Here is a 57,671-nt window from a genome sequence, read left to right on the forward strand (position 1 = left end):
TCATACAGGCTTCCATGCCAGCGACGCAGCGGGGCAAATTATCAAAGGCGGTCTTCAGTGCCAAACGCTTGATCTTCTTGCGCAAGACGCGCTGCCCGGAGTGATCAAAGCCGGCCAGATGGAAGGTCTCCTTGCCGGTATCCACGCCAATGACTGCGATTTCATCAGTGTTTTCAGGCTTCTTCGACTTCATAACTGCTTCTCCTGTTTGCAGAAAGTTGCCGCCCTGCCTGGTGGCGATGGAGGCCTGCGGTGGCGCGCATTTCCGGGGCCGGGAGCTGGCCAAGCTCGGCCACGGCATCAAGCTCATCCCGCCCGCCTATGTGAAGCCCTTCATCAAGCGGCAAAGAAATGATGCGGCGGATGCCGAGGCGATCTGCGAGGCGGTGCAGAGACCGAACATGCGCTTCGTGCCGGTGAAGAGCGAGGAAACGCAAGGGGCGGCCAGCATCTTCCGTGTCCGAGAATTGCTCATCCGGCAGCGGACCCAGGCCATCAACGCGCTTCGCGGACACCTCACCGAGTACGGCTGGGCCGTGCCACAGGGTGCGGCGAATGCCCGGCGCCTGGCCGCCCTTGCCGCGGACGAGGACGCGGGCCTGCCCGCCTCGGCGCGGGCCTCCCTGACCGTCCTGACTGCAACGCTTGCCCAGCCCGACGCTCAGATCGAGACCTTGGATGCCGGGAACGACCGGCGCGCCAAGACGGATGAGGTTGCCCGGCGCCTGATGACGATCCCGGGCATAGGCCCGTTGATCGCCACGGCTATCGCCACGCTGGCTCCGCCGCCAGAAGCTTTCCGGAAGGGGCGAGACTTCACGGCATGGCTCGGCCTCACGCCGCGGCAGCACTCGACAGGCCGCAAGCAGAGGCCCGGCGCCACGACGGCCCTCCCGGGACATTGCGTGCCGCAATGCCCTGCCGGGCAGTGGATGGGCGAGCGCTCTCTGCGCCCGTTGCTGATCATCGGCGCCAACAGCGTTATCATCAAGCGGCACTGTCACGCTTCGGCGCGTCCGGGCGCGTGGTTGGCGGGAATGCTGGAGCGGAAGCCGGCGATGCTGGTCCGGGCCGCCCTCGCCAGCAAGATGGCGCGGATCGTCTGGGCGCTGATGAAGAGCGGAGAGATCTACCGGGCTCCGGCCATGGCGGCGTAAGGTCCGCCAGCGGTCGCGAGGCCGTCGGAGCGGAGGAGGGCCGAGAGCCGCTTGACGCAACGGTCGTAAGACGGGGCCGGCAGAACCAGAGTGCGACAGAGTGCCATCGAGCACGCGGCTTTGATTTGGTTCCGGCCCGCGAACACCATGCGGGCCCGCGGCATGACGATGACCGCATCACGGTGCCGGATACATGTCAGCACCCGGCACCGCGCCAAATTGCTCCCAAACCCTCTTGCGCAAAGGGCGGTTATACATGCTGCACAAATCTCCTGATGGGATTCATGCCGTGTCTCCAGCATGGTAGCTTGGCGGCATGAGCAGTTGGAACCCCACGGCCTGCAAGACGACGAACCGGCAGGATTGCATTGATGCGCTGAAGCGGCGCGGGCCCTTGCCGGCCCGGTTTGATCCCGGGATGATTTGAACACCGCCGCCGCGTGGCAAACGGAGCCGGCAGCAGCGCTTCGGCGATGCCGCGGTTCAGACCTGCCTGACTTTGAAAGCTCTGTTCGGGATGCCCCGGCGGAAGAGTGAACCAGTGACGGCGGCACTGGTTCGATCCCGCTGGCGAACGGTTTGTGCAGAGCCTTCTGCGGTTGGCCGGGCTGGAGTGGCAGGGGCCGGATTTCAGCACGCTGTGCCGCAGGCGACAGACGGTGAACGCCAGCCTGCCGTATCGGGGCGGCACTGGACCGCTCACCCTCCTGATCCCCTCCCGGCGGTGCTTGCACCGCCTGCCGGGCAGGGGACAGCACTGGCATCAAATCCGAAGGCGAAGGCGAATGGAACGCGCGCAAGCATGGAGGCCCCAAACGCCGCATCCACTGCCCGGCAGGCGATCGCGGAGCAATCTGCCAGGAGGGGGATGATCTAAGAACAGGAGTTCAAGCGTTCGGCAGCAGAGCTGAGCCGCCGGCACGGCCTGAGCCTGGCGGCCTTTTACAAGCTGAAGTCCAAGTATGGCGGCTTGGAGGTGCCGGAGGCCGCGCGGATTGTCAAACGGGGCGTCCAGGTTGATCAGCTCGAACGGGCCGGTGCCGACATCGCTTTCGCATGGCGCACCCGGATCACCGCCGCAGGCCCCGGCTGTCCAGCATCTTGATGCAGTAGCCCATAGTCAGCAGCGGAAAGTCTGGGTGGCTGTCCTTCAGAACGACTTTGACAGTCGGGGGCAACGGCTTCGGCATGGTCGATGATACCCATCACGCTTTTGGTCGGGCTGTTGATGGTTTCCGGCTGGGTGCGCATCAGTGAAAACGCGACGTCCCCGGCGGTGAAGGCATTGCCGTAGTGGAATGTCACGCCCGGGCGTTGCCTGAAGATCCATTCCTTGGCGTCAGGAGTGGCCGGCCATTCCAGCGCCAGATCGGCAGAAGGGCGGCCGTCTTCGCCCTGGCGGACCAGGCGGGAATAGACGTTCTGGATGGCTTCGTAATAGCGCTGCGGAGAGATCGGGTCCATCGGCGCAGATCTGCCAAATCCCAGCTCGTGCAGGATGCGCAGCGTTTCAGCTGCGGTTGCGGTACTGGCCTGAGCGATGGCAGCAGAAAGCAAAGCGGCTTTCTCATGGGTCTATGTTGGGGCGTGGCCGGCTGGAAAGAGTGGCGGCGAGATTGCCTGCCGCCGCAAATTGCCGGATTGAGTGAAATATTCGTGACGCGGAAAAGCCGGACCAGCGGCCGTATTCGTGCATTTACCGCTGCGCCTTGATTTATAGGTTTTAGAGAAGGCTGTAGTGTTTTTGTTTCCTGAATTTCACAAAATTTTCAAAATGTTACCCAAAAATATGCAGTCAGCCACGAGCTGTCTTTCCGCCTTTGACGCAGCTGCGGGCACCTGAACTTCACAATTTCTGCCCGGGAACCGGGCCGGTTAAAGGGACCGGTTGGTGCCCTCCCGCGCTCCGAGAGGCTGCAGGAAGCCAGGATCGAAAATGGAGTGAGTTCCAGGGGGGCTCATCCGGATTACGGCATGAACTTTGCGGAATGCGGCAGAAAGCTGCATCCGGCTAGGGAATTGTTAGAGAGTGCAGCCTAAACCTGCCAGCAACATGCCCGCAATGAAGGTTCCGCACGAATGCTCCGACTTCCCAATTTTCTGTACCGTCTGCCTGTCCGTATCTATGCGCTGGCAGCGCTTGCACTCAGCCTGACTGCTGTACTGACGTTCTTGTTGCTGTCGCAATCCGTCAAAAACGCCTATGAAATGCGTTATACAGAGCTGCACAACGTCACAGACACCGCAGTCAGCCTGCTGCGCGATCTGGAAGAAGGTGTGAAATCCGGCCGCTTCACCGAGCAGGAGGCCCGGGACATCGGCCGAGAGCGGCTGACGGCTCTGCGTTTCGGCGATGCAGGTTATGTTTTTGTCTTCGACCATGATCTGGTGGTTCAGGCGCATCCGGTCGTGCCTGCCTGGAATGGCACCAACCAGGGCGCTTACGAGGATGTGACGGGCATGAAGGTTTTCCAGGAGCTGGAAAAAATTGCCGCCGCCAAAGGGGCAGGGGAGCTTACATATTACTTCAAGAAGCCGGATTCCGAGGTGATCGAAGCCAAGATCGGCTATGTGCAGGCCTATGAACCCTGGGGCTGGATTGTCGGCACCGGTGCCTATGTCTCGGATATCGAAGCCGACGTGGCACTGATGCGCAAGGAGGCGCTGATCATTCTGGGGATCAGCCTGGTGGCGCTGTCGATTGCCGCCTATTTCATCACCCGCAGTGTCACTGGCCCGCTGAATGGACTGAAGTCCCGTATGCAGTCGATGGCCGATGGCGACACCGACAGTGAAATCCCCTCCGCCGATGCGCGCAGTGAGCTGGGGGAGATTGCCCAAAGCCTTGATGTGTTCCGCCAGGCATTGATCCGCCAGAAAGATCTGGAAAAGGCCGAGCAGTTGCGCAACGAGAAACGCGGCAAAGTTGTGGGTGTGCTCAGCGGTAAACTGTCAGCCTTGTCGCAGGGGGATCTGACCGCGCAGATCACAGAAACCTTCCCCGAGGACTACGAACAGCTGCGCCAGGATTTCAATACAACCGCGCAGAACCTCAGCACCACGGTGGAACAGGTGATTGCCGCGGCTGGCAGCATCCGCAACGGCGCGGCTGAGATCAGCCAGGCCTCGGATGATCTGTCGCACCGCACCGAAAGCCAGGCCGCGACGCTGGAAGAAACCGCCGCCGCCCTGGATGAGCTGACCGCTTCGGTCAAATCTGCGGCGGAGGGCGCCCGCAGTGTCGAGGCCACGATGGAAGACGCCAAGGGCGAAGCCCGCACCAGCGGCGAAGTTGTGCAAAGCGCGGTGGCCGCGATGACCGAGATTGAGGAATCCTCGGCGCATATCTCGCAGATCATCTCGGTAATCGACGATATCGCGTTTCAGACCAACCTGTTGGCGCTGAACGCCGGGGTTGAGGCCGCCCGCGCAGGCGAGGCGGGCCGCGGTTTTGCGGTGGTGGCATCGGAGGTGCGGGCGCTGGCGCAGCGCTCATCGGATGCGGCGATGGAGATCAAGACCCTGATCGGCAACAGCTCTGGGCAGGTTGCCCGTGGTGTTGATCTGGTGGGTAAGGCCGGAGACGCGCTGCAAAGCATCGTTTCGCAGGTCAGCCACATCTCGCAGCTGGTCTCCGGCATTGCCGAAGGCGCTGCCGAGCAGTCCACCGGTCTGAATGAGATCAACACGGGTGTCACCCAGCTGGATCAGGTCACTCAGCAGAACGCTGCCATGGTGGAACAGGCCACTGCGGCGGGCCATTTGCTGAAGACAGACGCCTCCAAGCTGAGCGATCTGGTGGCGCACTTCAAGATCCCCGGCGGCCGTATGGCGGCGGTGCCTGCCCAGGCGGCCAGCGCACCGGCATCTGTGCCGTCTGCCCATGGCAGCGATGATTGGGACGTACAGGCCGCCCCGCAGCCCGCCCCGCAGCCTGTTGCCGCGGCCGGTGGCAATGCGGCTAAGAATATGTGGCAGGATTTCTAATCCATCTGCCACCGTTTGCTGAAACAAAAAAGACGCCCGGGGAATTCCCCGGGCGTCTTTTTTGTTTCGGTCTGTCAGGATAGGTCAGCCGATGATCGCATTGAGCGTGGCCGAGGGGCGCATCACCCTGGCCTTCAGCTCGGCACTCGGGCGGTAGTAGCCGCCAATGTCGGCCGCCGGGCCCTGAGCCGCGGCCAGCTCGGACAGGATCTGCTCTTCTTTTGCACCCAGCTCTTCGGCGATGGGTTTGAAATGCGCCGCCAGACCTGCGTCTTCGCTCTGGGCTGCCAGGGCCTCGGCCCAATAGCGGGCAAACCAGTAGTGGCTGTCGCGGTTGTCCGGCTGGCCCACCTTGCGCGAGGGTGAACGGTTGTGGTCCAGGATGCCTTGGGTCGCGTCCTCAGCCGCGCGGCCCAGCACGCCGGCCTGGGCGTTGCCTTTGCTGTCGGCCAGGAAGTTCAGGCTTTCCCCCAGCGCGCAGAATTCACCCATAGAATCCCAGCGCAGGTGGTTTTCCTCAACCAGCTGCTGAACGTGTTTCGGGGCCGAGCCGCCGGCGCCGGTTTCAAACAGCCCGCCGCCCTGCATCAGCTTGACGATCGACAGCATCTTGGCCGAGGTGCCCAGCTCCAGGATCGGGAACAGGTCGGTCAGGTAGTCGCGCAGCACGTTGCCGGTGATGGCGATGCTGTCCTTGCCTGCAGTGATGGTTTCCAGGCTCTGACGGGTTGCTTCGCGCGGCGCCATGATCTGGAACTTGTCCGCAACGCCTGCCTTCTCCAGCGCGGGCTGAACGTATTTGATCAGCTCGGCGTCATGGGCACGGGCTTCGTCCAGCCAGAAGATCGCCTCGGAGCCTGTCAGCCGCTGGCGGTCCATTGCCAAGAGGATCCAGTTCTCGATCGGCGCCTTCTTGACGGTGCAGGCGCGCCAGATGTCGCCGCATTCAACGTCATGCGAATGCAGCGTGTCGCCACTGGCCAGCACGATGCGGATGGTGCCGTCTGCGGGGGCTTCGAACGTGGTGGGGTGGGAGCCGTATTCCTCAGCCTTCTGCGCCATCAGGCCGACGTTGGCCACGGCGCCTGCTGTGGTCACGTCCAGCGCACCGTTGGCTTTGAAGAAGCTGATGGTCTCGTCATAGACGGTGGCATAGCAGCGGTCAGGGATCACGCAGTTGGTGTCGCCCTTGTTGCCGTTCTGGTCCCAGCCCTTGCCGCCGGCCCGGATCACCGCAGGCATGGATGCGTCGATGATCACGTCGGACGGCACGTGCAGGTTGGTGACGCCCTTGTCGCTGTCCACCATATACATGTCCGGGCGCTCGGCGCGCACGGCCTCGATGGCGGCGGTGATTTCAGCGTTGTCCTTCACCCGCTCCAAGAGATCGCCCAGGCCGGAATTCGGGTTCACGCCCAGTGCGTCCAGTTCAGCCCCGAATTTGTCAAACACCGGCGCCAGCCAGGCCTTGACCGCATGGCCAAAGATGATCGGGTCGGAGACCTTCATCATGGTGGCCTTCATGTGCAGCGAGAACATGGTGCCGTCGGATTTGGTGTCGGCAATCGCTTCGCCCAGGAAGGACGCCAGCGCCTTGACCGACATGAATGTGGCGTCCGCCACGGTGCCGTCTTCCAGCGGCCAGCCGTCTTTCAGCACGGTGACAGCGCCGTCCTTGGCGACGAATTCGATTTTCGCAGCGCCGGCCTGATCTGCAGTGATGGTGGCGGATTTCTCGTTTGCATAGAAATCGTTGCCCGGCATTGACGACACTTTGGTCTTGCTGTCTGCCGACCATGCGCCCATCGAATGCGGGTTGTTTCGGGCAAAATTCTTCACTGCCTTGGCGGCGCGGCGATCGGAGTTGCCTTCGCGCAGAACCGGGTTCACCGCCGAGCCTTTGATGGCGTCAAAACGCGCGCGGACGTCCTTTTCGGCTTCGGTGGAGGGTTCATAGGGGTAGTCCGGAATGGCATAGCCCTGACCCTGCAGCTCCGTGATGGCGGCGACCAGCTGCGGCACCGAGGCCGAGACATTGGGCAGCTTGATGACATTGGCGTCCGGGGTCTTCACCAGCTGGCCCAGCTCGGCCAGATCATCGCTTTGGCGCTGTTCTGCGGCCAGACCTTCCGGGAAGGCGGAGATGATGCGGCCGGCCAGCGAAATGTCCTTGGTGCCGACGGTAACACCAGCGGCCGAAGCGAACTTGCGAATGATCGGCAGGAAGGATGCCGAGGCCAGTTCGGGCGCTTCGTCTACAATGGTATACAATATGTCCGGGGTTTGATTTTCTGCCATGTTCCACAACCTTTCAGCGATCTCGGAGGCTTATTGAGCATCAGCACGGACAAGCCGCGCCGGTTTCGGGTATTCCGGTGCTGCCGCGGCGGCGCCTTGAAAATAGGCGGAACCCGGCCTGGCAGCCAATGGTATGGCCCCCATGTAGAACACGATTGCTGCGGGTGCAATGGTTTGGCGCATCTGCACCCCGCGCGGATTGCCGCGGCTTTGGGTTTCGGGCAGGGAAGGGACCGGTCAGGAGGGGCGCTGCCCCTCTTGGGCCTTTGGCCCAATTCACCCCGGAGTATTTCTGAAAAGGAGAAGCGGGAAAGAGCAGCAAGGATATAGGGAACTGGAGGTTATTCGCGCAGCTCGTCCGGGGCGACGCCCCAGAGTTTTTTCTTCGGCGCCCAGCCGCTGTAGCCGCCGGCCGAAATCTCGCACCAGCTGGTCCCGCATTCGCCAAGCCGGGCCACCACGCCCAGTTCGAAGGCGGCGGATACCGGTGAGCGGCTGTCCGGGCGGGAATGCACGGTCAGCATGTCTTCTTCGATCAGCACCGTGCGCACACCGGACAGCAGTGCGTAATGCACCCAGCCGCCGGCCCCCTCGCGGTCCTGCACCCGGCGCCAGTGGCCGTATTCTGCGGTGATTTCCAGCGGCATGCCGCGGCGTTTGAACACCCAGTCGATCTTGTGCGTCAGCGACGGGCCGCGGCGCACATTGCCCTTGGCCGCCTTCATCGAGACATAGCGGGGCAGCGGCAGGTTTGTGACAGGGCCGCGGGATTCAGCGGCGCACACAGCCCCCGCCAGCGCCAAGGATACCGCTGCCGCTGCCAGATGGCGCATTGCCATTGCCGCTTTTTTCACTGCCTGCTCGCCTCTTTTTGCCCGGCCGGGTCAGGCCCAGCCTCTTGTTCCGGTGTTCTGCCCGCCCTTTTGCCCTGGCCGGGAAATTTCCGGCCAGCGGCAAGGGAGTTGCGCTTGGGTTCTTGTGCCCGTCCGCGTCCTGCGCCACGATGCCATGGAGGCGTGCGGAATGAAAAGCCCAAGGGAGAGCGCAAGTGCCAAGAGACCGACTGAGTGTTGTTGTTACGCGACGGTTGCCGGAACCTGTGGAAACGCGGCTGAGCGAGCTGTTTGATGTGCGCCTGCGCGAGGATGACGCGCCGATGACGCGGGCCGAGCTGGCCGCGGCGGTGAAGGATGCCGATGTGCTGGTGCCCACGGTCACCGATACCATTGATGCAGGGATCCTGGGTCAGGCGGGTGAGCGGCTGCGGCTGATTGCCAACTACGGCGCGGGCGTCGATCATATTGATGTATCCACCGCCCGCCAGCGCGGCATTTTGGTCTCCAACACGCCCGGCGTGCTGACCGATGATACCGCCGACATGGCGATGGCGCTGATCATGGCGGTGGTGCGCCGCATGCCCGAAGGGCTGGCGGTGATGCAAAAAGGCGACTGGCAGGGCTGGGCGCCCACAGCACTGTTGGGCGGGCGGATTGCCGGGCGGCGGCTGGGCATTCTCGGCATGGGCCGGATCGGCCAGGCCGTGGCCAAACGCGCCGCCGCCTTCGGCATGCAAGTCCATTACCACAACCGCCGCCGTCTGCGCCCGGAGACGGAAGACGCACTGGAAGCCACCTATTGGGAGAGCCTCGATCAGATGGTGGCGCGGATGGATGTGATCTCCATCAACTGCCCCTCGACGCCCTCCACCTTTCACTTGATGAATGCGAGGCGGCTGAAGCTGATGAAACCTTCGGCTGTGATCGTGAACACTTCGCGCGGCGAGGTGATCGATGAACACGCCCTGACCCGGATGCTGCGGTCTGATGAGATCGCGGGCGCGGGCCTGGACGTCTATGAACACGGCACCGACATCAACCCGCGCCTGCGCGAGCTGCCCAATGTGGTGCTGCTGCCGCATATGGGCTCGGCCACCATCGAGGGCCGCATCGAGATGGGCGAGAAGGTGCTGTTGAATATCAAGACCTTTGAGGATGGCCACCGCCCGCCGGATCAGGTGGTGCCGTCGATGCTGTAACTGCCCGGGCTCCGGGCCGGAATTTGAGAAAGGACTTTTCCATGAGACACTTGATTCTGGCCTGTATCGTCGGCGCCGGCAGTGCCGCCGCGCAGGAGGCCGCCGACGCTGTGGCTCCTGAGGGGGCAACCGCCGGCACGTTTAAGTCACTCTCGGCGGAAACCGCCGCCGCGCTGGAGGCCAAGTCCGCAGGCCTGCCGGTAGACGCCGAAAACTGGATGGTCGCTGCTGCCAATCCGCACGCTGTTGAAGCTGGCGCAGCTGTGCTGCGCGCAGGCGGCAGCGCGGCGGATGCGATGGTGGCGGTGCAGACTGTACTGGGCCTGGTGGAGCCGCAGTCCTCAGGCCTTGGCGGCGGTGCGTTCCTTGTCTGGTATGACGCTGCAACGGGAGAGCTGACCACGCTGGACGGGCGCGAGACTGCGCCGCTGGATGCTACGCCACTCTTGTTTCAGGATGAAAACGGCGCGCCGTTGAAATTCTTTGATGCGGTTGTCGGGGGCCGGTCCGTCGGCACGCCGGGCACACCTGCGCTGCTGGAAGCGGCGCACCGGCGCTGGGGCCGCGCCAACTGGCCGTCGCTGTTTGAACCGGCGATCCGGCTGGCTGAGGAAGGTTTTTCCGTCTCTCCGCGTCTGGCCGGGCTGGTGGCCGACGATGCAGAGCGGCTGGAACGGTTCCCGGCCACCGCTGATTACTTCCTGCCGGACGGCGCACCCATTGCCGAAGGCGCCATGCTGCTGAACCCGGACTATGCCGCCACCCTGCGGGCCTTAGCCCAGGGCGGGGCAGGGGCGTTTTACAGCGGTCCTATCGCGGCAGAGATCGTCCGCACCGTCACCACCGCCGAGGGCAACCCGGGCGTTTTGTCGGCCACCGATCTAGCGCTCTATCAGGTCAGGGAACGCCCGGCGGTCTGCGCCGCCTACCGCGATTTCGAGGCCTGCGGCATGGGGCCGCCGTCCTCCGGCGCGCTGACGGTGGGGCAGATCCTGGGGATGCTGAACTCTTATGATCTGGCCGCATTGGGGGCCGAAAGCGCCGAGGCCTGGCGGTTGATCGGCGATGCTTCGCGGCTCGCCTTTGCCGACCGGGGCCGCTACATGGCGGACAGCGATTTTGTGCCAGTGCCGGCGCACGGGCTGGTGGCAGCGGATTACCTCGCCAGCCGGGCAGAGCTGCTGCAAGGCGATGATGCCTTGCCCGAGGTGGCGCCGGGGGCGCCCGAGTTCGATCATGCGCTGCTGCTGGCAGATGACGAGTCCATCGAATTGCCCTCGACCTCGCATATCTCCATCGTGGACCAGTACGGCAACGTGCTGTCGATGACCACGACGATTGAAAACGCCTTTGGCTCGCGGCTGATGGCAGGCGGGTTCCTGTTGAACAATGAGCTGACGGATTTCTCCTTCCGCACCCATGTCAATGGCGTGCCCATCGCCAACCGCCTGGAGCCGGGCAAACGGCCGCGCTCCTCAATGGCACCAACAATTGTGCTTAGGGACGGCAAGCCAGTGCTGGCCATCGGCTCCCCCGGCGGCAGCCGCATCATCGGCTATGTGGCCAAGTCGATCATCGCTTGGGCCGACTGGGGTATGAACATCCAGCAGGCGCTGGCACTGCCGCATCTGGTCAACCGGTTCGGCACCTATGATCTGGAGGCAGGCACCAGCGCTGAGGGGCTGGAAGAGGCGCTGACGGATATGGGGTATGAGGTCAATATCCGCGATCTGACCTCCGGCCTGCACGCGATAGAGATCGGCGAGGGGCTGAAGGGGGCTGCGGACCCCAGGCGTGAAGGGATCGCGCTGGGCGGTTAGCCTGTATCGCACGTCCGCCAGGCCGAGCGGCAGCAGCCCTACGGGGTTCTGGGTATTGCTGAACTGCAAGTGCCGGGCGTAGGTTAACAGGTGAAGTTCCGGGCTCTGTGCCCTGACCCCGAGGAGACCTATCATGGTGCAAGCCACCTCACTGCCGCGCAACGAGGCCGGGATCGCCGCCGCCGTCGAGACGCTGCAACAGCGGTTCGGCGACCAGCTGCAGACCGGCCAGGCCATCTGTGAGCAGCACGGCCACACCACCACCTGGATCACCAACCAGGCGCCCGATGCAGTGGTCTTTCCCACGTCTGCAGACGAAGTATCGGAGATCCTCAAGACTTGCGCCGAATACGGCGTGCCGGTCATCCCCTTCGGCACGGGCACTTCACTGGAGGGCCATGTGAATGCCCCCGCAGGCGGCATCTGCATCGACATGATGCGGATGGACAGGATCATTGCCGTCCACGCCGAAGACCTCGACGTGGTGGTGCAGCCGGGCGTTACCCGCGAACAGCTCAACACTTACCTGCGCGACCAAGGGCTGTTTTTCCCGATTGATCCCGGCGCCAATGCCTCGCTGGGCGGCATGGCGGCGACGCGGGCCTCGGGCACCAACGCGGTGCGCTATGGCACCATGAAGGACAACGTGCTGGCGCTTGAGGCGGTGATGGCTGACGGTGGCGTGATCCGCACTGCCCAGCGGGCCAAGAAATCCTCGGCCGGCTATGACCTCACCCGTCTTCTTGTCGGCAGTGAGGGCACCCTGGGCCTGATCACCGAACTGACCCTGAAGCTGCAGGGCATCCCTGAGGCGATCCGCTCCGCCCGCTGCTCCTTCCGCTCGGTGGACGACGCCTGCCAGGCGGTGATGATGACCATTCAATACGGCATCCCTGTTGCCCGGATCGAACTGCTGGACGCGCTGAGCGTGCGCGCCGCCAATGCCTATTCCGGCCTCGACCTGCCGGAAACCCCGCTGCTCTTGCTGGAATTCCACGGCTCGGACGCGGGCGTGGTGGAACAGTCGGAGATGTTTACCTCCATCGCCGAGGAATTCGGCGGCTTTGATGCAGCGGCAACCTCAACAGCCGAGGAGCGCAACAAGCTGTGGCAGGCGCGCCATGACATGTATTGGGCCAGCCTGCAGCTGCGCCCGGGCGCCAAGGGGATTTCCACCGATGTTTGCGTGCCGATCTCCCGCCTTGCGGAATGCGTCGGCGCTGCGCGGGACAAAGCCGAGAGCATGGGACTGATGGCGCCGATTGTCGGCCATGTAGGCGACGGCAATTTTCATGCGCTGCTGCTGATCGATATGGACAGCGGGATCGAGCGGCAGAAGGCGGATGATTATGTCGGCTGGCTCAACGATCTGGCGATCTCGATGGACGGTACCTGCACCGGAGAGCATGGCATCGGCCAGGGCAAACGGCCGTATCTGCAAAAGGAGCTGGGCGAGGCAACCCGCTACATGGCGGCCATCAAGGCCGCGCTTGACCCGGAGAACATCATGAACCCGGGCAAGATTCTGGAGATGTGAACCGCAGGAACCGCCTGCGGTCCATGCTGGATCAGCGGCGGAATTTGAGTATTTGGAAAAAGATGAAGCGCAACCCTGCCTCTTCATCTTTTCTCAAATACTCACTGCCCGACGGCGGCACCGGGGCGCAGGGCCAAGGTGTTGCGCATCCGGCGCGCGCATGCCTCACCGCATCTTAAACCCGCTCTGCCATGATCTTCCCTGATCGCGGTCACCGCCGGGGCTGACACTCCCGGCACTTTGGAACAGGGCCCTTTGGCGAGGGCACGCAGAGACAAGTTTCAGCGTGCGGGAGGAACCTCCCGTTCCGCCTCCGCCTGTTGGCGGCGCCGCCACTCCTTACTGCTGACGATCAAAGCATCAGACAGCACCCAAGGATCAGCACCGGCAGAATGCAGCTGCAACCGGCAGGGCAGTGGCCCTGGCCGGGCAGCAGCAATTGCATAGCGCTCTTCCCTGAATTGCCGGAATACTGCCTCAATTCTGCGCCGGGTCCTGATTTGGGATAAAGCCGGAGCGTTTCGCAAAACCGGAGAACGGCATGGGACTGAAAAAGGCAATGGGCATCCTGGTGTTCAGCACCCAGGCGGTGATCGGATATGACTACTACATCCAGACCCGTGACGCGGGGTTGAATTGGGGCGATCTCAGCGCCACCGACTACAGCACCATCCTGCAGGACCGCTTTACCCGCGCCCGTGCCGCCAAGGAGGCAACCAGCCTCGCCGGGCTTGCTGCCGGGGAGGGGCAGTCGGTTTGGGGAGAGGCGGCCAGCTATGGCAAGAGCCTGCTCTCGGGCGGTGAACAGATTGCAGATGCGCAGAACAGCGAAGACGCGCCGCAGCCCGTCTGCATCCGCCGCGGCAATGTTGCGGACTGCTGACAGCACCAAACCAGCCTGATCAAGGAACCGCTGGGGGCAACCGCCCCCTTATGTCTGCGCAGAAAAACGCGGTTTCCGGCAGGGCTGCCGCGAAATTCCTGTATGCTGTGGCGCGCAAGGTCGGTTTTGGCTGTTTTTGCGTCGGCTGGATTTTGCGCCGGTTTTAATGCGCGGGCATAACCGGATCCAAGAATCTCACAACGCTGGAGAGCCGGAGAATGAAAACCCAAGTCAAAGCGCTTGTTGTTGGCGGCGGCGCCGTCGGCACCTCGATTGCCTATCACCTGGCCAAGGCCGGCTGGGACGACGTCATGCTGATCGAGCGTGACGAGCTGACCTCCGGCTCGACCTGGCACGCAGCCGGCCTGCTGCCGCTGTTCAACATGTCCTACGCGACAACCCACATCCACAAGTACTCGGTCGATTTCTACAAGACCCTGGAAGAAGAAACCGGCCTGAACGCCGGCTTTGCCGTGGTGGGCAACCTGCGCATGGCGCAGACCCAGGAGCGTATGGATGAGTACATGCTCTATGCTTCCACCGCGGAAACCTGCGATGTGGACTATGAATGGCTGACCCCGGACCAGATCAAGGAACGCTGGCCGCTGATCGAGACCTCCGATCTGAAGGGCGCGATCTACCACACCGAGGACGGCTACATTAACCCGGCCGACGTGACCCAGGCGATGGCCAAAGGCGCCCGTCAGCGCGGCGTCGACATCGTCCGCAAGCTGCAGGCCGATGCTTTCCATTGGACCGGCACCCACTGGGAAGTCACCTGCACCAAGATGATCGAAAAGGGCGGCAACCTCGTCCCCTCCGACGAGCAGGTGGTGATCACCGCCGAGCATGTCGTGACCGCATCGGGCAACCACGCACAGCGCACCGCCAAGATGCTGGGCATCAAGATGCCGGCCATCCCGGTCGAGCACACCTTCATCGTCATGGACAAAGACCCCGAGCTGGTCAAATGGCGCGAAGCCGGCAACCCGGAGCACCCCGTTGTGCGCGACGCTGACAATGAGTCCTATGCGCGCGAAGAGCGCGGCGGCTGGATCCTGGGCATCTATGAGCGCGGTGCCCCTGCACAGTTCGAGCACGGCGTGCCGGACAGCTTCCGCGCCGACCTGTTCCCGCTGGACCTGGACCGGATTGCCGACCAGTACATGGCGATGGCCGAGCGCGTGCCCTCCTGCGCCGAGAGCGGCCTGAAAGACGACTTCAACGGCCCGATCTGCTACACCCCCGACGGCAACCCGCTGGTCGGCCCGGCGCCGGGCCTGCGCAACATGTGGCTGGCAGAAGGCTTCTCCTTCGGCATCACAGCCGCGGGCGGCACCGGCTACTACTTGGCGCAGATGATGGTGGACGGCGAAGCCGAGATCGACATGGCGTCGCTTGACCCCAAGCGCTACTCCTCCAACTGGATGACCACCGAGTTCGCGGCCCGCAAGAACGAAGAGTGCTATGAGCACGTCTATATCCTGCACCACCCGGACGAAGAGCGCCCGGCGGCCCGCCCGCTGCGCACCGCGCCCGCCTACGACCGCCAGAAGGCCCGCGGCGCACAGTTCGGCTGGGTCAACGGCTGGGAACGCCCGAACTACTATGGCCCGCTGGACGCGCCGGAAAACTTTGACCACGACGCCCGCTCCTTCCGCCGCGGCGGTTGGTGGCAGCACGCTGTGGACGAAGCCAAGGCGATCCGCGAAGGCGTTGGTCTGGTGGATGCAACCGCCTTCACCAAGCATGTAGTCAAAGGCCCCGGTGCCACCCAGTTCCTGGATTGGTTCACCTGCAACAAACTGCCCAAGGTTGGCCGCATCAACCTGACCTATGCGCTGACCGTTGCCGGCACCACCCGCACCGAATACACCATCGTCCGCCTGAAAGATGACGAGTATTACCTGGTGTCCGCAGGTGCCTGGACCGAGTACGACGCCGACTTCCTGAAGAAGGCGATCGAGGACAAGGAAGCTGAATTCGGCCGCATCGAAGTGCAGGACGTGACCACCCAGTGGGGCGTGTTTGCCATTGCGGGCCCGAAATCGCGCGACGTTCTGAAAGAGATCATCAACGACGCCGATCCGGAAACCGCCCTGTCGAACAAGCGCTTCCCCTGGCTGTCTGCCCGTCAGATCGAACTGGGCATGTGCCCGGTCAACGCGATCCGCGTCGCCTACACCGGTGAATTGGGCTGGGAACTGCACCACCCGATGGAGATGCAGAACTACCTGTTCGACCTGCTGGAAAAAGCGGGCGGGAAGCACGGCATGAAACTGGTAGGTGCCCGCGCCCAGAACTGGCTGCGCCAGGAGAAATCCTACCGCGCCTTCGGCAACGAACTGGGCCGCGACGCGACCCCGCTCGAAGCCGACCTGCCGCGCTTTGTCGATCTGGAAAAGGACTTCCACGGCAAGGACAAGCTGGTTGAGACCGGTGTGCGCGTGAAGTGCTGCACTCTGCTGATCGACGGTCCGAGCGATGCCGATCCCTGGGGGCACGAGGCACTTTATGCTGAAGATGGCACAACCCGCGTTGGCCGTCTGACCTCCGGCGGCTACTCGGTTGCCTTCGAGAAGTCGATCGGCATGGGCTATGTGAAGCCTGAGGTTGCAGTGGAAGGCACCAAGCTGAAGGTCAAGATCCAGGACAAACTGTGGGACGCGGTTGTGACCTGCGACAGCCCTTATGATCCGAAAAACGAGACCATCCGCCAGAACGGGTGAGTTCCGGTCCGGGCCTCTTGGGGTCCGGAAACCCGTTCAGGGGACGGTTTAAGGAGATCGCGGCGGAGCCTTGATCTGTCTCTGGAAACAACAAAATACCCCGGCCTGAGTGCCGGGGTATTTTTGTTCGGCCTGGCACTGACAGCCTTGGTAGCTGCCTCTGATGCCGGGTGTCAGACAGCTTAGTGCATCAAGCGTGCTTTGGGCAGATGATTTCCCTTTTAAAGTGTGATACAATTGCTGTCGGATCGCAGGAGCTCCGCACCGCAAGTTCCGCAGTTTGCCCGACCTGTGCAGGCACAGAACGGCGCGGCGTGATTGCTGAAACGTACCTTTGCGCGATGCAGCTGCGCAGCAGCTAAGCTCACGGGCAAGACGCTGAAAAAATTGCTTTTCCGTGGTGTCTCCCGTTTCGAGCCATGTTGCGCAATGCCTGTCGCCACCTCTTGTACGATGTGCAGGGAAGCTTGCCGCACAGGAGACCGCAACCCCGCTTCCAGGTGTCTTGCCGCCTCTGCTCAATGAACGCGGTCTGCACTGCGATACCAGTAACGATTGTCCGACAAGGAGGTTTGAAATGGCCACCCGCAAATCCCAATCCAGCCGTATCGAGGAACTGGAGGACCGAATTGACGAACTGGAGGAACGGCTAGGCCAGGAACCGGAGCGCTATGGCCGCGCAGGCGATGCGCCCCAAGTCTGTTCGCTGCCAGTGCTGCCAAAACGTGAATTTGATGCCGGAGTTTCGTCCGACCGGCAGCGGGCGATATTGGCGACCGGCGATAAATGGGTCAATGGCACAATCATCCATTACTTCCTGTTTTCCAGCGGGCTGTTTGGCGGCGCCAGCGACCAGCAGGCGGTTGTAAGGCAGGCGTTCCAGGTCTGGGAAGATTTGGACATTGGCCTGACTTTCACCGAGGTAACCGATATCCGGGATGCCGAGCTGCGTATCGGATTCCTCCGCAACGATGGCTCATGGTCCTACATTGGTACGGTGGCGCTGCGCGTCGGCCAGCAGGAGCGCACCATGAATTTCGGCTGGGACATTACCCAGGCCGGCCCGAACGGGCTGGATACGGCAATCCATGAGATCGGCCACGCGCTCGGCCTGAAACACGAGCATCAAAACCCCAACGCAGGCATCGTCTGGAACCGCCAGGCGGTGTACGACTTTTTCGCCCGCACGCAGAACCCGCCCTGGGACGAGGAAACGACCGACCACAACATACTGAACAAACTCGACCCGGCGACGGTCGACGGAACGGAATGGGACCCTGACTCGGTCATGCACTATGCCTTTGCCGCGGGCCTGATCAACCAGCCGCCGGAGTTTCGCGGCGGGCTTGAGCCCGCACCCGGGCTTTCGCAAAAGGACAAGGAGGTGGTCCGCCGCTTCTATCCGCCAATCGGCGCGGCGGCGCTGCCGCAGCTCATCCCGTTCAAATCCGAGCAGCTAACCCTGATGCCCGGCGAGCAGAAGAATTTTGCAGTGATCCCGGACCATTCGCGTGATTACACATTTTCAACCTTCGGGTGGTCCGACACGGTGATGGTGCTGTTTGAGGATATTGACGGCACCCCGGTCTATGTGGAGGGCGACGATGACAGCGGCTTTAACCGCAACGCCCGTTTCACCGTTCGGCTGATAAAAGACCGGAGCTATACGCTGCGAATTCGCCTCTATTATGACTGGTCTGCAGGCGGTACGGCAGTCATGATGTGGTAGACGCACGGGTTTTGGTCTGCGTGCCCAGGGAAGAAAACCTGGGCACGCAGCGTGTATCAGCGGTTTGAATGCTTGCCGCGCGGGGCAGCCTATTGGTTTTGATCCGCCCCGGCGGCAGGGCTGCTGCTGTTCAACTTACCCCTCTGCCGTCTCAGCCAGCTCCATATGGCCCCAACCGCGCGACAGCACCCTGCGCAGGATCGGCTCGAAGAACTCCAGCGGCTTGGTCGGGTAGTCCGGGTCAAAGGCGCATTGGTCGTATTTTTCGCAGAAGTACCGGCAATCCTCCCAATGGGGGCTGTCGCGGTATTTGTCCCGCGCGTTGCGGTCGCCGCCGAAATGATGGTTGTAATAGAAGCCCTGGAACACGCAGTGATGTTTCAGAATCCAATGGGTTTTCTCGCTGACATAGGGTTTCATCATCGCCGCCGACAACTCACCATGGTTGTAGGGCGACAGGATATCGCCGGTGTCATGCACCAGGGCGGCCACGATGATTTCGTCATCGGCGCCGTCCTCATAGGCGCGGGTCGCGGCCTGCAGCGAGTGCTGGTAGCGATTCACCGGGTAAGGGGTCCAGTCTTCGTCCAGCGAGCGGATCGCATCCAGAATCCGGTCGGGCAGGGCGGCGTTGTAAGCCTCCTCGTATTTTTCCACCGCGGCCCAGTCTTCGGCGGTGGCGTCTTGGAAACTGGTCCAGGTTGGCTTGTGGCTTTTGTCCAGCATGGCGCGGGTCCTTTGGTTGATCTCTGGAAAAGATAGCGGCACCTGGATAAGCAGAAAAACGAATTGATTTGCTCAATCCGAGCAGAAATAGTGATCAGCATGCAGATCAACGCCTTTGAGACTTTTCTGGCCATCGAGGCCGCCGGCAGTTTTCACGGCGCGGCGCGGCGGCTGCACATCACCCAGACCGCGGTCAGTGCCCGCATCAAGGCGCTGGAGGAAGCGCTGGGCGCCAGCCTGTTCGAGCGCGGTCCGGGCGGCACAAGCCTGTCGGCGGCGGGGCGGCAGTTTTTGCCTTATGCCGAGCAGATGATGCGGACCTGGGAGTTTGTCTCGGGCGATTTGCGGGAAAGCCTGGCGGGACGGGTCTCGCTGCGGCTGGGGGCGCAGCTGTCGGTTTGGGATCCGCTGCTGGTCGATGTGGCCGTCTGGCTGGAACAGGCAGAAGGAACCGTGCCGTTCACGCTGAACTATGATCACGGTCTCAACATGGGCGAAGCGGTGGCGCGCAGGCTCTTGGATCTGGCAATTGTGAACGAGGTTCCCGCAGGCACACGGCTGGGCGTGGAGGAGCTGCCGCCGGAGGAGCTGGTTCTGGTGTCGGACCAGCGGTTGCGGCTGGGACGGGACGCGTTGCCCCTGTTCATCAACCTGGAGTTCGGCAGCGCGTATGCGGCGCAGGTGCAGCAAGTCCTGCCGCAGCGCAGCCGTCAGCATATCGTTTTGGGCAATGCGCCGATGGGCTTACGCTATCTGATGAAGCGCGGCGGTATGGGGTATTTTCCGGCCTATATGGCAGCCGAGGCGCTGGTGGCGGGGCAGATCCACAGGGTGGAGGAGGCGCCGCCAATCCAACTGAGCTGCAAGGTGCTGTACCTGCCTGACAACCCGGCGCTGGAGCAGATCCGCCAGGTGCTGCAAGGGCTGCGGGAAGTGCGTGGAGACGGTTGGGGATGAAAATTCCGGCGCCGGACTTCAGTTTCCTGTCAGGCCGCCGGATTTCTGCGCCACCAGCGCCAGATTGTTGGCGGGCATCTCGACCGCCTGCAGCAGCTCCAGCCCGGTGCCGTGCAGCCAGTCGATGGTGTCGAAATCGTCCTTGTAGCCAATCTGCGGGTCATGGGTGCGGAGGGCTGCATGAAAGTTCCGATCGCCTTCGCTGGTCAGCTCGCCGCCGCGCATGAAAGGCCCGTAGATCACGAAACACCCGCCGGGGGCGAGGGCGGCTGCGGCCTCGGCGATGAGGGTCTTCGTCTCCTCTTCGCTGATCAGATGCAGCAAATTTATCAGCACGATCAAATCCTGCTCCGGGTGATCGGCACCCCAGCCAGGGGCGGTTGCATCCAGCAGCACGGGCGGGGCGATGTTCGCCAGGCCCGCTTCATCGGCATAGGCTTGAATGCTGGCGAGCCGGGCCGCCTCCGCTTCGCTGGGCTGCCACATCAGGCCGGGCAGGCGGGCGGCATAGGCCGCAACATGCTGGCCGGTGCCGCTGGCCAGTTCCAGTGCGCGGCCTTGCGGCGGGGCAACCTCTGCCAAGAGATCGCACAGCACACCGCTGTTGCGGGCGGCGGCGGGGGCGAACAGCTTGCCGCCCTCTGGCGCTGCGACTGAGGCTGATCCGGGGACAGAGCGCACCGGCATCAGCGCAGCCTCGCAGGCGACAGCGCAGCCACTGCGGCGGCGTCGAGTGCAGGCGCGCGCCCGGCCGCCAGATCGGCAATCAGCTGCGAGGCGGCGGGCGCGGTCATGATGCCATAGCCGCCCTGGGCGGCGCACCAGATGAAATCCGGCTGCTCCGGGTCCGGCCCCAGCACCAGGGTGCCGTCGGCCACAAAACTGCGCAGCCCGGCAAAGTTGCTTTCGACCCGCGTCACCGGCTCGGTCACCATTTCCTCGTAGCGGGCCAGACCCTCGGCCAGCACCATGTCGTCGGCATAGGCGTCATGCGGGTCCACAGGGTCGGTATCTGCGGGAGAGACCAAGAGCTTGCCTGCATCGGGTTTGGCGTACCAGGTTTCACCAACACCCAGCAGCATCGGCCAGCCGCTGACGTCGTGGCCGCCAGGCGCCGGCAGCCGCGCCATCGAGCGGCGCTTGGGCTGCAGCCCGATCGCTTCCACACCGGCAAGCGCCGCCACCCTGTCCGCCCAGGCACCCGCGGCGTTGACCAGCTGGCGGGCTTTGTAAGACTCACCGCCCGCGGCGACCTGCCAGCCGCCACTGATGCGGGTGATGGCGGTCACTGGCGCCTTGGTCACAGTCTGACCGCCGGCAGCGCGCAGTGCCTTGGCGAAATCCTGCAGCATCCGGTCGGTGTCGATATCCTCGGCGGCGCCGCTGATGGCGGCAAAGCCGACGGTCTCCGGGTTCAGGATCGGGACCATGGCGCGGGCCTCGTCCAAATCCAGCGTGGCCATGCCCAGCTCGTCCACATCGCGGGCAAATCCGCCGGCATCATCCTTGGCGCCCACCAGCATCAGCCCGCGCGGCGACAAATAACCGTTTTCGCGCAGGTAAGCGGCGCTGGCGCGGTTCAGAGTGACGGTCGGGCCGTGGCCGTAGTTTTCCTCAAACAGCGCGGCGGAGCGGCCGGAGGAATGGTAGCCAAGCGCGTCCTCCATCTCCAGCAGGGTAACGCTGCCAAGATGTGCAAGCCGGGCAGCGGTGCTGGTGCCGGCCATGCCTCCGCCGATGACGATGAAATCCTGCATGGGTCTAATCCTGTTCTTCGAGCCGGTCGGTCGCGGGAGCGGGCCGCGGGCTGAGCGCTGCAATTGCTTGGTAAAGGTCCGCGTCCAGTTTGAAATCCAGCGCTGCCAGCGAGGGCTGCAGCTGCTGGACAGTACGGGCGGAGATGATCGGCACCGGGCGGCTGGGATGCGCGGCGGCCCAGGCGACGGCGAGGGTGGAAGGGTCGGTGCCGCGTTCTGCGGCCAGTGCGGCCAGGGCCTGGGCGGTCTCATGCATGAAAGCCTGCCCGTAGCGGGTCCGGTAACCTTCATCCTCGGTGATGCGGCCGCTGCCGCCGGTGGCGTATTTGCCGGTCAGCAAGCCGCCGCCAAGCGGCGAATAGGGCGCCGCGGTGATGCCCTGGTCGGCACACATCGGCAGGATTTCCACCTCGGCCTGGCGTTTCACCAGCGAATACATCGGCTGCAGGATGTCCACGGCGATGCCGGAGGCGAGGCCCGCCATTTGCGCCGCCATCACCTGCCAGGCGGCAAAATTCGACAGGGCGGCATAGCGGATGGCACCCTCGTCCTTGAGCGATGCAAAACAGTCCATGGTTTCGCGAAGGTCCGTTTCCGGATCGAACCGGTGCAGATAAAACACATCGACCATTTCCAGCCCCAGCCGCCGGCGGCTGCCGTCCAGCTGGGCCCGCAGGTTGGCGGCCCCGGCACCGCCGGTGTAACCGGCCTTGGTGGCGATCAGCAGCTTGTCGCGCTCGGTGCGGATCAGGCGGGCCAGGATCTGTTCCGAGCGGCCACCGGTATAGATCCAGGCGGTGTCGAAATGATTGATCCCGGCCGTCCGGCAGGCGGCATACATTTGGGCTGATTGCACCTCATCCGCGCGGCCGCCGAACTGCATGCAGCCAAAGGCAAAGCGGCTGGCGGGAGTGCCATCGGAACTGGTCAGAGTCTTGCGTGCGGTCTGGGTCATGGCGCGCAGAGTGGCACAGGGGCGAAGGCAGGGAAAGACGGTTTGCACTCTGCGTGCAACCCGGGGCCGGATGCCATATTGCGGCCCGGTTTTCTTGTCATGATCGGCGCGGCAAAGCTACGGAGAGCAAACGTGAAACAGTTTCTGATGATCGGCGCGGCGGCGCTTCTGGCAGCCTGTGCGGGGCCGGAGAAGCCCGATTACTGGTCGGCAACGCGGGCAGGTTCCAGCGCACAGGCGGGAGGGCAGACCGGGGTGCAGACCGGGGCAAGCGGCACAGATTACCGGGCAGCAGCTGAGGCTGAGCTGGCCCCCCATGCAGCGATGCGCCCGGGCCTGCACAAGACCCGCACCGGCGCCCCATGGCTGGTCGCCCATTCGGCGGGTTTCCAGGCTGGCGGCGCACGGCTGACGGCCCGCGAAGCCGCCGGGGCTGCGATTGCCTATAAGGCGTCTGAACGCAAGTCGCCCTATGCGGCAAAGACCCATCTGGGGGATGCACAGACCCGGTTCCGGATCGTCACCGTGGATGGCAGCAGCTTTGCAGTGCTTTTTGCCATCAGCATGCCTAAGGCCGGGCTGCAGACCGGCGGCAGTGCCGCGCTGCAGGAGCTGACAGCCTATGCCGCGCAGATTTCAGGCTGCACCGTGACCGGTGCGCCGTTGGCGGAACGCGACGGCGGGCTTGTACGGCGGCTGGCGGCGCCGGTGCGCTGTTCCTGACCGGGGCCGGGGACACCGAATGAAAAAGGCCCGCCAATTGGCGGGCCTTTTTCATTATTGAGTGACGCGAAGCTTACTGCGGGATGTCGCCGTCCAGGCCTTCGACATAGAAGTTCATGCCTGCCAGGGTGCCGTCGTCCGCGGTTTCGCCCTCTGCCAGCCAGTCCGAGCCGTCTTGCTTTTTGATCGGGCCGGTGAACGGGTGGTAGGAGCCGTTTGCAATGGTTTCTTTGATTTCCAGTGCAGCGGCTTTCACGTCAGCCGGAACCGCGTCGGAAATCTCGCCGATGCCGACCATGCCGGCGCCGATGCCGTCCCAGGTGTCAACCGACTCCCAGGTGCCGTCGATCACCGCCTTGGTGCGGGCGATGTAATAGGGCGCCCAGTCGTCGATGATCGAAGATACACGCGGCTTGGGGCCGTATTCCGCCATGTCCGACGCCTGACCGAAGGTGATCACGTTGCCTGCGGCCTGTGCGGCGGCCTGCGGCGCGGTGGAGTCGGTGTGCTGCAGGATCACGTCAGCACCCTGTTCGATCAGCACCTTGGCGGCGTCCGCCTCTTTCGCCGGGTCGAACCAAGTGAAGGCCCAGACGATCTTGAACTGGACGTCGGGGTTCACCTTCTTGGCGTGGATATAGGCAGAGTTGATGCCGCGCACAACTTCCGGGATCGGGTAGGAGCCGATGTAGCCGACCACGTTGCTTTCGGTCATGTGGCCCGCGATGGTGCCCTGCACCGCGCGGCCCTCATAGAAACGGGCGGAATAGGTCGAGACGTTGTCGGCGCGCTTGTAGCCGGTGGCGTGCTCGAACTTCACGTTCGGGAACTTCTTGGCGACGTTGATGGTCGGGTCCATGTAGCCAAAGGAGGTGGTGAAGATCAGATCCGCGCCTTCCAGCGCCATCTGGGTCATCACCCGCTCGGCGTCGGGGCCTTCGGCGACGTTTTCCACATAGACGGTTTCGACCTTGTCGCCGAACTCGGCTTCGACCGCCTTGCGGCCCTGGTCGTGCTCATAGGTCCAGCCGCCGTCGCCGACGGGGCCGACATAGACAAAGCCCACTTTGGTGGTGTCGGCCATTGCCGCGCCGGTAGCGAGGCCAAGCGCCATCGCGGCGCTGGTCAGAAGGTTGGTCAGTTTCATCAATTTCTCCCCAGTTTGGAATTTTTGGCCCCGGGTCCGGGGCAGTGAAAAGCCCCCCTTAACGGGAGGCGTGGAAGTTGCGGCCAAGCGAGGCGGGTGCGCTGCTTTTATCCGCGGAAAGGATAACAAGCACAATGATTGTAATCAGATAGGGCGACATTGCCAGATACTCGACCGGAATGGCAACGCCTGCCGCCTGCAGATTGAGCTGCACCACGGTGACGCCGCCAAAGAGATAGGCACCCAAGAGCGCGCGCCAGGGTTTCCAGCTGGCAAAAACCACCAGCGCCAGCGCAATCCAGCCGATGCCGGCGGTCATGCCCTCGGTCCATTGCGGCACCCGGATCAGGCTGATATAGGCGCCGCCCAGCCCCGCGCAGGCACCTCCGAACATGATTGCCATCAGGCGGATCTTCAGCACCTTGTATCCCAACGCGTGGGCAGCGTCGTGGTTTTCCCCCACCGCGCGCAGCACCAAGCCGAGGCGCGAGTATTTCAGCACCCACCAGACGGCGGCGGTCAGGGCAATGCCGAAATACAGGATGATGTCATGGCCGAACAGGATCGGGCCGATGACCGGCAGATCGCTGAGAACCGGGATATGGATATCGCCCATCTGCGGCGGTTTCACACCGACATAGGACTGCCCCAGCAGCGCCGACAGCCCCAGCCCGAACAGCGTCAGCGACAGGCCGGAGGCGACCTGATTGGCCTGGGCAAACTGGGTGAGGATGGCAAACAGGACCGACAGGGCGGCGCCCGCAATAGCGGCGGCAATGAAGCCAAGGAGGGGTGAGCCGCTTTCCACCGCCACGGCAAAGCCTGCGATGGCGCCCACGATCATCATCCCCTCGACCCCGAGGTTCAGAACGCCGGATTTCTCGACCACCAGCTCACCGATGGCGGCCAGCAAGAGCGGGGTTGCCGCCACCATCAGCGAGGCGATGAGCAGGACCGGGTTGATTGCAGAAAGATCCATTATGCGGCCTCCGGCTTGCCGATTGCGATGCGGAAATTGGTCAAGAGGTCGAAGGCCAGCAGGAAGAACAGAAGCATCCCCTGGAACACTTGGATGGCCGCGGCGGGCAGCTGCAGGTTCGACTGGGCGATGTCTCCGCCGATGTATGTCAGCGCCATTAGTCCGCCTGCCAGCAGGATGCCCACCGGATGCAAACGGCCCAGGAAGGCGACGATGATCGCGGTAAAGCCATAGCCCACGTTGAAGTCGATGGAGACCTGGCCCGAAGGCCCGGAAACCTCGAACATGCCCGCAAGCCCTGCCAGCGCGCCGGAGGTGCCAAGGCAGAACAGGATTAGGCGGGTGGGGTTCACGCCTGCGAACTTGGCCGCGCGCGGCGCCTCGCCAGTGAGGCGGATGTGATAGCCGGTCATGTGGCGGTTCAGCAGCACATAGGCAAAGATCACCGCGATCAGTGCGGCCACCACACCCCAATGCATGCCGGTGCCGGCAATCAGCTCGGCATTATGGGCGGCGTCCCAGGACTGCAGGTTGCGCGAGCCGGGGAAACCGAAGCCCTCCGGGTTTTTCAGCAGACCCAGCGAGACCGAGGCGAGGAACTGTTCGGCGACATAGACCAGCATCAGGGAGACCAGGATCTCATTGGTGCCGAACCGGGTTTTCAGGATCGCCGGGATCATCGCCCAGAGCCAGCCGCCGAAGGCGCCGGCGATCACCATGAACGGGAAGATCAGAAACGAGTCCGAGGGGTAGAAGGCGAGGCCGGCGCCGGCGCCGAAGATGGCACCCATGATGTACTGGCCCTCGGCGCCGATGTTCCAGATGCCGGCTCTGAACCCCAGCGACAACCCGATGGCAATCAGCACCAGCGGCGCGCCTTTCACCAGCAGCTGCGGGCGGTAATAGAAAGAGAACTCGCCAAACAGCGGCTCCCAGAAAATGATGCGGATCGCCTCTACCGGCGGTTTGCCAAGTGCTGCAAACAGCAATCCGCCAAACAGCATCGTCGCCAGCACCGCCACCAGCGGCGTCGCCATCGACCAGGCGCGCGACGGCTGCGGCCGTTTCTCAAGCCGGATCATAAAGCGGCTCCCTGTTTCATCTTTTCAAAAATACTCTCGCCCCTTGCCCGGCAGGCGGCATTGCCGCCGATAGGGGAGGCGAAAAAACTGCGGGCGGGGTCAGACATGCGCCACCTCCATGCCGTGGGCGCCGCCCATCATCAGGCCGATCTCATCCACCGTCAGGCCTGCGGCCTCGCGCGGGGCGCTCAGGCGGCCTTCGTTCAACGCGGCAAAGCTGTCGGAGATTTCCATCAGCTCATCCAGGTCCTGGCTGATGCAGATCACCGCGGCCCCTTTGGCGGCCAGATCCAGCAGCGACTGGCGGATGGACGCCGCGGCGGCGGCGTCGACGCCCCAGGTCGGCTGGTTCACCACCAGCACATCGGGGTCTTGAAGCACCTCGCGGCCGATCACGAATTTCTGCAGGTTGCCGCCCGACAGCGACCGGGCGGCATTGCCCGGACCCGGCGTGCGCACGTCAAAGGCCTTGATGATGCGCTCGGCAAAATCCTTGGTCGCCCCCCAGTCGAGGAAACCGTTCTTCTCCAGCCCCTCGCGCACCGACCCGGTGAGCATGGCGTTCTCCGTCAGGCTCATATCCGGCGCGGCGGCGTGGCCCAGGCGTTCTTCGGGGGCTGCCAGCACGCCCAGCTTGCGCCGGGCGGTGGGACCAAGGCGGCCAATGGGTTGCCCATGCAGTTTCACCGCATCAGCATCGGTCAGGACCTCGCCCGACAAGACACCCAGCAGCTCGTCCTGGCCGTTGCCCGCCACGCCTCCAATGCCAAGGATCTCGCCCTTGCGCACCGTCAGATGCACGTTCTTCAGCGCGGTGCCAAAGGCCGAAGGCGCCGGCACCGACAGGCCGGAAATATCCATTGCAACACCGCCAAACTCGCGGCTGCCGCGTTCCGGTGTCTGCAGGGTGCTGCCGACCATCATCTCGGCCATGTCACGGGCCGAGGTTTCGGAGGGCGTGCATTCGCCTACGTTCTTACCCAGCCGCAGAATGGTGGCATGATCGCACAGCGTGCGGATTTCCTCCAGCTTGTGCGAAATATAAAGGATCGAAGTGCCCTCGGACTGCAGTTTCTGCAGCGTCTTGAAGAGGATATCGACCTCCTGCGGGGTGAGGACCGAGGTCGGCTCGTCCATGATCAGGAGCTTCGGGTCCTGCAGCAGGCAGCGGATGATCTCGACCCGCTGGCGCTCGCCTGCGGACAAATCGCCAACGGTGCGGAATGGGTCCAGCGGCAATCCGTAGGTTTCCGACACTTCGCGGATACGGGCGGCGAGATCGCGCAACTCCGGCGGGTTTTCCATGCCGAGCGCGATATTCTCGGCCACGTTCAGCGCGTCAAACAGCGAGAAATGCTGGAACACCATGGCGATGCCATCGGCCCGGGCTGCGCGCGGCTCGGCCGGCTCAAAAGGCTGGCCGCGCAACAGCATCTTGCCGCTGTCGGGCTTCACCAGCCCGTAGATCATCTTGACCAGCGTCGATTTCCCGGCGCCGTTTTCGCCAAGCAGGGCATGCACCTCGCCCTCGCCGATGTCAAAGGAAACGGTGTCATTGGCCACAACCCCGGGGTAGGCCTTGGTCAGGCCTTGAAGGCTCAACAGTGGTACGGTCACGCGCGCCGGTCCTTTCTCAGTTCTTCTTTTGCACTCAGCCGCAGCAGCTGGGCCGCGACGCCGACCGCAATCATCTGCGGGTGTTTTCCAAGTTGCGGATCGCCGATCGGGCAGGTGATCCGTGAAATCCGTTCCGGGCTGTGGCCCAGGGCGGCAAGGCGTGACCGGAACCGCGCCCATTTGGTTCTGGAGCCGATCAGCCCGGCGAAGGCAAAGCCGCGGCCCAACAGCGCGTGGCATAGCGCCAGATCCAGCGCATGGGAATAGGTCAGCACCAAATGCGCAGCGTTTTCAGGTGCATGCGGCACCAATAGCGCAGGGTTGGAAGCTGGAACCGTGGTAACCTTGGGCGGGATTTCCGCCGGGAAGCGGTCCGGGGCGGTGTCGGCCCAGGTGATCTCCAGATCCGGTATCGGTGCCAGTACATCCACCAAGGCGCGGCCCACATGGCCCGCGCCCCAGATCCAGACCGGGCTGCTTGGTTTGTGAACGGGTTCGATCATCCAGCCGTCCACCAATTGCGGTTCCGGCTGGATGCCTTGGCTGCGGGCATGGGCAAGGATGCGTTTCACCGCCATCGGCGCCGGCGCAGGAGTGACCGGACGGATGATCAGTTCAGCGTCCAGCACGCCCAGATCCGCGGCCTCGTAAACTTCACTCAGCAACGTGACAGCGCCGCCGCAGCATTGGCCCAGATCCGGCCCCAGCGCATGGGTGCTGAATGCCTTTGGAACCGCTTGCAAACGCGCCGCTTCGGCTGCCTCAAACTCCAGGGTGCCGCCGCCGATGGTGCCGGACTGGCCGGTCCCCCAGACCAGCATCGCGGTGCCGGGCTCCCGTGGGGAGGAGCCGCGGATGGCGGCAATCACCACCCGAACTACGCGGCCATGTTCCCCGACCGCCTCGCGGAGAGCAGCAACGTCAAACCCCATCACGTACCCTCCGGATTGCGCGCCAGACTTCTTCCGCCGTCGCAGGCGCATTCAGCGCCGGATAGGCGGTGCCAAAGGTGGAAACCGCGTCGCTGAGAGCCAGCCAGGCGGAGATACCCAGCATGAAAGGCGGCTCGCCCACGGCCTTGGAGCGATAGATGGTGTCCTCATAGTTCTGCTCGTCCCAAAGCGACACGTTGAACACATCGGGCCGGTCGGAGCAGGCCGGGATCTTGTAGGTGGAGGGCGCATGGGTGTGCAGCCGTCCGGCCTCGTCCCAGACCAGCTCCTCGGTGGTCAGCCAGCCGGCCCCCTGCACATAGCCGCCTTCGATCTGGCCTATGTCCAGCGCTGGGTTCAGCGAGGTGCCGGCGTCATGCAGGATGTCGCAGCGCAGGATGCGGTTTTCGCCGGTCAGGGCGTCCACAACCACTTCAGTCACTGCGGCGCCATAGGCGAAGTAGAAGAACGGACGGCCCTGGCCCTTGATCCGGTCCCATTCGACCTTGGGGGTCTTGTAGAAACCGGTGGCGGACAGGCTGACGCGGCCCTGGTAGCAGGTCATTGCCGCCTGATCGAAAGTCATCTCATCCTGGCCGATGCGGACCTGGCCGTTTTCAAACACGACGTCGCCGGGGCTGGCCTGATGCTGCAGCGCCAGATGCTCTGCCATGCGGTCGCGGATGGTGTCGCAGGCGGCCTTCACCGCCATGCCGTTGAGGTCCGATCCCGACGACGCGGCGGTGGCAGAGGTATTGGGCACTTTGCCGGTGTCGCTGGCGGTGATCTTCACCTTCTCCAGCGGGATGCCAAAGCGGCTGGCGGCGACCTGCGCCACCTTCTGGAACAGCCCCTGGCCCATTTCGGTGCCGCCGTGGTTCAGATGCACCGAGCCGTCCTGGTAGACATGCACCAAAGCGCCGGCCTGGTTCAGATGTGTGAGGGTAAAGGAAATCCCGAATTTCACCGGCGAAAAGGCAATACCGCGCTTCAGGTGGGGCTGGCCTTTGTTCCACTCCGCAATCGCGGCCTTGCGTCCCGCATAGTCCGACGAGCGCAGCAGATCCGCCGTCATCCCATGCAGTTCAAAATCCGTGACCTCCATGCCATAAGGCGTGGAGTTGTCTTTCATCTTTTCAGAAGTACTCCGGGGGGAAGGGGGGGCAGAGCCCCCCTCCGCCGGTGCGGCATAATAATTCCGCTGCCGCAGCTCCGCCGGGTCGATCCCCAGATCATGCGCGATGTGGTCCATCACCCGCTCGATCCCGACCATGCCCTGCGGGCCGCCAAAGCCGCGGTAGGCGGTGGCGCTTTGCCGGTTGGTGCGCAAGCGGTGGCTCTCAATCCGGACATTGGGGATCAGATAGGCGTTGTCGGCGTGCAGCATGGCGCGATCGGCGACCGGCAGCGACAGGTCCTGCGCCCAGCCGCAGTCCACCAGATGCAGGAACTCGACCCCTTGCAGCTGGCCGTCCTCATCGAACCCGGCGCGGTAGGAGATGCGGAAGGCGTGGCGCTTGCCGGTGATCACCATGTCATCGTCGCGGTCATAGCGCATCTTGCAGGGTTTGCCGGTCAGCCGCGCCGCCACGGCGCAGGCGACGGCCAGCGCGTTGCCCTGGCTTTCCTTGCCGCCAAAGCCGCCGCCCATGCGGCGGGTCTCGACGCGCACGGCATGCATTGGCAGGCCGATGGCATCGGCGACCTTGTGCTGGATTTCGGTCGGGTGCTGGGTGGAGGAGAAGACATGCATGCCGCCATCCTCCTGCGGCCAGGCCATGGCCGCCTGGCCTTCGAGGTAGAAATGCTCCTGGCCGCCGAGTTCGAAGCTGCCCTCGACGGTGCGGGCGGCGGCATCTATGGCGGCGGCGGCGTCGCCCTTCTGGTAAATGCGCGGGCCTTCCTCGAACCGGCTGTCTGCAGCCAGGGCGGCGTCCAGGGTCAGCAGCGCGGGTTCTTCGGCATAGTCGACCTTGCCTTTGCGTGCGGCGACGCGGGCGTTGCGATGGCTGTCGGCTACCACTAGGAACACCGGCTGGCCGACGTAGTTGACAGTGCCCGCTGCCAGCAGCGGCTCGTCATGGATCGAAGGGGAAACATCGTTGGAGAACGGCAGCCCCCTGGCGGTCAGCACCGCCACGACGCCGGGGCTGTGCTGCACGTCGTGCAGGTGCATACCAGTGACATGCCCGCGGGCGATCGGGGAGAGGCCGAAGGCCAGATGCAGCGTGCCAGAGGGCGAGGGGATGTCATCCACATAGCGGGCGGCGCCGGTCACATGCAGTTCGGCGGCGTCATGGGGCAGGGGTATTGAAACGCTCATGGTTTCACCTCCAGCACCGAAACTGCCGCGCCGTTCATCTCTGCGAAATAGCGGGAAAGCATGTTGCGCGCGGTTTCCAGCCGGTATTCGGCTGAGGCGCGCATGTCGCTCATCGGGGTGAAGTCCTGATCAAAGGCAGCGGCGGCGGCCTGGATCGTGGCTTCATCCCAGGGCTGGCCTGTGAGAGCGGCCTCGACGTTCGCGGCGCGCTTGGGGATACCTGCCATGCCGCCAAAGGCAATGCGGGCCGTGATGATCCGGCCGTTCCCGACCGTCAGGTTGAAGGCGCCGAGCACGGCGGAGATGTCCTGATCAAAACGCTTCGACAGCTTGTAGACCTTGAGCGTGCCGGGCTGGCGGGGGAAGCTGATAGCCTCGACAAATTCGCCAGAGCCCCGGTCCTGCTTGCCGTAATCGAGGAAGAAATCCTCCAGCGGCAGTTCGCGGGGGCTGTCCCCTTTGCGCAGATGCAGAGTGGCATCCAGCGCGATCAGTGCGGGCGGGGTGTCGCCAATGGGGGAGCCGTTGGCGACATTGCCGCCGACAGTGGCGGCGGCGCGCACCTGCTGGGAGGCGAAGCGGCGCAGCATTTCGGCAAAGGAGGGGTGCAGCGGCTCCATCGCGGTGCGCAGGGCGTTCATGTCGGCCATGGCACCTATGCGGACGGCGGAGTCCGTGACCTCGATTTCTTTCAGGTCTGTACAGCCGTCGAGGAAGATCATTTGCGGCAGGTGGCGCAGCTGCTTGGTAACCCAGAGGCCAACATCGGTGGCGCCAGCGATAAGTGTGGCATCAGGATGTTTTGCATAAAGAACCGCCAGTTCATCCGCCGACTGGGGCATCAGCGGCTGGGTGCCGGGGGCGACCGGGCGGTCGCGGGTAATCCAGTCCGGCACCGGAGCATCCTTGGCGGTCTCAGCCGCGCGGATGATCGGGGCGTAGCCTGTGCAGCGGCAAAGGTTGCCTGCCAGCTGGTCGTCAAAATCCGCCGCACCATTGGTATGGGCGGTGACCATCGACATGATGAAGCCGGGGGTGCAGAAACCGCATTGGCTGCCGTGCTGGTCCACCATCGCCTGCTGGACGGGGTGCAGGCTGCCGTCCGGGCCCGCGGCACCCTCTACGGTACGGACGGATTTTCCATTGAGCTGCGGCAGGAACAGGATGCAGGCGTTCAGCGCTTTCGATCCACGTGAATCGGTGACCATCACGGTGCAGGCACCGCAATCGCCCTCGTTGCAGCCTTCTTTGGTGCCGGTGAGACCCTTAGCGTCGCGCAGCCAGTCCAGCAGCGTGGACGAAGGGTCTGCGTGTTCGATCAGAACGTCTTCACCATTCAGACGAAAGGCGAGTGCCATCTTCCCGAGACCCGCCGCGTTACCCTGTTGACCCGATGTGCCTCCCTTCGATGCGGCGTAGAAGGAGAGGCGGGCTGTGTGTTGCTTGCTGATACCAGCCTAGGGAGCAGGCCCTTGGCAAAGCAAGGAAAACCGCTGCTGCGTTGCAGTATTTCTTGGCGCAAGAAAATTGCGGATGCGGCGGCTATGCTGTTATTTTTTATGCCTTTTAGCTGTATGTTTGTGCTGGGTCTCTCTTCGCGGGGCGAAACAGCTTCAAATTAATCCTGAAAATGGCAGATTATCCTTCCGCTATTCCGGGAGGCGGACCGGCACTTCACCCTTTCACCGTGCTGCGGCAATAAGATAGCGTGGCGGCATGACAAGCTCTCCCCGATTCATACACCTGCGCACCCATACCGAGTATTCCCTGCTGGAAGGCGCCCTGCGGCTGAAAAAGCTGCCGGACCTGTGCAAAAAGCACGAGATGCCCGCGATTGCGGTGACGGACACCAACAACTTGTTCTCGGCGCTGGAGTTTTCCGTGTCGGCCAGCGGTGCCGGGGTGCAGCCGATCATCGGCTGCCAGGTGGATCTGCGGTTCACCGAACCGGCACCGGGGGAGCGGCCCAAACCGCCCGCGCCGCTGGTGCTGCTGGCGCAGAACGAGGCGGGCTATGAGCATTTGATGAAGCTCAATTCCTGTCTGTACATGCGTGAAGGCGGGGAGCTGCCGTATGTTACACTGGAGGAGCTGGCAAAGCATTCCGAGGGTGTGATCTGCCTCAGCGGCGGGCCGGACGGGCCGGTGGGGCGGCTGCTGCAATTGGGCCAGCGGCCGGCCGCACAAGAGCTGATGCAGCGGCTGAAGGCGGTTTTCCCGGATCGGCTCTATGTGGAGCTGCAGCGCCATCCGGGCGAGCACGGTCAGCCGGAGGCGGAGAAACAGACCGAACGCGGCCATGTGGAAATAGCCTATGCCATGGACCTGCCGCTGGTCGCCACCAATGATGTCTATTTCCCGAATACGGAAATGTATGAGGCCCACGACGCGATGATCTGCATCGCCGAGGGCGCCTATGTCGATCAGGCTGAGCCGCGCCGGAGGCTGACCGCGCAGCATTACTTCAAGAGCCAGGAGGAAATGGCCGCGCTGTTTGCCGACCTGCCAGAGGCGCTTGAGAATACGGTGGAGATTGCCAAGCGCTGCGCTTTCATGGCGTACCGGCGCGATCCGATCCTGCCGAAGTTCGCCGATGATGAGGTGGCCGAGCTGCGCCGCATCGCCAACGAAGGCCTGCAGCAGCGTCTGGCGGTGATCCCCCATGCGGTGAGCGTGGAGGAATATCAGGAACGGCTCGATTTCGAGCTGGGCATCATCGAGGGCATGGGGTTCCCCGGCTACTTCCTGATCGTTGCCGACTTTATCCAATGGGCCAAGGACCACGATATTCCGGTGGGGCCGGGGCGGGGCTCCGGCGCGGGTTCGCTGGTGGCTTATGCGCTGACCATCACCGACCTTGATCCGCTGCGGTATTCGCTGCTGTTTGAACGCTTCCTGAACCCGGAACGGGTCTCGATGCCCGACTTCGATATCGACTTCTGCATGGACCGCCGCGAAGAGGTGATCAAATACGTGCAGGAGAAATACGGCCGCGACAAGGTGGGGCAGATCATCACCTTTGGCGCGCTGCTGTCCAAGGCGGCGGTGCGCGATATGGGGCGGGTCTTGCAGATGCCCTATGGCCAGGTGGACCGGCTGTCCAAGCTGATCCCGGTTGAGGGCGTGAAGCCGATGTCGATCGTGGATGCGCTGAAGGAAGAGCCGCGCCTCAGCGAGGAGGCCCGCAATGAGCCGGTGGTGGACCGCCTCCTGACCTATGGCCAGCAGGTCGAGGGGCTGTTGCGCTCGGCCGGCACCCATGCGGCGGGCGTGGTGATTGGTGATAGGCCGCTGGACGCGCTGGTGCCGCTCTACCGCGATCCGCGCTCCGACATGCCGGCCACCCAGTTCAACATGAAATGGGTGGAGCAGGCGGGGCTGGTGAAGTTCGACTTCCTGGGTCTGAAGACCCTGACCGTCATTCAGAACGCGATGGATCTGATCTTTCAGTCCGGGCGCGATCTGCATATCGGTGAGGACGGCACCCAGCTCTATGATCCGCCGGAAGGGGCGGAGAACCAGATCAACGCCATTCCGCTGGACGACAAGGTGACATACGACCTTTATTCGCGGGCCAAGACGGTGGCGGTGTTCCAGGTGGAATCCACTGGCATGATGGATGCGCTGAAGCGCATGAAGCCCAACTGTATCGAGGATATCGTGGCGCTGGTGGCGCTCTACCGTCCCGGCCCGATGGAGAACATCCCGGTTTATTGCGAGGTCAAGAACGGCCTGCGCAAGATCCAGTCAGTGCATCCGCTGATTGACCATATTCTTGAGGAAACTCAAGGGATTATCGTCTATCAGGAACAGGTGATGCAGATCGCCCAGGTGATGGCGAATTACACGCTTGGCGGCGCCGACCTGCTGCGCCGGGCGATGGGCAAGAAGATCAAGGAGGCGATGGACGCCGAACGCCCCAAGTTTGAAAAGGGCGCGGCGGAGAACGGGGTGCCCGCCAAAAAGGCATCCGAAGTTTTCGACCTTCTGGAGAAGTTCGCCAACTACGGTTTCAACAAATCCCACGCGGCGGCTTATGCGGTGGTCAGCTACCAGACCGGCTGGCTGAAGGCGAACCATCCGGTGGAATTCATGGCTGGCGTCATGAACTGCGATATCCATCTGACCGACAAGCTGGCGATCTACTTCGAGGAAGTGAAGAAGGGGCTGGGGCTGAAATATGTGCCGCCCTGCGTCAACCGCTCGATGGCGAGTTTCAAAGTGGTGAAGGGTGAGCTGGTCTATGCGCTGGGCGCGCTGAAGAATGTCGGCATGGACGTGATGCGGCTGGTCACCGAGGCGCGCAACGAGGATGGCCATGAGCGGGTATTTGTGAACCTGTTCGACTTTGCCCGCCGGGTGAACCTCAAGCGGGTTGGCAAGCGGCCTTTGGAGATGCTGGCGCGGGCCGGGGCCTTTGATCAGCTTGACCCCAACCGCCGCCGGGTGTTTGAAAGCCTTGGCCCGTTGGTGGATTACTCTGCCGCCGTGCATGATCAGCGTAACTCCAGCCAGGTGTCGCTGTTCGGCGAGGCAGGTGAGGACCTGCCCGAGCCGCGGCTGCCATCGGTGCCGGACTGGCTGCCGGCCGAACGGCTGAGCGAGGAATTCAAGGCGATCGGCTTTTACCTGTCGGGCCACCCGCTGGACGATTACATGCCCGCGCTGAAACGCAAGGATGTGATGACGCTGGACGAGGTGACGGCAAAGGCCGAACGCGGCCCGTTCATGGCCAAGATGGGCGGCGTTGTGGCCGGGCGGCAGGAGCGCAAATCCGCCCGCGGCAACCGTTTTGCCTTTGCCCAGCTGTCGGACCCTTCCGGCGCCTTTGAGGTCACGCTGTTCTCCGAAGTGCTGGAAAAATCCCGCGAGTTCCTTGAGACCGGCGCCAAAGTGGTGATCACCGCCGAAGCCACAATGGAAAGCGACCAGCTGAAACTGCTGGTGCGTTCGGTTGGTCCGGTGGATTCCGCCATTGCCGATGCCGGCCGCAGTTCTTTGCGGGTTTACTTAAGCGATGCGGCAGCCGTCGGCACCGTGGCGCAGGTGCTGGAGGACGCCAAGGCGGCGGCCCGCAATGCTGCGCGCGGCGAGGTCTATATGTACCTTCAGGACCCCGGCCTTCCCGGTGATGTGGAGATGGATCTGGGCCAGGCATTCCCGATCAACCCGCAGATCAAGGGCGCGCTGAAGTCGCTGGATGGGGTGCTGGATGTGGAGGAGATTTGAGGTGGTAATTTTTAGGAATATTGCAAATGGCAAAGTACAGTGTCCGGCATGATAAAACCGAAGTTCGTGGAGGTTTTCTTTCCGATGGAAAAGTAGCGCTCGGTCTCACTGTCGGTCTGTTAAGTGCGATCTCGTTTTTTGTTTTTGGGCAGCAGGAACTATCCGACTTTGGTGCTCAAAATAGCCTACAAGTCATTCCCATTGTAATTTCTGTGTTGGTTGCAGGGGCATCAACAACTCTAGCCGCGAAAGCACTCACAGAGCAAAGCAGAGTGAGGGAAGCGGCTACAGATCCAGTCCTCATCGCACACTTTGGTCAGCGAGAAGATGCTCGCGAAGTGATTACATTCAACGTTTCAAATGTTGGTGCGGGCGCGGCACTAAACGTTGCGCTGGACATTGAAGAGCCAGAGGATAATCTGCTGAAACGTGATTTGTTTGTTAACATTTTTGATAAGCATCACATTTTCACGGTCATCCCGCAGAATAAGGCGGTGAAATTCAGTTTAGGGGTGGGGTGGCAACTGTTAGGGGAAAAACCTCTGCCTCCTTTTGCTGTTTCATTGGTGTATGAAGACTTGGCAGGAGGGGAATATCGTAGCAATTTTGTGCTCGACATACGAGAGATGGCAAAGCTTGGAGCGGATAAGTCTCCGGAAATGAGAATGGTGTCTGCTCTTGAAAAAATTGCTTTGTCTGTGGAGCAAAAGAACAAGTCTGACGTATTCGCTAAGTGAGCCGTCTTTGAGGATGTATCCAGTAGCCTTCGAAACTTTTGCCCGGAACAACGGCGCGGAGCGCCCCGGGCATGCGGCAGCTTGTCCGGGCGGGCTGGCGCAATGGTGAGGCAAAGCGCTTCGCCAGAGAGGTCGTACGGATTTGGCCGGGATAAACTGCCGCGAACACCCGTTGAGGCGCCATCCCACGGGGGCCGCTGGCCATTTCGCAACTGGCGTCAGTAATGCGGCGGGCGTTCGTCGCCGAAGACCGCGCCGCCGCTGCCGTCCTGCTCGCGGGTGGCTTCGCGCTGCATCAGCATGGCGACGCGGCGGGTCAGGGTGTCGATCTCCTGTTGCTGGCGGGCGATCACGTCGCTCATCTCCTCCACGCTGCGGGTCAGATGGGCGATTTGCTCTTCCAGATGCTGCATGGGGGGTCTCCTGGGTTCTGAAACGCCTGATATAGAAGATGGCTCTGAAAGCAAGGATTCGCCCGGACGCCAGGCCGGGCAGTGCCTGTATCGCGCAGTTGTTTTCTCGCCTGCGGCATTGCCTCCCGCGGCACTGTCTTGCTGTTGTGACTGGCATCCGCTAGACCGCCGGGCGAGTGAAACCGCTACCCGTGAGGAGGCCAAACATGGCCAAAGTGAAGAAACAGCCCCGCCCCAAGGCGCAGACGCCGAAGGGGTTCCGTGACTATTTCGGTGCGGAGGTGACCCAGCGCAGCGAGATGCTGCGGGCCATCGCGGGTGTGTATCATCATTACGGGTTCGAGGCGCTGGAAAGCGCGGCGGTGGAAACCGTCGAGGCGCTGGGCAAGTTTCTGCCCGATGTGGACCGCCCGAACGAGGGGGTGTTTGCCTGGCAGGAAACCGAAGAAGACGCCAGCAAAGCGTCCGGGGGCGACTGGATGGCGCTGCGCTACGACCTGACGGCGCCGCTGGCGCGGGTCTATGCCCAGCACCGCAACGACCTGCCGACCCCCTATCGCCGTTATGCGATGGGGCCGGTCTGGCGCAACGAGAAGCCGGGGCCGGGCCGCTTCCGCCAGTTCTACCAGTGCGATGCGGATACCGTCGGCACCGCCTCGATGGCCGCCGATGCGGAGATCTGTGCGATGCTGTCCGACACGCTGGAGACCGTCGGCATTCCGCGCGGCGACTATCTGGTGCGGGTGAACAACCGCAAGGTTCTGAACGGTGTGCTGGAGGCGATGGGCCTGGGCGAGGGCGATGCCAAGCGTGACGACGTGCTGCGCACCATCGACAAGTTCGATAAGGTGGGCGAGGCCGGGGTGCGAGAGCTGCTGACCAAGGGCCGGCTGGATGCTTCGGGAGCCTTCATTGACGGGGTTGGCTTGTCAGACGATCAGGCGGCGCCGGTGCTGGCCTTCCTGACCTCCAAGGCCGCAGACACGGCTGGCACCCTTGCTAACTTGCGTGCAGCTGTGGGTGACAGCAAGGTCGGCCAGGAGGGCATTTCCGAGCTGGAACAGATCAGCGAACTGCTGGCGGCCGGCGGTTATGGCAAGGACCGGATCGAGATCGACCCTTCGGTTGTGCGCGGGCTTGGCTATTACACCGGGCCGGTGTTCGAGGCAGAACTGACCTTTGAGATTTTCGACGAGAAAGGCCGCAAGCGGCAGTTCGGCTCGGTTGCGGGCGGCGGGCGCTATGACGGGCTGGTCAAGCGCTTTACGGGTCAGGAAGTGCCTGCGGTGGGTGTGTCTATTGGTGTCGACAGGCTGCTGGCGGCACTGCATGCCAAGGGGCGGCTTTCGGCGGAAGCAACTGGCCCTGTGGTTGTCACTGTAATGGACCGCGACCGGATGGCAGATTACCAGGCGATGGTGGCGGAGCTGCGCAACGCGGGCATCCGGGCCGAGGTTTACCTGGGCAATCCCAAGAACTTTGGCAACCAACTGAAATATGCGGACAAGCGGAACGCTCCGGTGGCCGTGATCGAAGGCGGGGATGAGAAAGCGGGTGGCGTGGTGCAGATCAAGGACTTGATCCTGGGCGCCAAGATCGCCGAAAGCGCCACATTGGAAGAGTGGAAAGAACGCCCGAGCCAGTTTGAAGTGCCGCGCGCCGAACTGGTTGCCAAGGTGCGTGAAATCCTGGACAGGCAGGGCTGATCATGGCGGTTCAATCCCAGATACAGGCCCGCGCCGCGATGCTGCGGCTCCGTTTCGAGGCTGCGGGCGCGCAGGTGGTGGACACGCCGCTGCTGCAGCCTGCTGACACCCTGCTGGACCTTTACGGTGAGGACATCCGGGCCCGCGCCTATGTGACCACGGATGCGCTGCGCGGGGAGCAGATGCTGCGTCCGGATTTCACGGTTCCGGTGGTGGAGGCGCATATGCGCCATGGCGCCGAACCTGCGCGTTATACCTATTCGGGTGAGGTGTTCCGGCGTCAGGAGCAAGATCCGGATCGGCCCAATGAATATCTGCAGGTCGGCTATGAGGTGTTTGAACGCAATGATGCAGCGGCGGCGGATGCGGAGGTGTTCTCCTTGTTTGCCCTGCAGGTGCGCGGTCTGCCCCTGCGGGCGGCGACCGGCGATATCGGCATTCTTATGGCCGCGGTGCAGGGGCTGAACACCACGGAAAAACGCAAGGCGGCGCTGATGCGCCACATCTGGAGACCGCGGCGGTTCCGGGCGTTGCTGGACCGGTTTGCAGGGCGTGCGCCGGTACCGGAGAACCGCAAAAAACTGTTGGAAACCGAGGGCGATCTTACCGGTTCCGCAGTAGAGCTGGGCAAGCGCCGCGCGGCAGAGGTGCAGGTGCGGATTGACGCGCTGCGCGAAGATGCCAAGGCGCCTCCGATTGCCGAGAAGGAGCTGCTGGCGCTGGAAGCGCTGATGGCGGTGCGCGAAACGGTGCCTTATGCGGCGGAGCAGATGCGCGATATTGCGGTGGACCTGCCGCAGATCAACCTGGCCCTGGACCGCTTGGACAAACGCACAGCGGCGATGAAGGCACGCGGGGTGGATGTGGAGACCCTCGATTTCGAGGCCTCTTACGGGCGTACCTCGATGGAGTATTACGACGGGTTTGTCTTCGGCTTCTATGCCGAGGCGCGGCCCGATCTGCCGCCCATTGCCAGCGGCGGGCGCTATGATGCGCTGACCCGGCGGCTGGGCCAGGGCGAGGAAATTCCGGCGGTGGGCGGTGTGCTGCGCCCGGACCTGATGCTGCAGCTTGAGGAGGTGCGCGCATGAGCTTGAAGCTGGGGGTGCCGTCTAAGGGGCGGCTGATGGAGAAGACATTCGACTGGTTCGCCAAGCGCGGCGTGACCCTGTCGCGCACCGGCTCCGACCGGGAATACGCCGGCGCGGTCGAGGGCGTGTCGAATATGGAGCTGGTGCTGCTGTCGGCGGGGGAGATCCCGCGCGAGCTGGCGGCGGGGCGGATCCATCTGGGTGTCACCGGCACCGATCTGGTGCAGGAGAAGCTGCCGCGGTTCGAACAGCAGGTGGAAAGCCTGGCCGAGCTGGGTTTTGGCCATGCGGACCTGATCCTGGCGGTGCCGCAGTTCTGGATCGATGTGGACACGCTGGATGATCTGGATGCAGTGGCCTCGGCGTTCCGGACGGAGCACGGCCACCGGTTGCGGATTGCGACCAAGTACCACCGGCTGGTGCGGGAATTCCTGACCGATGCCGGAGTGGCGGATTACCAGCTGGTGGACAGCCAGGGCGCAACTGAGGGCACGGTGAAGAACGAAACCGCCGAGATGGTGGCCGATATCACCTCAACCGGCGAGACGCTGCGCGCCAACCATCTGAAACTGCTGGCGGACGGGCTGGTGCTGAAGTCGCAGGCGACGCTGTGGCGCAGCCGGGTGGCAAAATACGGTACCGATGAGAAGGCCGCGCTGAACACGCTGCTGGATCTGCTGGAACACCGGAACTAAGCGATACAGCCCGCGCGCAAGCTCGGGCGGCGGCCAACGCCTGAAGGGCATCTGTGATGCCCGTGAAGCGGGCGGGAGCCCCTTTTTCTGAACCTGAAATGTGTTGCAAGCCGGTGTGCTCCCGCCCGAAGCAGGCTGCATCCAAGATGCCTCCGCCCCGGTTGGGCCGGGCGCCGGGCTGACGCCCGGCGCTGGCGAGGCACGCCGCGGGGGGGAGTGCGGCGTGCCTCAGATGACCCCGATTTCCGCCAGCGCCTGCGAGAGTTCCAGCGGCAGCGGTTCTTCCTTCTGCTTGCCCGCGGGCAGGTCGGCGGGGGAATCCTCGGTCTTCAGATAGCGCCAGCCCTGGAACGGGCGTTTCGGTGCGGTGAGGGTGCGGTGCAGGTCCGGGTCCAATATGATGGCGCAGCGGCGGATGCCGTCTTCGCCGGTGACCTCATCCATGCGCAGCACGCGCTGGCGGCATTGGATCAGCCCTTTGATCACCCAGTAGATCGAACCGCCATTGAGAATCTCTGCCTCGCGCTTGGGCCACATGCGGGTGACGTGGCGTGGCAGGCCCTCCGGCAGTTCCCGGCGGCGCATCTCCTGCCAGGCCATCAGGCTTTCTACACTTTCGGTGCCAACCGAGAGCTTCACAAGGTTCACGCGTTTATCCACAGGTTCCCCACAGAGTCGTCCAGAGCTTCAACTTTATATTGTAGTTCGACGGCTTCCGGGGGCAAGGTCTTGTGTCTTGGAGGGTGCGCCTGCTGATAAAAAATGCTAAGATTGTCCTAAACGCCGTTGAGGCAGCGCGCCGCAGCGGCTATCCAGACCGCCACTCAACAACCACGACCGACCATAGGGATTCGCCATATGAGCCGCTTTGCCGCCCCCATCGCCGAGCAGATCTGGGATATGAAATACCGTTTCAAGCAGGCCGATGGCACGCCGATCGACGTCACCGTCGAGGACAGCTGGCGGCGAATCGCGCGCGATCTGGCGCGGGCGGAACAGGCGCCGGATGCCTGGGAGGAGAAGTTCTTTGCCGCGCTGGAAGACTTCAAATACCTGCCCGCAGGCCGCATCACTGCAGGCGCCGGCACTGCGCGCCAGGTGACGCTGTTCAACTGCTTTGTGATGGGCACCGTGCCGGACAGCATGTCGGGGATTTTCGACATGCTGAAAGAGGCAGCGCTGACCATGCAGCAAGGCGGCGGCATTGGTTATGACTTCTCGACCATTCGGCCGCGCGGTGCGGATGTGAAAGGCGTGGCAGCGGATGCCTCCGGCCCGTTGTCGTTCATGGATGTCTGGGACGCCATGTGCCGCACCATCATGTCCGCAGGCTCGCGCCGCGGCGCGATGATGGCAACCATGCGCTGCGACCACCCCGATATCGAGCATTTCATCACCGCCAAATCCGACTCGGCCCGCCTGCGCATGTTCAACATGTCGGTGCTGGTCACCGATGATTTCATGGATGCGGTTAAGGCGGACGGCTCCTGGGAGCTGGTGTTTGACGGCAAGGTCTATCATACCGTGCAGGCGCGGGATCTGTGGAACAAGATCATGCAGGCGACCTATGATTACGCCGAACCCGGCGTGATCTTCATCGACCGCATCAACAAGGCCAACAACCTCTCCTATGTCGAGAACATCTGCGCCACTAACCCCTGCGGCGAGCAACCGCTGCCGCCTTATGGCGCCTGCCTGCTGGGTTCAGTCAACATGGCGCGGCTGGTGGCAAATCCGTTTGAGAAAGACGCGCATCTGGACCAGGAGGCGATGCAGGAGCTGGTCGCCACTGCCGTCCGCATGATGGACAATGTGGTGGACGTGTCCAAGTTCCCGCTGGAGGCGCAGGCGCAGGAAGCCAAGAACAAGCGCCGGATCGGCCTGGGCGTCACCGGCCTGGCCGATGCGCTTTTGATGCTCGGCCTGGAATACGGCTCCGACGAGGCGGCGCGTCAGACCGACCGCTGGCTGCACGCGATCGCCCGCGCCGCTTATCTGGCGTCGGTCGAATTGGCGAAGGAGAAGGGCGCCTTCCCGCTGTTCGACGCCGAGGCGTACCTCAACTCCGGCAATATGCTGAACATGGACGAGGACGTGCGCGACGCCATCCGCGAACACGGCATCCGCAATGCGCTGCTGACCTCGATCGCACCAACCGGCACCATTTCGCTGTATGCCGGCAATGTGTCTTCGGGCATTGAGCCGGTGTTTGCCTATGCCTATACCCGTAAGGTTCTGCAGAAAGACGGTTCGCGCACCGAGGAGGAAGTGGTCGACTACGCGGTGCAGATGTACCGCGAGAAGTTCGGCGCCGACGCCAAGCTGCCGGACTACTTTGTCAACGCCCAGACGCTGCCGCCCGCGGCACATGTGAAAATGCAGGCGGCGGCGCAGAAATGGATCGACTCGTCGATCTCGAAAACCATCAACTGCCCGGAAGACATCTCATTCGATGACTTCAAGGACGTCTATATGCAGGCCTGGGATCAGGGCTGCAAAGGTTGCACCACCTACCGCCCCAACGATGTGACTGGCTCGGTCCTGTCGGTGAGCGAAAGTGCTGACACTGCCCCCGGCGAGACCGCGCAGGCGCCGCATGAAAGCGACCTGGGAGAAGACGGGGCGGAAGTGGTCTATATGTCCGAGCCGCTGGACCGCCCGCAGTCGCTGGAGGGCCATACTTACAAGCTGAAGTGGCCGGACAGCGAGCATGCGATCTACCTCACTATCAACGACATCATCATCAACGGCCATCGCCGCCCGTTTGAGGTCTTCATCAACTCCAAAAACATGGAGCATTACGCCTGGACGCTGGCGCTGACCCGGATGATCTCGGCCGTGTTCCGCCGCGGTGGTGATGTGTCCTTTGTCGTCGAGGAGCTGAAGGCGGTGTTCGACCCGCGCGGCGGCGCCTGGGTGCAGGGCAAGTACATCCCGTCGATCCTGGCGGCGATCGGCGGCGTGATTGAGACCCACATGATCAAGACCGGTTTCCTGGAAGGCGAGGGAATGGGCCTGAAATCCGACCCGCAGGCACAGGTGGTGAACCTCAATGCCCCGCGCGGCAAGGCCTGCCCGAGCTGCGGCCAGTTCGACATGCAGATGGTCGAAGGCTGCATGACCTGCCGCAGTTGCGGCCATTCGAAGTGTGGCTGAATAGAGGTAGGACTGTAGTTTTGTGGAACGACACATAAGGTGACACTTATTGACGCCGAGTTGCCATTTCTTGGCGTCAAACCTGCAATTTTCATAGCAGCCTTTTGCGTGCGCCATCATTTAGGACGGATTCCGGAAGTTCGCCTCAGGTGTGAATACAACCTGAACACACCGCGGAAGTGGACATCCCGCCAGGTCCACACCACCGGATCCGAGGTGATCGACAATTAGGGCGAAAAGCCGTCGCTCGTTGCACTGACGAGAGCCAAAACACTCCACAGCCGAAACAGATATTCAGCCAGTTTGCATCTGTGGCCAGGATGAACTGCGCCGAAGCCGGGGGAGCGGCTTTCGTCGCGAGGCCCGAGAGGCGTAGAACGTAGATGGAAGATGACCGGTGGCAATCTGCGATGGACAGCGTCCGTTTTTGGCGCCGCAGTATCTCGAAATCGACTGGCGAGGGGATAGCTTTGTTGTAATTGGAGAAACAGCGCACAATCCGTGATTGTTCATCCACGGGAAGCTAAAGCCAAACACTTCTTGAACGCCGAATTGAATGGAGTTGTGAGTGATATATGTGACGATTGATGGCGATGATATCGGGAGAAAGCTTGCAAGCTGCTATCTTTCCAACCGTGCGGAGGCACTTAGGTCATGTTGACAAATGGCGGAGCCAAAGGCGGATCGACGTGATGTCGATGAAGCCCAGGAAGCTCTCAGCCGTCTTGTCGTAGCGTGTTGCGACGCGTCGGGCGTTCTTGAGCTTGTTGAAGCAGCGCTCGACCAGATTGCGCAGGCGATAGAGCGAGCGGTCCACGCCGATGCGTTTCCTGCGGGATTTGCGCATCGGGATGATCGGCAACACATCGCGCTTTTCCATGTGCGTCCTGATGCTGTCGGCGTCATATCCGCGATCTGCCAGCAGCACGCTGGGACTGGGCAGGTTGTCGGCCATGACCAGATCGAAACCGAGATAGTCGGATGTCTGGCCCGGCGTGATCTCTGTCCTCATGGGCAGACCATGCGCATTGACGAGGAGGTGGATCTTGGTCGTGAAGCCACCTCTTGAGCGCCCGAAACCCTGTCGCGGAGTCCCCCTTTAGCGCCCGCTGCCTGATGATGGGCCCGGATCACGGTGCTGTCGATCATTTGCAGGGCGTCTGGCACGGCCCCGCTTTCGTTCAGGGCCTCCATGATCTCCTCCCAGAGCCCCGCCAGCGTCCAGCGCCGGAACTGGCGGTAGACGCTCGACCACTTGCCAAACTCTTCCGGCAGGTCACGCCATGGGGCACCCGTGCGGGCGATCCAGAATATCCCATCAAGAACAAGGCGGTGGTTGGTGGGTTTGCGTCCGTTCGGGGCGCGGGCTGTCAGGATGAACCGTTCAAAAAACGCCCATTCCTCGTCCGACATCAAGTCTCGTGCCAAGCTGGTCTCCATCGCAGATACCAGATTGAATCATGCCCGCAGCCCCATGTGAATCCCTTTTGTCAACACGACCTAGGAAGCGACAACCTAGACCGACACCCTAGCTCCAAGTTCGGCGGCTCAAAAGGGCGGGCCGAAAGTTAACATAAGTGGCATTAGCGACCTCGCGAGGACCTGTTTCCCTTTATTCTACAAGGTCTGGGGCAGGGGAGAGAGTTTGCAACGGGAAGTGTCCCAAAATCTGCTGAGCGCGCTGTACGGGCCATTTGGCCGGGTATTGAAGGACAAACACCTCAAGCCTCTGTCCAGGTTTAGACCTTCCTGAATGCCCTTTTTTATATGGCTCCATCCGGGTTCCTCCGGCCTCTTCCGGTTACTGCAATATCAAGTGTCCCCTAACAAGCGGGACACTGTAGCGGGACATTTCGCGTGCAGTGCGGGACACTTCTCATTGCAAAACGCGGCAATCCGCCGCCCAAACCGTAAAAAAACGCGGGGCGGCGGATGGTTTTTAAGGGTACTTAAGGGGTCAGTTTAAGAATTGGCCACAACTGCGGACAGAAGCAGCTCTGCTCCCAAAGGCGCTAACGCCCGCCTCCAAAGCTGCAGAGCGGTTTCACCCGGGGGGATCTGCCCGGCCTCCTGCAGCAGCCGCCTGTGCGCTGTGACAACCGGTCTTCAGTCGATCTGCGGAGTGAGCCAGTAGGCCGACCTGCTGGTCATGCGCATTCCATCGGCCAGGCAATCCCGGATCGCATTCCGCCCTTTATGCTCCGGCAGCAGTGACGGGTGGTAGCCGATGGCGCCAAGCCGCGACCACTCAATGAACTAAGGGGGAACGATGCGGAAGGAATGCGCCGAAACGACCAGGTCTGGCCGCCAAGGCAGGTCAGCCGACAACAGAGGCAGGCGCCGGGGCTTTACTTTGCAAGGGATTTCCAGCCCTCGGCCGCAGCTTTGGCAAGACTATCTTCCGGTTCTGTGACCAGTGCGAGCGAATAGCCTTCGCCCGCAAGGCGGCGCAGCACCTCGGCCGCAAGCCAGGAACAGCCGATAACGGCCACGCGGAAGGGTTCCTTATTCAACATAGCGAAATCCCTGTATAGCCCGGAAATGACCGCCCAAGCGGCCTTTGACGCTGCCGGTGCTTTTGGAGGCGGCGCAGCCCAGAGCGGTAGAGACCTGCGGCCAAAGGGGCTGGGCGCGCAGAGCGGCTGCCAGACCGGGGTGTGACGTGTGAAAAAGTGAGGGCATGGGGCGGCCGTAACGGTTCACGCCGCGCCGCCAGAGTGCGCAGATCTCATTCAGGAACCGAAGGCCAAGGCCCGCCCCTTGTCATTCCGGCATGATCACCAGGCGGCAGGCACGGGCTTCAGCCAAACCCGGCCGGGGGCTGCAGGCCACATGTGCAACCGGCTTGCCGCCGACAAATCCGGTGTAATAGTCTGCCGCGACCATTCGGAGCATCTTCAAGTAGTGATGCGGCTCAAACAGGGCCAGTAGGAACTATCGGTCTTGTGAATGTCCATTGCGATCTGCGGCGGGTCGGTGAAGACGGGAAGCTGGCGCCAGTCGCAGAAGATCCCGAAATATCGGCCAGGTTCCAGCACCCGCCGCGCCGCGCTCATCCAGGTGAGGGTAAAGCGCAGGTTAGAGCGCTGGTCCACGGTTTCCCCGCAAAGTCTGGCAGTGTGCGTGCAGATTCGCTCTTGCCGGTGTATTTCTTCCAGGTCGGTTGAAGGATCGAGCGATTTAACCCGCCGGGTGAATAGGGCGGATCGGTAAACAGCCCTCCGACACTGGCCGTGCTGAGATTGTCCTGCAAGGTCAGGGCGTCGGCCTGGGTGATGGTAGATCTCCCGGCCTCCCGTTTCCGGGAAGTATTCTAGGTTTGACCGGGGACAGTCACGCTCCCAGCCTCCAGCCTTCTGCCAGATCCACCGCCGCCAGATCCTCAAGCGTGGCGGCTGCGGCGATCAGCGCATCCAGCCTGCGGCGGTTGGCGGTCATGGCGCCGTAGAACACCCGATACTCCGCCCGCTTCTGGATGATGGTCTGCGCCATTGCTGCGGCGGTTTCACCGGCCCCGGCCCGCAGGGCGTCGATCAGGGGGCTCACCCCCCGGCGGCGACGGCACGGGCGGCTTCAATCTGTTCCTGCCAGCTCTCGCGTTCCTCCCGCGGCTAGGCATCGGATATAGGCCGCATTGCCTCGCCATAGGCCTCCTGCACGCGCGGGTCCATTTCGGCCTTTTGCGCCTCCAGTTTCACCGCAATTTCTGACGCTGGCAAATCCCGGATGGTCCAGCCCCAGACCCAAGCGCCGATTTGATCTTCCGGCAGCGCCGCCCGCTCTGCGACTTGGTCCGCTGCAAGATCCGGCTGCGGCAAGCTGGTCACCGGATAACAGTAGGATGGCGGCTGAAGCGAGTAAATTCTGGAATGACTGAAGGGGCAGGAGAATTTTAAGGGAATGGTGCGATTGTTCGGCGAGCAGCCCATCCAGGCTTGAATGATTGAACCAAGGCGAGTGCGGCTGTCATTGGCAGCGGAACGTTCCAAAAATACCTCTGGGGGCTGAGGAACAAGGATGAGATAGTTTGGCCAGGTTGTGCTTCTTTCAGAGGCGCGTCTCCGCGCCGGTATTATCCGGTGAAACCGCTACGACAAGTGATTTTGTTCCGGCACTCAGTTCAGTCTTAAGAGCAGCAGAAGGCGTTAGAATGCAGCATTTTTTTAGTTCTCAAAGTCCCGCAATGACTTCCTTCCCGGCAGAACACGACAGTGAAACGAAGAACGTGCTTCCAGGAACCGTGCCGGTATTCGGCCGGCGGGAATCTTCGGAACGGAATGGTAATGGCTCTTCAGAACGGCGTCCCGCGGTAAGCCCAGCAGATAGGCTTTATGCGCAGGCGCTAGCGAATATCGTCTCACAAAATCCGGCCGGTGCCATCCCGTTACTGCAGCAAGCAATCAAGATCAGCCCACGGGAGGTCCGGCTTCTTATCAGTTTCGCGGAAGCGTTGCGAATGGCTGGCCTCAAGAGCGAAGCCTTTCAAATCCTGAACAAAGCGCTTCGGATGGAGCCGGCAAATACCAAATGCCATCTAGCAATAGCAAACTTTCTGATGATTGAGAAAAGGGAAGAGGACGCGCTTGAGTTTTATGAATTGGCCATTGGAGCGGGTGCAAACTGCGCAATGTCTTGGAGCAGATTGCTGTACCTGAAGCTGAAAAAGTGCGACTGGAGCGCTTTTGACGGTCTTGAAGCGAAACTGAAGGAAATAAACTGGGAAGACGGATGTCCGGATCCGTTCATCTTCCTGCCGCTGACCGACGATCCCGGATTCCAAAAACGGCGGTCTGCTCGAATGGCAAAGGCGCTGGAGGCTGTTCCAGGGGGGCAGCCATTGCCCCGGATCAGTTCCAGGAAAGCTGGAAAGATAAAGCTAGGATATTTCTCGAATGATTTCTTCGCTCATGCGACCATGTTTCTTATGGGCGGGATGTTCAAATTGCATGACCCGGACAGGTTCGAAATCTATGTGTACGATACTGGGTCCGGTGAATGCGACAACCAGCAGGAACGTGTCCGGCAGTCTGTGGCCAAGTACCGGGATGTTGCTAAGCTGCCTGACAGGAAGATTGCGGAACTTGCCCGGGAAGACGGAGTTGATATTGCCGTTGATTTGAAGGGTTACACCGCCGGGAGCCGATTAGGGGTATTTTGTTACCGGGCAGCTCCGGTTCAAGTTTCCTATTTGGGCTATCCAGGCACAACGGCGTTGCAGGAGATGGATTATCTAGTTGCTGACTATGTAACTGTCCCGAAGGGTATGAGGCAGAACTACAGTGAAAAAATCCTGTACATGCCCGGAACGTATCAAGTGAATGATGGCAGCAGGGTGCGCCCCGAACAGACGCCCAGCCGGAAACAGCTGGGCCTGCCAGACGACAAATTTGTCTTCTGTTCGTTCAACAACCCTTACAAAACGTCACCGAAGGTGTTCGAGATCTGGATTGGGCTGCTGAAGGAGGTTCCGGGCAGCGTTCTTTGGCTCCTGGAACCTTCGGAAGCGGGAAAAGAAACACTGATCCAAGAGGCCCAAAACCAAGGCATTATGGCCAGCCGGATCATCTTTGCAAAACGGGTGCCCCAAGCAGCGCATCTGTCCAGACTTCCACAGGCGGACCTGTTCCTCGACACGTTCAATTACAATGCACACACAACGGCGAGCGAAGCGCTGTGGAGCGGAGTCCCGGTGATTACCATGCCGGGGAAGCAGTTTTCGGCCCGTGTAGCAGCCAGTTTGCTGACCTGTGTTGGACTAGACGATCTGATCGCTGAAACACCGGAGCAATACCAGGCCCTTGCTCTCAGGATTGCACGCAAGCCAGAATACTTGGCCGAGATAAAGACGCGTTTGAGGGATGGCATCACAAATGGGCCGCTCTACAATACTGAGCTGTTCACCCGGAATTTTGAAGCACTGATGGAAAAAGCACTGGCCAGGTTTGATGCCGGACTCAAACCAGATCACATCAGCCTGGACTGATTGCAGCCGCAAAAAGATTAGAGCGCAGTCTGGCGAGACTGCGCTCCGTTAATTGTCGGTTTGTTTCGCGGCGGCGGTCACAGAAGCCGCACCTGGGTGCCGATCTGCACCATTTCAAACAGCTCCTCGGCGTGCTGATTGTACAGGCCGATGCAGCCGGAGGAGCTTTGCCGTCCGATCTTGCGGGTGTCGTGGGTTCCGTGCACCAGATAGGCCGGCCAATCCAGATACATCGCCCGGGTGCCCAGCGGGTTCCCGGGAACGCCGCCCTCGATCCGGACGGGCAGGGTGGGATCTCGTTCGCGCATGGAAGCGGTCGGAGTCCAGCTTGGGTTTTCGCGTTTGCGCACCACTTTGGTGTAGCCGCGTTTGGTCAGATCCTCGGTCATCGGCACAGAGGAGGGGAACAGCCGGTAGGTTTCTCCGTCCGCCCCCCAGTAATGCAGCGCGCGGGAGCTGATATCGGCCAGCAGGCAGCCGGCGCCGAGCGTGTCGAAATGATCCTGCCAGTCCTGCTGCGTGAAGGCGGACACATTGCGCTGCACCGGAATTTCTTCACGAATGGCCGGTTCGTCTTGCGGAAAGGCATCCGTCGATTGCGCCCGCAGGACGGCCGGAGCGGCCAATGAGGCGCCAAGGCCCATCAGGGTGGCGCGGCGGGTGATTTTGAGATTGGTCATTTTTCCTCAACCCTGCTGCTCGAAAACTCTGCAGCAACATAAGCAGGCAGACAGATTTTCATAGAGGCGGCATAGCGGAATTGCTGCGCCTCACAAGCTTGTGTTGAACGAACGGCGGAAGACCGCCGCCCGGAACACGGCCCCGGGGGGCGTCATGAAGCGTCAGGAGTACAGCGGCCGGGCCTGGGCAAAGGACAGCAGGCGCTTGCTGTCTTCGTCCCACAGGTGCAGACGCGCATTGGCCAGGCTTTCGCGGATGGTCATCCGGTTGCCTTCGGCCAGTTCCGCATGGTCGCGCAGAACCTCGGTCAGGCGGTAGAACGGGATGCGGCTGTAGAGGTGATGCACATGGTGGATGCCGATATTGGCGCTGATCCACTGCAGAACCGGCGGCAGAACATAGTGCGAGCTGCCATGCAGGGCGGCGTCATGCAGCTGCCAGTCTTCTTCCTGTTCCCACTGCGTGGTCTCAAATTGATGCTGCACATAGAACAGCCACATGCCTGCTGTTGCGGCGATCAGCGTTGCCGGCACAAAGATCAGCAGAAGCGGCATCAGCCCGCCGAAGTACCAGATAATGCCGACTGCTGCGAGGATCACGGCGTTGGTGCCCATCGCGCTGATCCAGTAGCGGGCCTGGTTCATCAGACCGTAGGGAATGCGGTTTTGCAGGAAGAACAGGTAGCCGGGGCCGAATCCGAACAGGGTCACAGGATGGCGGTAGATCCGGTACATCATCCGGTCCCAGCGTCCCAGCGCCCGGTATTCGGACACGGTCATCGTGTGGATGTCGCCCATGCCGCGCTTGCCCAGGTTGCCGTGGGTGCTGTGATGGATCGAATGAGTGCGGCGCCAAACGTCATACGGGGTGAGGGTCAGAACGCCGATGATGCGGCCGACCCAATCGCTGACATGGCGGTTGCGGAAGAAGGAACCGTGCCCGCAGTCATGCTGAATGGTGAACAGGCGCAACAGGAAAGCTGCGATCAGAATGGAGATCGCCAGCGTCAGCCAGTAGCTGACCGACAGCGACCACCAGGCCAGAGCCCAGAGCAGGAGAAAAGGGACAACCGTGATCGCAAGCTCAAACGCGCTGCGCCTGTGATCGGGTTCCCGGTACTGCGCGAGGACCTTCACCCAGTCGCGCGCCGTTTTCTCGGCCGCCTGCGGCCTGGTGGGGTCTGGGGAGTTGCTCATACGCCTGCCGTTTTATTTGTCTGATGCAGACCGGATAGACTACCAGTCGCGTGGGGCAAGTGAAATTCTGCCGCAGGCCTGCCAAAACAGGGTCAATTCTGCCTAAACCGCAAAATAGTGATCGATTGGCCCCGGATTTTCGAAGTCTGATCAAAAAAGGCCCCGGAGATCCGGGGCCTTTGAAATCGTGCAAACGGGATGCTTCAATCCATCGCTTTGAAGTTGAACTCGCCGCCTTCCTTGATGCCCGAGGGCCAGCGCGAGGTCACGGTCTTGGTGCGGGAGTAGAACTTGAAGCTGTCGGGGCCGTGCTGGTTCAGGTCGCCGAACATGGATTTCTTCCAGCCACCGAAGGTGTGATAGGCCAGCGGCACCGGAATCGGCACATTGATGCCGACCATGCCGATGTTGACGCGGCTGGCGAAGTCACGGGCAGTGTCGCCATCACGGGTAAAGATCGCGGTGCCGTTGCCGTACTCGTGATCCATCGCCAGTTTCAGCGCGTCTTCGTAGCTGTCTGCACGGACAGTGGACAGAACCGGGCCGAAGATTTCCTGCTTGTAGATGTCCATGTCGGGGGTGACATGGTCAAACAGATGCGCGCCGACAAAGAAACCGTCCTCGTAGCCCTGCAGTTTGAAGTCGCGGTTATCAACCACCAGCTTGGCGCCCTGATCGACGCCGGACTGGATCAGGCCCAGGATCCGTTCTTTGGACGCAGCAGTCACAACCGGGCCCAGATCCACGTCGTCGCCTGCGGTGTAGGGGCCGACCTTCAGCTTTTCGATACGCGGGATCAGCTTTTCGATCAGCTTGTCGGCGGTTTCCTCACCGACCGGCACGGCGACTGAAATCGCCATGCAGCGTTCGCCTGCCGCACCGAAGCCTGCACCGACCAGCGCGTCTGCTGCCTGGTCCAGATCGGCGTCGGGCATGATGATCATGTGGTTCTTGGCGCCGCCAAAACACTGGGCACGCTTGCCGTTGGCGGTAGCGCGGGAATAGATGTACTGCGCGATCGGGGTGGAGCCGACAAAGGACACGCCCTGAATGATCTCACTGTCCAGAATGGTGTCAACCGCTTCGCGGTCGCCGTTCACCACTTGGAACACGCCTGCGGGCAGGCCTGCCTCAACAAACAGTTCGGCCAGCATCAGCGGCACCGAGGGGTCGCGCTCAGAGGGCTTCAGCACCACGGCGTTGCCGCAGGCCAGGGCCGGGCCAACGTGCCACAGCGGCATCATGGCGGGGAAGTTGAACGGCATGATCGAGCCGACAACGCCCAGCGGCTGGCGCATGGAATACATGTCGATACCGGGGCCTGCGCTGTCGGTGAATTCACCTTTCAGCATCTGCGGCGCGCCGACGCAGTATTCAATCACTTCCAGACCACGCTGGATGTCGCCCTTGGCGTCCGGAATGGTCTTGCCGTGTTCGCGGCTCAGCGCCTCGGCCAGCTTGTCCATGTCGCGGTTCATCAGGCCGACCATGGCCATCATCACACGGGCGCGCTTCTGCGGGTTGGTTGCCCCCCAGGCGGGCTGCGCCGCCGCTGCCTTTTCAATGGCGTCAGTGGTTTCCGCAACGCTGGCCATCGGGCACAGGTACTGCACTTCGCCGGTTGCAGGGTTGAAGATATCGTCAAAACGGCCCGAAGTGCCGGAGACCAGTGCGCCGTTAATAAAGTGGCCGAGTTCTTTCATCGGATCCTCCTCTGTTCATCTTGCCTTAATCCTAGGCTTGCAAAAATCATCGGAAAAGAGGAAAGATTTCAAACAGGCTTTGCAGGAACGCAAAAGGTTAACGGAACGTTAGCCGCAAGACGGAGGACCCGGGCCAATGGATCCGCAGTGGGATGATATGAAAGTGTTTTTGGCGGTGGCACGGGAGGCAAGCCTGTCGGGTGCCGGCCGCATCCTCAAAATGGACCCCGCAACAGTTGGCCGGAGGGTTGCCCGGTTCGAGGCAGCTCTGGAAACCCCGCTGTTTGTGAAATCGCCGCAGGGCTATGCGCTCAGCGCTGCCGGCGACAGGCTGCTGGTGCATGCAGAAGCCGCTGAACAGGCAATGCGAGCCGGGACTGAAGCGCTGAGCGGCCCCAATGACACTATGTCCGGCCAGATCCGCATCGGGGCGCCGGACGGCAGCGCCAATTACATTCTTCCGCAGGTTTGCGCCCAGATCGCCGAAGAAAATCCGGATCTGGATATCCAGATCGTCGCCCTGCCGCGGGTGATCAACCTCAGCCGCCGAGAGGCCGACATGGCGGTGACCGTCAGCGCGCCGACAGCGGGCAAGCTTCTGGTGCAGAAGATCTGCGACTACCGGCTGCATCTGGTTGCCTCGCGCCATTACCTGAAGAGCCATCCGCCGATTACAGGGCTGGCGGATCTGAAGGGCCATAAGATGATCGGCTATATACCGGACATGATTTTCGACAAGGAACTGGACTATCTGAACGATATCGGTGTCGAACGGGTGGCGCTGGCGTCGAATTCCGTTTCGGTGCAGATCAAGATGGCGGCGCAGGGCACGGCGGTCTGCATTGCCCATGATTTCAGCCTGCCGGCCCACCGGATGCTGCGTAAGATCCTGACCGACAAAGTCAGCCTGACGCGCAGTTTCCATCTGGTGCGGCATCAGGGCGATCAGCGCAGCGAACGTTTGAACCGGTTTGCCCAGGCGTTGTCGAAAGGCATCCGCGACGAGGTGGCCCGGCTGGAAGCCTTGACTTAAAGCTGCGTTGCGGCACACTTAATTGAAACGCGCCAATATTATGGAGGTCTGCAGCATGCTTGTTCAAGAGATTTTGAAGTCCAAGGCCGGTTCCGGTGTGGTCACCGTCGCGCTGCATGCAAGCGTTGCCGAGGCTGCGAAAGTCATGTCCGAGAACCGATTTGGCACCGTAGTGGTTTCCGCTGACGGCGAATACCCGGACGGCATCCTTTCTGAACGAGATATTGTGCGGGAATTGGCCAAAGCGGGGTCCGGCTGCCTGGATCAGCCAGTCAGCGGCTATATGACGCGCGAGCTGGTCACCTGCACAAGCCAATCCAACGTCGGGGATATCCTGCAGCAGATGACCGATGGCCGGTTCCGTCACATGCCGGTGGTTGAGGATGGAAAACTCATTGGAATCATCACCCTTGGGGATGCAGTGAAGGCGCAGCTTGCCCAGGTCGCGATGGAAAAGGACGCCCTGCAAGACATGATCATGGGGCACTAAGCCGCAGGGGCGGAGTCCGTATTTCTGCCCTCTTGCAATGATGGCCGCAAACATGTTTGCGTGTGCAGAAATTCTGACAAGGCAGGAGGCCGCCCATGCGTGTGGGTCTGTATCCCGGCACCTTTGACCCGATCACCATCGGGCATATCGACATTATCCGCCGCGCCAGTGCGATGGTGGACAAGCTGGTCATAGGCGTGGCGATAAACCGCGACAAGGGGCCATTGTTCAACCTGGAAGAGCGGGTCGGAATGATCGAGGCGGAATGTGCCAAGCTCAGCACCGAGACCGGGACTGTAATTGTTGCGCACCCCTTCGAAAACCTGCTGATCGACTGCGCCCGCGACGTTGGCGCCCAGATCATCGTGCGCGGTCTGCGGGCGGTTGCCGATTTTGAATATGAGTTTCAGATGGTCGGCATGAACCGGGCCCTGGATAGCTCGATCGAGACCGTGTTTCTGATGGCAGAGGCGCGGCACCAGGCGATTGCCTCGAAACTGGTCAAGGAAATCGCCCGGCTTGATGGCGACGTATCGAAATTCGTGACTCCGCTTGTTAACGACAAACTGATGGAGCGTCTGGGCAAAACCGCCTGAGGTTCCATAAAGAACTGAACGTCAGCAAAGCCGGGCCCTGCGCCCGGCTTTGTGCTTTCGGCGGCGCGCTGCGCGCGCGGGCGGGGGCTGGCGCCCCCGCTGTTATTCAAGAAAGAGGTTTGGAACGCACAGGTGCAGCGGTTGCGGTGACGGATGTCAGCGCCAGAAGGCAACCCAATCGATCAGGGCAAACAGTTTCTTGCCCAGGAAGATCATGTGCTGATCGCCGAACATAGCGATGTCGATCACGGCGGCGGCAATCAGAAACACGCCGAGGGAAATGGCAATCCGGTTGGTCATCGGGGCTCCGCCGCAATAGAAAACGCCCGCCCAGATAACCTGAGCGGGCGTGAAATCTCAAGGGGTTAGGCTGAGATCAGCCCAGTATGCCTCAGCCCAGCTTGCCCATGGCTACGGCAACATCGGCCATACGGACCGAGAAGCCCCACTCGTTGTCGTACCAGGCCAGCACCCGCACCATGCGGCCATCCAGCACCCGGGTCTGATCCGGTGCAAAGATCGAGCTTTCGGGCGAGTGATTGAAGTCGACGGAGACCAGCGGCGCGGGCTCATAGCCCAGAACACCCTTCATCGGGCCTTCGGCGGCTTCCTTGACCGCAGCGTTGATCTGCTCGGCGGTCACGTCGCGGCCAGCGCGGAAGGTCAGGTCCACGGCAGAGACATTCGGGGTCGGCACGCGGATGGCGGAGCCGTCCAGGCGGCCTTTCAGGTTCGGCAGAACTTCACCAAGGGCCTTGGCGGCGCCGGTCGAGGTCGGGATCATCGACATGGCGGCGGCGCGGGCGCGGTACAGGTCGCTGTGGCGGCGGTCCAGGGTCGGCTGGTCGCCGGTGTAGGCGTGGATCGTGGTCATGATGCCGTGCTCGATGCCGAATGCCTCGTCCAGCACCTTGGCCAGCGGCGCCAGGCAGTTGGTGGTGCAGGAGCCGTTGGAGATCATGGTATCCGCAGCGGTCAGCTGGTCGTCGTTGACACCGAACACGATGGTTTTGTCGACGTTCTTGCCGGGGGCGGACAGCAGCACTTTCTTGGCGCCGCGCTCCAGGTGTGCCTTGGCTTTCTCACCGTCGTTGAACTTGCCGGTGCATTCCAGAACCACGTCGCAGCCTGACCAGTCCAGCTCAGCCATGTCGTAGGTCGAGAACATCTGCATGTCGCCGCGGCCCAGGTTCATGGTGCCGTCGCCGATGGTGACCTCGCCCGGGAAGCGGCCATGCACAGAGTCGTATTTGATCAGGTGTGCCGCAGTGTCCAGCGGGCCGGTGGCGTTCACCTTGATCACTTCGATGTCGTCGCGGCCCGAAGCGGCGATATGCGACAGGGTGCAGCGGCCAATGCGGCCAAAACCGTTGATCCCGACTTTGATGGTCATGAGTTACGTCTCCAAGCGAGCAAAAACCTTTGACCGCCATATAGACCGGGGCTGATGTGGTCTAAAGAGGTAAAAGCGGCATTAAATGAAACTGTTAGCGCAAAATGCGGCTGGTGGCGGTAACGGTTTTGCCCGGTGGCGTTAACGGAAATCTGCCGGGCGCGGGCGGTGGCGCTAACGCTTGTGCTGCGGCGCG

The 57,671-nt window shown here is 62.2% G+C and carries 47 protein-coding genes and 4 pseudogenes; 22 read left to right on the top strand and 29 right to left on the bottom strand.

Annotation, left to right across the window (positions count from 1 at the left end):
• Positions 1-193, bottom strand: a pseudogene (locus A2I95_RS00005) (IS110 family transposase); the annotation flags it as partial.
• Between the two features lie 25 nt (positions 194-218).
• On the opposite strand from A2I95_RS00005, the pseudogene A2I95_RS00010 reads away from it, so the two are divergent.
• The 3 pseudogenes from A2I95_RS00010 to A2I95_RS00020 all read left to right on the top strand — a co-directional run.
• Positions 219-1,157 (top strand): annotated as a pseudogene (locus A2I95_RS00010) (IS110 family transposase); the annotation flags it as partial.
• Between the two features lie 316 nt (positions 1,158-1,473).
• Positions 1,474-1,979: pseudogene (locus tag A2I95_RS00015) on the top strand (transposase); the annotation flags it as partial.
• Positions 1,980-2,025: 46 nt separating this feature from the next.
• Positions 2,026-2,154: pseudogene (locus A2I95_RS00020) on the top strand (transposase); the annotation flags it as partial.
• A 23-nt stretch (positions 2,155-2,177) separates the two neighbouring features.
• Here the strand turns inward: A2I95_RS00020 and A2I95_RS00025 are convergent.
• Entirely contained in the window at positions 2,178-2,714 is a 537-nt protein-coding gene (locus A2I95_RS00025) for an ABC transporter substrate-binding protein (RefSeq protein ID WP_291726461.1), read from the bottom strand.
• Positions 2,715-3,236: 522 nt separating this feature from the next.
• Between A2I95_RS00025 and A2I95_RS00030 the strand changes: the two genes are divergently transcribed.
• Positions 3,237-5,144: a methyl-accepting chemotaxis protein gene (locus tag A2I95_RS00030; protein WP_291726464.1), complete on the top strand. Its 1,908-nt coding sequence runs from the start codon at positions 3,237-3,239 to the stop codon at positions 5,142-5,144.
• Positions 5,145-5,228: 84 nt separating this feature from the next.
• Here A2I95_RS00030 and A2I95_RS00035 read toward each other — a convergent pair whose 3' ends face one another.
• Together A2I95_RS00035 and A2I95_RS00040 are read right to left on the bottom strand one after the other, a co-directional pair.
• Positions 5,229-7,442: an NADP-dependent isocitrate dehydrogenase gene (locus A2I95_RS00035; protein WP_291726466.1), complete on the bottom strand. Its 2,214-nt coding sequence runs from the start codon at positions 7,440-7,442 to the stop codon at positions 5,229-5,231.
• A 341-nt stretch (positions 7,443-7,783) separates the two neighbouring features.
• Positions 7,784-8,281 carry an SH3 domain-containing protein gene (locus A2I95_RS00040; protein WP_291726950.1) on the bottom strand — a complete coding sequence of 166 codons (498 nt, stop codon included), beginning with the start codon at positions 8,279-8,281 and terminating at the stop codon, positions 7,784-7,786.
• Positions 8,282-8,490: 209 nt separating this feature from the next.
• Here A2I95_RS00040 and A2I95_RS00045 point away from each other — a divergent pair, with 209 nt between their 5' ends.
• The 6 genes from A2I95_RS00045 (at position 8,491) to A2I95_RS00070 (ending at position 18,175) form a co-directional block, all read left to right on the top strand.
• Entirely contained in the window at positions 8,491-9,477 is a 987-nt protein-coding gene (locus A2I95_RS00045) for a D-glycerate dehydrogenase (RefSeq protein WP_291726468.1), read from the top strand.
• A gap of 41 nt (positions 9,478-9,518) precedes the next feature.
• Entirely contained in the window at positions 9,519-11,297 is a 1,779-nt protein-coding gene (gene ggt / locus A2I95_RS00050; protein ID WP_291726470.1) for a gamma-glutamyltransferase, read from the top strand.
• A 133-nt stretch (positions 11,298-11,430) separates the two neighbouring features.
• The gene (locus tag A2I95_RS00055; protein WP_291726471.1) at positions 11,431-12,834 is read left to right on the top strand and encodes an FAD-linked oxidase C-terminal domain-containing protein; all 1,404 of its coding nucleotides are present in this window, start codon (positions 11,431-11,433) and stop codon (positions 12,832-12,834) included.
• Positions 12,835-13,375: 541 nt separating this feature from the next.
• On the top strand, positions 13,376-13,717 hold the full coding sequence (locus tag A2I95_RS00060) for a hypothetical protein (RefSeq protein ID WP_291726474.1): 342 nt from the start codon (positions 13,376-13,378) through the stop codon (positions 13,715-13,717).
• Positions 13,718-13,935: 218 nt separating this feature from the next.
• Positions 13,936-16,446 carry an FAD-dependent oxidoreductase gene (locus tag A2I95_RS00065; protein WP_291726476.1) on the top strand — a complete coding sequence of 837 codons (2,511 nt, stop codon included), beginning with the start codon at positions 13,936-13,938 and terminating at the stop codon, positions 16,444-16,446.
• A gap of 577 nt (positions 16,447-17,023) precedes the next feature.
• On the top strand, positions 17,024-18,175 hold the full coding sequence (locus A2I95_RS00070; protein ID WP_291726478.1) for a M12 family metallopeptidase: 1,152 nt from the start codon (positions 17,024-17,026) through the stop codon (positions 18,173-18,175).
• Positions 18,176-18,310: 135 nt separating this feature from the next.
• Here A2I95_RS00070 and A2I95_RS00075 read toward each other — a convergent pair whose 3' ends face one another.
• Positions 18,311-18,901 carry an HD domain-containing protein gene (locus A2I95_RS00075; RefSeq protein WP_291726480.1) on the bottom strand — a complete coding sequence of 197 codons (591 nt, stop codon included), beginning with the start codon at positions 18,899-18,901 and terminating at the stop codon, positions 18,311-18,313.
• Between the two features lie 99 nt (positions 18,902-19,000).
• Between A2I95_RS00075 and A2I95_RS00080 the strand changes: the two genes are divergently transcribed.
• On the top strand, positions 19,001-19,858 hold the full coding sequence (locus A2I95_RS00080; RefSeq protein WP_291726952.1) for a LysR family transcriptional regulator: 858 nt from the start codon (positions 19,001-19,003) through the stop codon (positions 19,856-19,858).
• Positions 19,859-19,876: 18 nt separating this feature from the next.
• Here the strand turns inward: A2I95_RS00080 and A2I95_RS00085 are convergent, their stop codons facing one another.
• Genes A2I95_RS00085 through A2I95_RS00095 form a run of 3 tightly spaced genes read right to left on the bottom strand, consistent with a single transcriptional unit; the run spans position 19,877 to position 22,570 of the window.
• A complete protein-coding gene (locus tag A2I95_RS00085) occupies positions 19,877-20,545 on the bottom strand; it encodes a DUF938 domain-containing protein (RefSeq protein WP_291726482.1) in 669 nt (222 codons plus the stop codon).
• Positions 20,545-21,615 carry an FAD-binding oxidoreductase gene (locus A2I95_RS00090; protein ID WP_291726484.1) on the bottom strand — a complete coding sequence of 357 codons (1,071 nt, stop codon included), beginning with the start codon at positions 21,613-21,615 and terminating at the stop codon, positions 20,545-20,547. Before A2I95_RS00090 ends, A2I95_RS00085 begins: the two co-directional genes overlap by 1 nt.
• 4 nt (positions 21,616-21,619) lie before the next feature.
• On the bottom strand, positions 21,620-22,570 hold the full coding sequence (locus A2I95_RS00095; RefSeq protein WP_291726486.1) for an aldo/keto reductase: 951 nt from the start codon (positions 22,568-22,570) through the stop codon (positions 21,620-21,622).
• 132 nt (positions 22,571-22,702) lie between these two features.
• Between A2I95_RS00095 and A2I95_RS00100 the strand changes: the two genes are divergently transcribed.
• Positions 22,703-23,293 (top strand): hypothetical protein, encoded by a 591-nt coding sequence (locus tag A2I95_RS00100; protein ID WP_291726489.1) that lies wholly within the window; start codon positions 22,703-22,705, stop codon positions 23,291-23,293.
• A 73-nt stretch (positions 23,294-23,366) separates the two neighbouring features.
• Here A2I95_RS00100 and A2I95_RS00105 read toward each other — a convergent pair whose 3' ends face one another.
• The 7 genes from A2I95_RS00105 to A2I95_RS00135 form a co-directional block, all read right to left on the bottom strand.
• A complete protein-coding gene (locus tag A2I95_RS00105) occupies positions 23,367-24,440 on the bottom strand; it encodes a BMP family ABC transporter substrate-binding protein (RefSeq protein ID WP_291726491.1) in 1,074 nt (357 codons plus the stop codon).
• A 58-nt stretch (positions 24,441-24,498) separates the two neighbouring features.
• Entirely contained in the window at positions 24,499-25,419 is a 921-nt protein-coding gene (locus tag A2I95_RS00110; protein WP_291726492.1) for an ABC transporter permease, read from the bottom strand.
• Positions 25,419-26,501 (bottom strand): ABC transporter permease, encoded by a 1,083-nt coding sequence (locus A2I95_RS00115; protein ID WP_291726494.1) that lies wholly within the window; start codon positions 26,499-26,501, stop codon positions 25,419-25,421. The genes A2I95_RS00110 and A2I95_RS00115 overlap by 1 nt, the downstream gene beginning before the upstream one ends.
• Before the next feature lie 99 nt (positions 26,502-26,600).
• Complete coding sequence (locus A2I95_RS00120; RefSeq protein ID WP_291726496.1) at positions 26,601-28,118, bottom strand: ABC transporter ATP-binding protein; 1,518 nt, start codon at positions 28,116-28,118, stop codon at positions 26,601-26,603.
• Complete coding sequence (gene xdhC / locus A2I95_RS00125) at positions 28,115-29,050, bottom strand: xanthine dehydrogenase accessory protein XdhC (protein ID WP_291726498.1); 936 nt, start codon at positions 29,048-29,050, stop codon at positions 28,115-28,117. Before xdhC ends, A2I95_RS00120 begins: the two co-directional genes overlap by 4 nt.
• Positions 29,040-31,373, bottom strand: a complete 2,334-nt coding sequence (gene xdhB, locus A2I95_RS00130) for a xanthine dehydrogenase molybdopterin binding subunit (RefSeq protein WP_291726500.1) — start codon at positions 31,371-31,373, stop codon at positions 29,040-29,042. The genes xdhC and xdhB overlap by 11 nt, the downstream gene beginning before the upstream one ends.
• Positions 31,370-32,731 carry a xanthine dehydrogenase small subunit gene (locus A2I95_RS00135; RefSeq protein WP_291726502.1) on the bottom strand — a complete coding sequence of 454 codons (1,362 nt, stop codon included), beginning with the start codon at positions 32,729-32,731 and terminating at the stop codon, positions 31,370-31,372. Before A2I95_RS00135 ends, xdhB begins: the two co-directional genes overlap by 4 nt.
• A gap of 358 nt (positions 32,732-33,089) precedes the next feature.
• Between A2I95_RS00135 and dnaE the strand changes: the two genes are divergently transcribed.
• On the top strand, positions 33,090-36,602 hold the full coding sequence (gene dnaE, locus A2I95_RS00140) for a DNA polymerase III subunit alpha (RefSeq protein WP_291726504.1): 3,513 nt from the start codon (positions 33,090-33,092) through the stop codon (positions 36,600-36,602).
• A 26-nt stretch (positions 36,603-36,628) separates the two neighbouring features.
• The gene (locus A2I95_RS00145; RefSeq protein ID WP_291726506.1) at positions 36,629-37,339 is read left to right on the top strand and encodes a hypothetical protein; all 711 of its coding nucleotides are present in this window, start codon (positions 36,629-36,631) and stop codon (positions 37,337-37,339) included.
• Between the two features lie 218 nt (positions 37,340-37,557).
• Here A2I95_RS00145 and A2I95_RS00150 read toward each other — a convergent pair whose 3' ends face one another.
• On the bottom strand, positions 37,558-37,752 hold the full coding sequence (locus A2I95_RS00150; protein WP_291726508.1) for a SlyX family protein: 195 nt from the start codon (positions 37,750-37,752) through the stop codon (positions 37,558-37,560).
• A gap of 206 nt (positions 37,753-37,958) precedes the next feature.
• Between A2I95_RS00150 and hisS the strand changes: the two genes are divergently transcribed.
• The 3 genes from hisS to hisG are packed head-to-tail and all read left to right on the top strand — an operon-like array spanning position 37,959 to position 41,244.
• Positions 37,959-39,458 (top strand): histidine--tRNA ligase, encoded by a 1,500-nt coding sequence (gene hisS, locus A2I95_RS00155; RefSeq protein WP_291726510.1) that lies wholly within the window; start codon positions 37,959-37,961, stop codon positions 39,456-39,458.
• Between the two features lie 2 nt (positions 39,459-39,460).
• Entirely contained in the window at positions 39,461-40,549 is a 1,089-nt protein-coding gene (locus A2I95_RS00160; RefSeq protein ID WP_291726512.1) for an ATP phosphoribosyltransferase regulatory subunit, read from the top strand.
• Positions 40,546-41,244: an ATP phosphoribosyltransferase gene (hisG, locus tag A2I95_RS00165; RefSeq protein WP_291726514.1), complete on the top strand. Its 699-nt coding sequence runs from the start codon at positions 40,546-40,548 to the stop codon at positions 41,242-41,244. Before A2I95_RS00160 ends, hisG begins: the two co-directional genes overlap by 4 nt.
• Positions 41,245-41,472: 228 nt before the next feature.
• On the opposite strand, the gene A2I95_RS00170 is transcribed toward hisG, so the two are convergent.
• Positions 41,473-41,904 carry a DUF1489 domain-containing protein gene (locus A2I95_RS00170; RefSeq protein WP_291726516.1) on the bottom strand — a complete coding sequence of 144 codons (432 nt, stop codon included), beginning with the start codon at positions 41,902-41,904 and terminating at the stop codon, positions 41,473-41,475.
• Positions 41,905-42,102: 198 nt separating this feature from the next.
• Between A2I95_RS00170 and A2I95_RS00175 the strand changes: the two genes are divergently transcribed.
• Entirely contained in the window at positions 42,103-44,400 is a 2,298-nt protein-coding gene (locus tag A2I95_RS00175; protein ID WP_291726518.1) for an adenosylcobalamin-dependent ribonucleoside-diphosphate reductase, read from the top strand.
• Positions 44,401-45,052: 652 nt separating this feature from the next.
• Here the strand turns inward: A2I95_RS00175 and A2I95_RS00180 are convergent.
• The 7 genes from A2I95_RS00180 to A2I95_RS00205 form a co-directional block, all read right to left on the bottom strand.
• Positions 45,053-45,840, bottom strand: a protein-coding gene (locus tag A2I95_RS00180) for an IS5 family transposase (RefSeq protein WP_291726520.1) whose coding sequence is annotated in 2 segments (ribosomal slippage) — positions 45,053-45,501 and positions 45,501-45,840 — 789 coding nt in all. Because the reading frame shifts where the segments join, the coding sequence is not laid out codon by codon here.
• Positions 45,841-46,506: 666 nt separating this feature from the next.
• Positions 46,507-46,653, bottom strand: coding sequence for a formyltransferase family protein (locus tag A2I95_RS42485; RefSeq protein ID WP_367150531.1), 147 nt, complete (start codon positions 46,651-46,653; stop codon positions 46,507-46,509).
• A gap of 95 nt (positions 46,654-46,748) precedes the next feature.
• Positions 46,749-46,916 (bottom strand): hypothetical protein, encoded by a 168-nt coding sequence (locus A2I95_RS00185; protein WP_291726522.1) that lies wholly within the window; start codon positions 46,914-46,916, stop codon positions 46,749-46,751.
• Between the two features lie 247 nt (positions 46,917-47,163).
• The gene (locus A2I95_RS00190; protein ID WP_291726524.1) at positions 47,164-47,286 is read right to left on the bottom strand and encodes a hypothetical protein; all 123 of its coding nucleotides are present in this window, start codon (positions 47,284-47,286) and stop codon (positions 47,164-47,166) included.
• An 11-nt stretch (positions 47,287-47,297) separates the two neighbouring features.
• Positions 47,298-47,495 (bottom strand): hypothetical protein, encoded by a 198-nt coding sequence (locus A2I95_RS00195; RefSeq protein ID WP_291726526.1) that lies wholly within the window; start codon positions 47,493-47,495, stop codon positions 47,298-47,300.
• Between the two features lie 238 nt (positions 47,496-47,733).
• Positions 47,734-47,946 carry a hypothetical protein gene (locus A2I95_RS00200; protein ID WP_291726528.1) on the bottom strand — a complete coding sequence of 71 codons (213 nt, stop codon included), beginning with the start codon at positions 47,944-47,946 and terminating at the stop codon, positions 47,734-47,736.
• Positions 47,947-48,011: 65 nt separating this feature from the next.
• Entirely contained in the window at positions 48,012-48,218 is a 207-nt protein-coding gene (locus A2I95_RS00205; protein ID WP_291726530.1) for a hypothetical protein, read from the bottom strand.
• A 332-nt stretch (positions 48,219-48,550) separates the two neighbouring features.
• On the opposite strand from A2I95_RS00205, the gene A2I95_RS00210 reads away from it, so the two are divergent.
• A complete protein-coding gene (locus A2I95_RS00210; RefSeq protein WP_291726532.1) occupies positions 48,551-50,383 on the top strand; it encodes a UDP-N-acetylglucosamine-peptide N-acetylglucosaminyltransferase in 1,833 nt (610 codons plus the stop codon).
• A gap of 77 nt (positions 50,384-50,460) precedes the next feature.
• Here the strand turns inward: A2I95_RS00210 and A2I95_RS00215 are convergent, their stop codons facing one another.
• The 3 genes from A2I95_RS00215 to A2I95_RS00225 all read right to left on the bottom strand — a co-directional run bounded on the left by A2I95_RS00215 (position 50,461) and on the right by A2I95_RS00225 (position 53,963).
• On the bottom strand, positions 50,461-51,063 hold the full coding sequence (locus tag A2I95_RS00215; protein ID WP_291726533.1) for a L,D-transpeptidase: 603 nt from the start codon (positions 51,061-51,063) through the stop codon (positions 50,461-50,463).
• Positions 51,064-51,225: 162 nt separating this feature from the next.
• Entirely contained in the window at positions 51,226-52,260 is a 1,035-nt protein-coding gene (locus tag A2I95_RS00220) for a fatty acid desaturase (RefSeq protein WP_291726535.1), read from the bottom strand.
• A gap of 203 nt (positions 52,261-52,463) precedes the next feature.
• On the bottom strand, positions 52,464-53,963 hold the full coding sequence (locus A2I95_RS00225) for a CoA-acylating methylmalonate-semialdehyde dehydrogenase (RefSeq protein WP_291726538.1): 1,500 nt from the start codon (positions 53,961-53,963) through the stop codon (positions 52,464-52,466).
• Between the two features lie 136 nt (positions 53,964-54,099).
• On the opposite strand from A2I95_RS00225, the gene A2I95_RS00230 reads away from it, so the two are divergent.
• From A2I95_RS00230 to coaD, 3 genes are all read left to right on the top strand, one after another.
• Entirely contained in the window at positions 54,100-54,996 is an 897-nt protein-coding gene (locus A2I95_RS00230) for a LysR family transcriptional regulator (protein WP_291726540.1), read from the top strand.
• Positions 54,997-55,051: 55 nt separating this feature from the next.
• A complete protein-coding gene (locus A2I95_RS00235) occupies positions 55,052-55,486 on the top strand; it encodes a CBS domain-containing protein (RefSeq protein WP_027259051.1) in 435 nt (144 codons plus the stop codon).
• A 95-nt stretch (positions 55,487-55,581) separates the two neighbouring features.
• The gene (gene coaD / locus A2I95_RS00240) at positions 55,582-56,082 is read left to right on the top strand and encodes a pantetheine-phosphate adenylyltransferase (protein WP_291726544.1); all 501 of its coding nucleotides are present in this window, start codon (positions 55,582-55,584) and stop codon (positions 56,080-56,082) included.
• Between the two features lie 156 nt (positions 56,083-56,238).
• On the opposite strand, the gene A2I95_RS00245 is transcribed toward coaD, so the two are convergent.
• Positions 56,239-56,382 carry a hypothetical protein gene (locus A2I95_RS00245; protein ID WP_027259049.1) on the bottom strand — a complete coding sequence of 48 codons (144 nt, stop codon included), beginning with the start codon at positions 56,380-56,382 and terminating at the stop codon, positions 56,239-56,241.
• 91 nt (positions 56,383-56,473) lie between these two features.
• Positions 56,474-57,475, bottom strand: coding sequence for a type I glyceraldehyde-3-phosphate dehydrogenase (gap, locus tag A2I95_RS00250; RefSeq protein ID WP_291726546.1), 1,002 nt, complete (start codon positions 57,473-57,475; stop codon positions 56,474-56,476).
• Between the last annotated feature and the right edge of the window lie 196 nt (positions 57,476-57,671).

The sequence above is a fragment of the Leisingera sp. F5 genome, assembly GCF_001593695.1.

What these genes read in the sequence shown, in the direction of transcription:
- A2I95_RS00030 (WP_291726464.1), top strand. Translation starts at nt 3,237, where the DNA reads ATGCTCCGACTTCCCAATTTTCTGTACCGTCTGCCTGTCCGTATCTAT.
- A2I95_RS00035 (WP_291726466.1), bottom strand. Translation starts at nt 7,442, where the DNA reads ATGGCAGAAAATCAAACCCCGGACATATTGTATACCATTGTAGACGAA.
- A2I95_RS00040 (WP_291726950.1), bottom strand. Translation starts at nt 8,281, where the DNA reads ATGGCAATGCGCCATCTGGCAGCGGCAGCGGTATCCTTGGCGCTGGCG.
- ggt (WP_291726470.1), top strand. Translation starts at nt 9,519, where the DNA reads ATGAGACACTTGATTCTGGCCTGTATCGTCGGCGCCGGCAGTGCCGCC.
- A2I95_RS00055 (WP_291726471.1), top strand. Translation starts at nt 11,431, where the DNA reads ATGGTGCAAGCCACCTCACTGCCGCGCAACGAGGCCGGGATCGCCGCC.
- A2I95_RS00060 (WP_291726474.1), top strand. Translation starts at nt 13,376, where the DNA reads ATGGGACTGAAAAAGGCAATGGGCATCCTGGTGTTCAGCACCCAGGCG.
- A2I95_RS00065 (WP_291726476.1), top strand. Translation starts at nt 13,936, where the DNA reads ATGAAAACCCAAGTCAAAGCGCTTGTTGTTGGCGGCGGCGCCGTCGGC.
- A2I95_RS00070 (WP_291726478.1), top strand. Translation starts at nt 17,024, where the DNA reads ATGGCCACCCGCAAATCCCAATCCAGCCGTATCGAGGAACTGGAGGAC.
- A2I95_RS00075 (WP_291726480.1), bottom strand. Translation starts at nt 18,901, where the DNA reads ATGCTGGACAAAAGCCACAAGCCAACCTGGACCAGTTTCCAAGACGCC.
- A2I95_RS00080 (WP_291726952.1), top strand. Translation starts at nt 19,001, where the DNA reads ATGCAGATCAACGCCTTTGAGACTTTTCTGGCCATCGAGGCCGCCGGC.
- A2I95_RS00085 (WP_291726482.1), bottom strand. Translation starts at nt 20,545, where the DNA reads ATGCCGGTGCGCTCTGTCCCCGGATCAGCCTCAGTCGCAGCGCCAGAG.
- A2I95_RS00090 (WP_291726484.1), bottom strand. Translation starts at nt 21,615, where the DNA reads ATGCAGGATTTCATCGTCATCGGCGGAGGCATGGCCGGCACCAGCACC.
- A2I95_RS00095 (WP_291726486.1), bottom strand. Translation starts at nt 22,570, where the DNA reads ATGACCCAGACCGCACGCAAGACTCTGACCAGTTCCGATGGCACTCCC.
- A2I95_RS00105 (WP_291726491.1), bottom strand. Translation starts at nt 24,440, where the DNA reads ATGAAACTGACCAACCTTCTGACCAGCGCCGCGATGGCGCTTGGCCTC.
- A2I95_RS00110 (WP_291726492.1), bottom strand. Translation starts at nt 25,419, where the DNA reads ATGGATCTTTCTGCAATCAACCCGGTCCTGCTCATCGCCTCGCTGATG.
- A2I95_RS00115 (WP_291726494.1), bottom strand. Translation starts at nt 26,501, where the DNA reads ATGATCCGGCTTGAGAAACGGCCGCAGCCGTCGCGCGCCTGGTCGATG.
- xdhC (WP_291726498.1), bottom strand. Translation starts at nt 29,050, where the DNA reads ATGGGGTTTGACGTTGCTGCTCTCCGCGAGGCGGTCGGGGAACATGGC.
- xdhB (WP_291726500.1), bottom strand. Translation starts at nt 31,373, where the DNA reads ATGAGCGTTTCAATACCCCTGCCCCATGACGCCGCCGAACTGCATGTG.
- A2I95_RS00135 (WP_291726502.1), bottom strand. Translation starts at nt 32,731, where the DNA reads ATGGCACTCGCCTTTCGTCTGAATGGTGAAGACGTTCTGATCGAACAC.
- dnaE (WP_291726504.1), top strand. Translation starts at nt 33,090, where the DNA reads ATGACAAGCTCTCCCCGATTCATACACCTGCGCACCCATACCGAGTAT.
- A2I95_RS00145 (WP_291726506.1), top strand. Translation starts at nt 36,629, where the DNA reads ATGGCAAAGTACAGTGTCCGGCATGATAAAACCGAAGTTCGTGGAGGT.
- A2I95_RS00150 (WP_291726508.1), bottom strand. Translation starts at nt 37,752, where the DNA reads ATGCAGCATCTGGAAGAGCAAATCGCCCATCTGACCCGCAGCGTGGAG.
- hisS (WP_291726510.1), top strand. Translation starts at nt 37,959, where the DNA reads ATGGCCAAAGTGAAGAAACAGCCCCGCCCCAAGGCGCAGACGCCGAAG.
- A2I95_RS00160 (WP_291726512.1), top strand. Translation starts at nt 39,461, where the DNA reads ATGGCGGTTCAATCCCAGATACAGGCCCGCGCCGCGATGCTGCGGCTC.
- hisG (WP_291726514.1), top strand. Translation starts at nt 40,546, where the DNA reads ATGAGCTTGAAGCTGGGGGTGCCGTCTAAGGGGCGGCTGATGGAGAAG.
- A2I95_RS00175 (WP_291726518.1), top strand. Translation starts at nt 42,103, where the DNA reads ATGAGCCGCTTTGCCGCCCCCATCGCCGAGCAGATCTGGGATATGAAA.
- A2I95_RS00185 (WP_291726522.1), bottom strand. Translation starts at nt 46,916, where the DNA reads ATGTTGAATAAGGAACCCTTCCGCGTGGCCGTTATCGGCTGTTCCTGG.
- A2I95_RS00190 (WP_291726524.1), bottom strand. Translation starts at nt 47,286, where the DNA reads ATGGTCGCGGCAGACTATTACACCGGATTTGTCGGCGGCAAGCCGGTT.
- A2I95_RS00210 (WP_291726532.1), top strand. Translation starts at nt 48,551, where the DNA reads ATGCAGCATTTTTTTAGTTCTCAAAGTCCCGCAATGACTTCCTTCCCG.
- A2I95_RS00215 (WP_291726533.1), bottom strand. Translation starts at nt 51,063, where the DNA reads ATGACCAATCTCAAAATCACCCGCCGCGCCACCCTGATGGGCCTTGGC.
- A2I95_RS00220 (WP_291726535.1), bottom strand. Translation starts at nt 52,260, where the DNA reads ATGAGCAACTCCCCAGACCCCACCAGGCCGCAGGCGGCCGAGAAAACG.
- A2I95_RS00225 (WP_291726538.1), bottom strand. Translation starts at nt 53,963, where the DNA reads ATGAAAGAACTCGGCCACTTTATTAACGGCGCACTGGTCTCCGGCACT.
- A2I95_RS00230 (WP_291726540.1), top strand. Translation starts at nt 54,100, where the DNA reads ATGGATCCGCAGTGGGATGATATGAAAGTGTTTTTGGCGGTGGCACGG.
- A2I95_RS00235 (WP_027259051.1), top strand. Translation starts at nt 55,052, where the DNA reads ATGCTTGTTCAAGAGATTTTGAAGTCCAAGGCCGGTTCCGGTGTGGTC.
- coaD (WP_291726544.1), top strand. Translation starts at nt 55,582, where the DNA reads ATGCGTGTGGGTCTGTATCCCGGCACCTTTGACCCGATCACCATCGGG.
- A2I95_RS00245 (WP_027259049.1), bottom strand. Translation starts at nt 56,382, where the DNA reads ATGACCAACCGGATTGCCATTTCCCTCGGCGTGTTTCTGATTGCCGCC.
- gap (WP_291726546.1), bottom strand. Translation starts at nt 57,475, where the DNA reads ATGACCATCAAAGTCGGGATCAACGGTTTTGGCCGCATTGGCCGCTGC.